Annotated in this window: 47 protein-coding genes, 2 pseudogenes and 1 riboswitch (2 of these 50 running past the window's edge); of the genes and pseudogenes, 15 read left to right on the top strand and 34 right to left on the bottom strand. The window is 43.3% G+C overall.

Annotated elements, in window-relative coordinates; genetic code table 11:
- Nucleotides 1-190 carry the final stretch of an A24 family peptidase gene (locus ATB74_RS03890; RefSeq protein WP_060980421.1) on the top strand. Its footprint begins 269 nt before the window's first position, so only the last 190 of its 459 coding nucleotides appear in the window; the start codon falls outside the window, past its left edge; it ends in the stop codon at nucleotides 188-190.
- Here ATB74_RS03890 and ATB74_RS03885 read toward each other — a convergent pair whose 3' ends face one another.
- The 3 genes from ATB74_RS03885 to ATB74_RS03875 all read right to left on the bottom strand — a co-directional run bounded on the left by ATB74_RS03885 (nucleotide 191) and on the right by ATB74_RS03875 (nucleotide 5,906).
- A complete protein-coding gene (locus ATB74_RS03885; protein ID WP_060980422.1) occupies nucleotides 191-1,075 on the bottom strand; it encodes a LysR family transcriptional regulator in 885 nt (294 codons plus the stop codon).
- Between the two features lie 567 nt (nucleotides 1,076-1,642).
- Nucleotides 1,643-4,660 (bottom strand): M6 family metalloprotease domain-containing protein, encoded by a 3,018-nt coding sequence (locus ATB74_RS03880; protein WP_061016687.1) that lies wholly within the window; start codon nucleotides 4,658-4,660, stop codon nucleotides 1,643-1,645.
- Nucleotides 4,661-4,913: 253 nt separating this feature from the next.
- Complete coding sequence (locus ATB74_RS03875) at nucleotides 4,914-5,906, bottom strand: sugar-binding transcriptional regulator (RefSeq protein WP_061016685.1); 993 nt, start codon at nucleotides 5,904-5,906, stop codon at nucleotides 4,914-4,916.
- 459 nt (nucleotides 5,907-6,365) lie between these two features.
- Between ATB74_RS03875 and tal the strand changes: the two genes are divergently transcribed.
- Nucleotides 6,366-7,316 carry a transaldolase gene (tal, locus tag ATB74_RS03870; RefSeq protein WP_046209277.1) on the top strand — a complete coding sequence of 317 codons (951 nt, stop codon included), beginning with the start codon at nucleotides 6,366-6,368 and terminating at the stop codon, nucleotides 7,314-7,316.
- Between the two features lie 87 nt (nucleotides 7,317-7,403).
- A complete protein-coding gene (gene tkt, locus ATB74_RS03865) occupies nucleotides 7,404-9,395 on the top strand; it encodes a transketolase (protein WP_061016683.1) in 1,992 nt (663 codons plus the stop codon).
- A gap of 106 nt (nucleotides 9,396-9,501) precedes the next feature.
- On the opposite strand, the gene ATB74_RS03860 is transcribed toward tkt, so the two are convergent.
- The 3 genes and pseudogenes from ATB74_RS03860 to ATB74_RS03850 all read right to left on the bottom strand — a co-directional run.
- The gene (locus ATB74_RS03860) at nucleotides 9,502-10,050 is read right to left on the bottom strand and encodes an outer membrane protein (RefSeq protein WP_244270900.1); all 549 of its coding nucleotides are present in this window, start codon (nucleotides 10,048-10,050) and stop codon (nucleotides 9,502-9,504) included.
- Nucleotides 10,051-10,324: 274 nt separating this feature from the next.
- Nucleotides 10,325-11,887: a methyl-accepting chemotaxis protein gene (locus ATB74_RS03855; protein ID WP_061016681.1), complete on the bottom strand. Its 1,563-nt coding sequence runs from the start codon at nucleotides 11,885-11,887 to the stop codon at nucleotides 10,325-10,327.
- 166 nt (nucleotides 11,888-12,053) lie between these two features.
- A pseudogene (locus ATB74_RS03850) lies at nucleotides 12,054-12,458 on the bottom strand (Lrp/AsnC family transcriptional regulator); the annotation flags it as partial.
- A 408-nt stretch (nucleotides 12,459-12,866) separates the two neighbouring features.
- Between ATB74_RS03850 and ATB74_RS03845 the strand changes: the two are divergent.
- Together ATB74_RS03845 and ATB74_RS03840 are read left to right on the top strand one after the other, a co-directional pair.
- Nucleotides 12,867-13,238 carry a hypothetical protein gene (locus ATB74_RS03845; RefSeq protein WP_060981119.1) on the top strand — a complete coding sequence of 124 codons (372 nt, stop codon included), beginning with the start codon at nucleotides 12,867-12,869 and terminating at the stop codon, nucleotides 13,236-13,238.
- Between the two features lie 47 nt (nucleotides 13,239-13,285).
- Nucleotides 13,286-16,042 (top strand): immune inhibitor A domain-containing protein, encoded by a 2,757-nt coding sequence (locus ATB74_RS03840; protein ID WP_061016679.1) that lies wholly within the window; start codon nucleotides 13,286-13,288, stop codon nucleotides 16,040-16,042.
- 226 nt (nucleotides 16,043-16,268) lie between these two features.
- On the opposite strand, the gene ATB74_RS03835 is transcribed toward ATB74_RS03840, so the two are convergent.
- Nucleotides 16,269-17,444, bottom strand: a complete 1,176-nt coding sequence (locus tag ATB74_RS03835; RefSeq protein ID WP_061016677.1) for an MFS transporter — start codon at nucleotides 17,442-17,444, stop codon at nucleotides 16,269-16,271.
- A 275-nt stretch (nucleotides 17,445-17,719) separates the two neighbouring features.
- Here ATB74_RS03835 and ATB74_RS03830 point away from each other — a divergent pair, with 275 nt between their 5' ends.
- Nucleotides 17,720-18,610, top strand: a complete 891-nt coding sequence (locus ATB74_RS03830) for a LysR family transcriptional regulator (RefSeq protein WP_060980427.1) — start codon at nucleotides 17,720-17,722, stop codon at nucleotides 18,608-18,610.
- Nucleotides 18,611-18,703: 93 nt separating this feature from the next.
- Here ATB74_RS03830 and ATB74_RS03825 read toward each other — a convergent pair whose 3' ends face one another.
- Nucleotides 18,704-23,626: an ATP-binding protein gene (locus ATB74_RS03825; RefSeq protein WP_432215314.1), complete on the bottom strand. Its 4,923-nt coding sequence runs from the start codon at nucleotides 23,624-23,626 to the stop codon at nucleotides 18,704-18,706.
- Between the two features lie 40 nt (nucleotides 23,627-23,666).
- Nucleotides 23,667-24,692 carry an HD-GYP domain-containing protein gene (locus ATB74_RS03820; protein ID WP_061016673.1) on the bottom strand — a complete coding sequence of 342 codons (1,026 nt, stop codon included), beginning with the start codon at nucleotides 24,690-24,692 and terminating at the stop codon, nucleotides 23,667-23,669.
- A gap of 910 nt (nucleotides 24,693-25,602) precedes the next feature.
- Between ATB74_RS03820 and ATB74_RS03815 the strand changes: the two genes are divergently transcribed.
- Nucleotides 25,603-25,812 (top strand): hypothetical protein, encoded by a 210-nt coding sequence (locus tag ATB74_RS03815; RefSeq protein ID WP_061016672.1) that lies wholly within the window; start codon nucleotides 25,603-25,605, stop codon nucleotides 25,810-25,812.
- A 230-nt stretch (nucleotides 25,813-26,042) separates the two neighbouring features.
- Here the strand turns inward: ATB74_RS03815 and ATB74_RS03810 are convergent, their stop codons facing one another.
- Complete coding sequence (locus ATB74_RS03810; RefSeq protein WP_061016669.1) at nucleotides 26,043-26,636, bottom strand: hypothetical protein; 594 nt, start codon at nucleotides 26,634-26,636, stop codon at nucleotides 26,043-26,045.
- Nucleotides 26,637-26,902: 266 nt separating this feature from the next.
- Between ATB74_RS03810 and ATB74_RS24225 the strand changes: the two genes are divergently transcribed.
- A complete protein-coding gene (locus tag ATB74_RS24225; protein WP_179946888.1) occupies nucleotides 26,903-27,064 on the top strand; it encodes a hypothetical protein in 162 nt (53 codons plus the stop codon).
- Nucleotides 27,065-27,278: 214 nt separating this feature from the next.
- Entirely contained in the window at nucleotides 27,279-27,818 is a 540-nt protein-coding gene (locus ATB74_RS03805) for a DUF3332 domain-containing protein (RefSeq protein ID WP_061016667.1), read from the top strand.
- 78 nt (nucleotides 27,819-27,896) lie between these two features.
- Here ATB74_RS03805 and ATB74_RS03800 read toward each other — a convergent pair whose 3' ends face one another.
- From ATB74_RS03800 to ATB74_RS03785, 4 genes are read right to left on the bottom strand one after another with little or no spacing between them, the layout of a single operon-like run.
- Nucleotides 27,897-28,556: a potassium channel family protein gene (locus ATB74_RS03800; protein WP_061016665.1), complete on the bottom strand. Its 660-nt coding sequence runs from the start codon at nucleotides 28,554-28,556 to the stop codon at nucleotides 27,897-27,899.
- Nucleotides 28,557-29,636 (bottom strand): AI-2E family transporter, encoded by a 1,080-nt coding sequence (locus tag ATB74_RS03795; protein WP_061016663.1) that lies wholly within the window; start codon nucleotides 29,634-29,636, stop codon nucleotides 28,557-28,559. It lies immediately after the preceding gene.
- 22 nt (nucleotides 29,637-29,658) lie between these two features.
- A complete protein-coding gene (locus ATB74_RS03790) occupies nucleotides 29,659-30,678 on the bottom strand; it encodes a DUF2955 domain-containing protein (protein WP_061016661.1) in 1,020 nt (339 codons plus the stop codon).
- Entirely contained in the window at nucleotides 30,668-31,789 is a 1,122-nt protein-coding gene (locus tag ATB74_RS03785; protein ID WP_061016658.1) for an HlyD family secretion protein, read from the bottom strand. Before ATB74_RS03785 ends, ATB74_RS03790 begins: the two co-directional genes overlap by 11 nt.
- 159 nt (nucleotides 31,790-31,948) lie before the next feature.
- Here ATB74_RS03785 and ATB74_RS03780 point away from each other — a divergent pair, with 159 nt between their 5' ends.
- Nucleotides 31,949-32,944 (top strand): helix-turn-helix domain-containing protein, encoded by a 996-nt coding sequence (locus ATB74_RS03780; RefSeq protein ID WP_061016656.1) that lies wholly within the window; start codon nucleotides 31,949-31,951, stop codon nucleotides 32,942-32,944.
- Nucleotides 32,945-32,989: 45 nt separating this feature from the next.
- On the opposite strand, the gene ATB74_RS03775 is transcribed toward ATB74_RS03780, so the two are convergent.
- On the bottom strand, nucleotides 32,990-34,021 hold the full coding sequence (locus ATB74_RS03775; RefSeq protein WP_061016654.1) for a sensor domain-containing diguanylate cyclase: 1,032 nt from the start codon (nucleotides 34,019-34,021) through the stop codon (nucleotides 32,990-32,992).
- Nucleotides 34,022-34,139: 118 nt separating this feature from the next.
- A complete protein-coding gene (locus ATB74_RS03770) occupies nucleotides 34,140-35,144 on the bottom strand; it encodes a Solitary outer membrane autotransporter beta-barrel domain (RefSeq protein WP_061016652.1) in 1,005 nt (334 codons plus the stop codon).
- Nucleotides 35,145-35,401: 257 nt separating this feature from the next.
- Here ATB74_RS03770 and ATB74_RS03765 point away from each other — a divergent pair.
- Nucleotides 35,402-35,608: pseudogene (locus ATB74_RS03765) on the top strand (hypothetical protein); the annotation flags it as partial.
- A gap of 86 nt (nucleotides 35,609-35,694) precedes the next feature.
- Here the strand turns inward: ATB74_RS03765 and ATB74_RS03760 are convergent.
- The 5 genes from ATB74_RS03760 to ATB74_RS03740 form a co-directional block, all read right to left on the bottom strand.
- On the bottom strand, nucleotides 35,695-36,984 hold the full coding sequence (locus ATB74_RS03760; protein WP_244270899.1) for a carbohydrate porin: 1,290 nt from the start codon (nucleotides 36,982-36,984) through the stop codon (nucleotides 35,695-35,697).
- Between the two features lie 123 nt (nucleotides 36,985-37,107).
- Nucleotides 37,108-37,656, bottom strand: coding sequence for a DUF3299 domain-containing protein (locus ATB74_RS03755; protein WP_408743893.1), 549 nt, complete (start codon nucleotides 37,654-37,656; stop codon nucleotides 37,108-37,110).
- 203 nt (nucleotides 37,657-37,859) lie between these two features.
- Nucleotides 37,860-39,236, bottom strand: coding sequence for a metal-dependent hydrolase family protein (locus ATB74_RS03750; RefSeq protein ID WP_061016647.1), 1,377 nt, complete (start codon nucleotides 39,234-39,236; stop codon nucleotides 37,860-37,862).
- A gap of 283 nt (nucleotides 39,237-39,519) precedes the next feature.
- Entirely contained in the window at nucleotides 39,520-40,500 is a 981-nt protein-coding gene (locus ATB74_RS03745) for a helix-turn-helix domain-containing protein (protein WP_060981120.1), read from the bottom strand.
- Between the two features lie 179 nt (nucleotides 40,501-40,679).
- Nucleotides 40,680-41,108, bottom strand: coding sequence for a PACE efflux transporter (locus ATB74_RS03740; protein ID WP_060980437.1), 429 nt, complete (start codon nucleotides 41,106-41,108; stop codon nucleotides 40,680-40,682).
- Between the two features lie 137 nt (nucleotides 41,109-41,245).
- Here ATB74_RS03740 and ATB74_RS03735 point away from each other — a divergent pair, with 137 nt between their 5' ends.
- Both ATB74_RS03735 and ATB74_RS03730 read left to right on the top strand, forming a co-directional pair.
- Nucleotides 41,246-42,148, top strand: a complete 903-nt coding sequence (locus ATB74_RS03735; RefSeq protein ID WP_061016645.1) for a LysR family transcriptional regulator — start codon at nucleotides 41,246-41,248, stop codon at nucleotides 42,146-42,148.
- Nucleotides 42,149-42,590: 442 nt separating this feature from the next.
- The gene (locus ATB74_RS03730; protein WP_048659932.1) at nucleotides 42,591-42,935 is read left to right on the top strand and encodes a hypothetical protein; all 345 of its coding nucleotides are present in this window, start codon (nucleotides 42,591-42,593) and stop codon (nucleotides 42,933-42,935) included.
- A 122-nt stretch (nucleotides 42,936-43,057) separates the two neighbouring features.
- Here ATB74_RS03730 and thiE read toward each other — a convergent pair whose 3' ends face one another.
- Complete coding sequence (gene thiE / locus ATB74_RS03725; protein ID WP_061016644.1) at nucleotides 43,058-43,675, bottom strand: thiamine phosphate synthase; 618 nt, start codon at nucleotides 43,673-43,675, stop codon at nucleotides 43,058-43,060.
- 262 nt (nucleotides 43,676-43,937) lie between these two features.
- Here thiE and ATB74_RS03720 point away from each other — a divergent pair, with 262 nt between their 5' ends.
- Nucleotides 43,938-45,881, top strand: coding sequence for a methyl-accepting chemotaxis protein (locus ATB74_RS03720; protein WP_061016642.1), 1,944 nt, complete (start codon nucleotides 43,938-43,940; stop codon nucleotides 45,879-45,881).
- 137 nt (nucleotides 45,882-46,018) lie between these two features.
- Here ATB74_RS03720 and thiM read toward each other — a convergent pair whose 3' ends face one another.
- The 11 genes from thiM to ATB74_RS03665 form a co-directional block, all read right to left on the bottom strand.
- Nucleotides 46,019-46,804: a hydroxyethylthiazole kinase gene (gene thiM / locus ATB74_RS03715; protein ID WP_061016640.1), complete on the bottom strand. Its 786-nt coding sequence runs from the start codon at nucleotides 46,802-46,804 to the stop codon at nucleotides 46,019-46,021.
- 29 nt (nucleotides 46,805-46,833) lie between these two features.
- A complete protein-coding gene (tenA, locus tag ATB74_RS03710) occupies nucleotides 46,834-47,514 on the bottom strand; it encodes a thiaminase II (RefSeq protein ID WP_061016639.1) in 681 nt (226 codons plus the stop codon).
- Nucleotides 47,515-47,522: 8 nt separating this feature from the next.
- The gene (locus ATB74_RS03705; protein WP_061016635.1) at nucleotides 47,523-48,479 is read right to left on the bottom strand and encodes an ABC transporter substrate-binding protein; all 957 of its coding nucleotides are present in this window, start codon (nucleotides 48,477-48,479) and stop codon (nucleotides 47,523-47,525) included.
- Between the two features lie 120 nt (nucleotides 48,480-48,599).
- Nucleotides 48,600-49,415, bottom strand: coding sequence for an ABC transporter permease (locus ATB74_RS03700; RefSeq protein WP_061016633.1), 816 nt, complete (start codon nucleotides 49,413-49,415; stop codon nucleotides 48,600-48,602).
- On the bottom strand, nucleotides 49,408-50,172 hold the full coding sequence (locus ATB74_RS03695) for an ABC transporter ATP-binding protein (RefSeq protein ID WP_061016631.1): 765 nt from the start codon (nucleotides 50,170-50,172) through the stop codon (nucleotides 49,408-49,410). The genes ATB74_RS03700 and ATB74_RS03695 overlap by 8 nt, the downstream gene beginning before the upstream one ends.
- A complete protein-coding gene (gene thiD / locus ATB74_RS03690; protein ID WP_061016629.1) occupies nucleotides 50,162-51,055 on the bottom strand; it encodes a bifunctional hydroxymethylpyrimidine kinase/phosphomethylpyrimidine kinase in 894 nt (297 codons plus the stop codon). Before thiD ends, ATB74_RS03695 begins: the two co-directional genes overlap by 11 nt.
- 97 nt (nucleotides 51,056-51,152) lie before the next feature.
- Nucleotides 51,153-51,264: riboswitch (TPP riboswitch) on the bottom strand.
- 98 nt (nucleotides 51,265-51,362) lie between these two features.
- A complete protein-coding gene (locus ATB74_RS03685; protein WP_061016627.1) occupies nucleotides 51,363-52,280 on the bottom strand; it encodes a DMT family transporter in 918 nt (305 codons plus the stop codon).
- A gap of 85 nt (nucleotides 52,281-52,365) precedes the next feature.
- Nucleotides 52,366-53,094, bottom strand: a complete 729-nt coding sequence (locus tag ATB74_RS03680) for a helix-turn-helix domain-containing protein (protein WP_061016625.1) — start codon at nucleotides 53,092-53,094, stop codon at nucleotides 52,366-52,368.
- A 172-nt stretch (nucleotides 53,095-53,266) separates the two neighbouring features.
- A complete protein-coding gene (locus ATB74_RS03675) occupies nucleotides 53,267-54,295 on the bottom strand; it encodes a DUF4382 domain-containing protein (protein WP_061016624.1) in 1,029 nt (342 codons plus the stop codon).
- Nucleotides 54,296-54,717: 422 nt separating this feature from the next.
- Nucleotides 54,718-54,969, bottom strand: coding sequence for a DUF2999 family protein (locus tag ATB74_RS03670; protein ID WP_004731647.1), 252 nt, complete (start codon nucleotides 54,967-54,969; stop codon nucleotides 54,718-54,720).
- 85 nt (nucleotides 54,970-55,054) lie between these two features.
- Nucleotides 55,055-56,152 (bottom strand): YdcF family protein, encoded by a 1,098-nt coding sequence (locus ATB74_RS03665; RefSeq protein ID WP_061016623.1) that lies wholly within the window; start codon nucleotides 56,150-56,152, stop codon nucleotides 55,055-55,057.
- A 496-nt stretch (nucleotides 56,153-56,648) separates the two neighbouring features.
- Here ATB74_RS03665 and ATB74_RS03660 point away from each other — a divergent pair, with 496 nt between their 5' ends.
- The gene (locus ATB74_RS03660; protein WP_061016621.1) at nucleotides 56,649-57,329 is read left to right on the top strand and encodes a glutathione S-transferase family protein; all 681 of its coding nucleotides are present in this window, start codon (nucleotides 56,649-56,651) and stop codon (nucleotides 57,327-57,329) included.
- 232 nt (nucleotides 57,330-57,561) lie between these two features.
- On the opposite strand, the gene ATB74_RS03655 is transcribed toward ATB74_RS03660, so the two are convergent.
- Nucleotides 57,562-57,671, bottom strand: partial view of a trypsin-like peptidase domain-containing protein gene (locus ATB74_RS03655; protein ID WP_061016618.1) — the final stretch only. The gene runs 625 nt beyond the window's last position; 110 of the gene's 735 nt are visible here — the last part of the coding sequence; the start codon falls outside the window, past its right edge; the stop codon is at nucleotides 57,562-57,564.

Below are 57,671 nucleotides of genomic sequence, written 5' to 3'. Positions count from 1 at the left end.
TGGGATTCAACCTGATCTAGTTATTGCAACCTTGATTTCTATAGGTTTTATGGGAGGGGGGTTAGTTTTAATAATGTATATAATCGGTAAGATAAAGCGTTTCAATAGCTACAAAAAAGGTATCCCTTATGGGATACCCATTGCTTTAAGTTGTTTCATTTTCAGCACAATTTCAACACTATCAAATTAGTCACATAATATTATGCTTTATTCCTGATTCGGAAATATCACTAATCTGAAAGATTTGCTGTATTTTATCTTTTATCCCTAAAGTTTCTAGTTCTTGTGAAATTTCATCACTGCACCAGACATACATATTAACTTTCTGACGTAACGGGATTGTCTTACACTTTTCATCACATACCGACCACTCAGGAAAGATTAAAACCGTCCCATTGGTCTCGAGTTCATTTTTAAGTAACTGGCATGAACTTGTTTTAACCCAACTCGTTACGTGAGACGAATCAATATTATAATTGTTTAGTAATTCTTGAACATATGACTTAGACAAAGAGCTACAGAAAACAACTCTCTGTGGATAGCACTCATAAGGGTCAAGTGAATTTGAATGTGCGATCACATAGTTTACCGTTTTTAATTGATAAGATTTTCCGTTTCCTTGTGGAATTCTATCCATAGTAAATATTAAGTCATAACGCGACTGGTCCAACGAAGAAGACTTAGTAAAACTGTTTATGGACAAGTCGATGTTGTTCAGCATCCGAAATTCATTAATGACTCGATTGACCATATCGAAACAAAACGACTCAGCGATCGCTATGTTAAATTGATCTCGTAGTTCAACTTTTTCTAGGTCTTCAAATAACCTTTCATACATGGACATGGTTTGGTCAGCATAATCCAGTAATACTTTTCCATGTTTAGTCAGTAAAAATCCTTCTTTTCGGTCAAAAATACTTGCCCCTATTGTACTCTCGATCTTTTTAATGTGCTGGGATACAGCAGGCTGTGTCATAAATAAAGACTCAGCAGCCGCTGTAAAACTTTTGTGCTTAGCAACGTGTGAAAATGTTCTTAAATATTTTACGTCGATAGACCTGTTGACGTTTTTCATGGTGCAAACTACCCCGATGTTGCGTTCTTTTATTAATTATTCTTATTAAAAATCAGCGTAAAAGTAACAATAGTGCCATTGAGATACAAAAAAACATTATTTATAAAGTCATAAATAATGTTTATATGCATCTCAATAAATACAGATATCTTTTTGCAACAACAACTGATTCACAAGTCCTGATGTGCTTTTACAAACAACATATTTTATTTGTCATTTGTCCACCTGGCCCCTTACAGAACACCTCCTCCAGACAAATGACAGTCAACACAATTATAACCAAAACGTATGCAGCCACCACCTTAAAGCGCTACAAAAGCTTTGAAATTTATGCAAAAAGTCGACATTTATAAGACTTCAGGTCAAAAGTCACTCAAGAGAATGATTGTTAAAATTTGTGATCTAGATTGCCATCAAATGAAACTAAACACCTATTAATATTACTTGATTCCAAAAAATGCGACAAAATATGCTGTTTTTACTCTGAAGTGAGGTTAAGTCAGGTGTAAAAAAAGGGCTGATAACTATAGCCCTTTCGTATATGCATAATTATTTTATGGTTTTATTTCAACGTTTCGTTCGTAATCTAGAGAGTAAACAAAGTATAAAAAGAATAGACAATGATGAGCTGCCTCCTGACGATTCTCCTTGATTCAATGTCACCTCTGATTCATTGGAAACATTAGGCAAAACTTCTATATCAAAAGAACCAACCCACTCATCACCATCGGACAATAAAACCTTATATTTAATATTGTCATATAAAGCCAGCCTGCGCTCTGCAGGCGCATTATAAACAATCTGAGCATCGATTATATTAGCTACCCCATTACGCGGGGCTTCAAGAATATTTAACGCTTTCACCTCACCATTAATATTTGGAAACAATTGGACTTCATCACCATATTTGACTTGTAGAGATTTCGTTTGCAACAACAATGCCTTCTTTCTTCGAACATCAATAGTGACCGACTGTTCGGCATATCCACCTACGGGGTCCGCCACCTTAACACTCAATCGATACTTTTCACCTTCCAACGCTCCGTTTGGTACATGTATAGTCAATGTTTTCGATTGTGTACCACTCAATGCTAATCTAGCGCCTTCTGTCTGAGTCCAAGTGACCTGATGTTCAGCTGAATCAACATCCGTAATCGTCGTTACTTCGAATACCACTTTCTCACCAGCTACAGCACCAACCTGAATCTTATTGAGCTTAAATTGGGGAACATCATTAACCGGCCTAATTTCAACGTCAACAGTCGCGTAATCACTTTGGTATCCACTACCATCAACAAGACGATAAGTAAAACTATCTCGTCCAAACTGGTTGTTCGAGGGGAAATATGTACTACCTCTGATAACACCTTTAGCTGGCTTACGACCTATCTCAATTGAATACGGGTGAGATCTAGGCAAATTGAGGTCATTGGCCAATAAGTTGAGCATAAACGGACTGTCTTCTTCCGTAACGACAGAGTCATCTACCACAATAGGCTTGGATTGGCTTGGTTGTTCAAAAAGTACCGCAAAAGGGAAGTTTTGGCCGAAGCCACGGCTCAAACCTCGAGTTTTATACTCAGATATTGCGCCTAAGAATTGCGTTTTCCTCTGTCCGTCACCCAAGTAAGCGTCTAAAAACTGTGTTGAATATTCAGGTGTCCCGTTTTCAATTTCTAACACCAGTAACTTGGATCCAAGTCCAAGCTTTACAGGCTCATCAAAAATAATCTGCCCACCACCTTGCTGCGCAACACCTCGATGCAATAGACGGCCAGCAGCTTCATTAATCACTGCATTACCAAACCTTGATTGAAACGGGTATTCAACCAGGCGATAAAACATCGGCATAGCAACACTCGTCGCCTTAGCGTAGAAGTGCAGCCCTACGATATCCTCACGCCCCTCAACAACGTCAATGGCGAACCCAAGTACGTTTGTATTTGTACTATAACGTGGATAAGTTCGGCCAAATGACGTAACCCAAGACGACTTAGTGGTCGCATTGGGAATAGCTAACGAAAATGTTGCCTTATCAGCATCACTACTAATATTTGAGATGGTTACATCGGTACTTCTTCCTGCAGTAATGTGAGTCAAAGATGGTTCAGAGTCATCAGAGAGATTCGTCACTGTCTCTCTGCCGGGGAAAATATCGCCCGAGTCGCCGGATGAAAACCCACTATCGAGTTGCCCATCGCCATCAGCCTGAAATATCTGAACCTGCATCGGCCCATCACTATTGAACTGGTTATCTATATTTACCGCCGTAATGAGCAAGCCTTCGCCACGAAGTGCTTGGTCATAATCGATTTTACGTCGGTTCTCTATATAAGCTCGAGGCCCAAACTGCTTTAAGTATGGGTCAAGGTGAATCACACTTTCCCCCTTAATAGTGTCAATTTGGATCTGGCCATTCTCTGAAAGAACGGTTGGCTTAAAAAAACCTGACGCCTCTTTACTCCATGCCAGCATGTTTACTGGAGTCTGACCTGCGTACTCGTCGCTAGGCTTTCTTGCCCAGCTTCCGCCTCCCATCAACCCCCAATGTCCAATTGAGCCGTCATGTTTATAAGAGTAAAGATCCGGCAAACCCAACATTAAATGCCCAAGTTCGTGCGCAATTACTCCCATCGTTGACTGATGGTCGTCTTGATAATCAGCAAACAAGCAATAAGCGCTGATTCGCTTTCCATCAATCTCGACGGTACTGTGAGCGTACTTATGAGGCCAAATCGTTGGGGTCTTTCGTGTACCGCTAGATTTATCATTACCCGCAAAGACGAACATAACAGAGAGTTCTTGAGGCGAGATGCTGTCGTCATTGTTCGAGTCGTATTGAGCAAGATTGAAATCCACGTCTAAGGCTTCATACGCTTTTTCAAACACATTATTGAGTTTAGTTTGGCAATTACGCTCTGATTTGGAGTGGCAGTTTGGATGTTCAATATCTAGAGTGACATTAATGACACCGTCATTCTTTGTTCCTTCACTCTCTTTCGCTGGAACAACTTTATAGTTACCGTAGCTATTTTTTAGAAAGTAATCTTGGACGCTTTGTTGATTGGTTCCAAATATCGTCGACTGAAAGTCATGGTCCACTTTTTCGTTTGAAAAGCCAACCTGTACCACTAATAATGGCTGCTCTATAATTTTATTATTTAAAGCTCGGCTTTCATGCGAACTTTGGTTCCTTATATAATTAAACCTCTTGTTGTTAGCCGCGGGTGATTGGATTAGTTCATTGAAATATGTTGGCTCTATTTTTATATGCCTAACATTAGATTCAGAAGGTACATCTGTCTCACTCGAAGCTAGAACTCCGGTGGAAACTATTCTGCCTTGCTCTTCTTCATTCTTTTCATATCTAGCAAAATACCACTGACTGTCAGAGTCTTGGATATAGAGGCTACCTGCTTGGTCTTGATACCAAAACATATGCTGAGAGCCCATTAACCGCAGTTCTTTAGAACTGCCGTCAACAAAAGTTATTGTATGCCAAATTGGTGCAGGTAAAGTGCTTGCTTGTACTGTACTAACAGCTAATAACGCTGTTATGAAGGTACAAATTAGTTTTGTCCTCATTAGGATAATCCCATTAATAATTCTTTCTCAATAAGAGATAATTGATGCGTTAAATGCAACGCGACTTTATCAATGGGGATTTATGTAAACCAATTAAGTTTCTAACTAAACCTATAAATAATAATTATACCTAATCTGATATAAATTTAATTTATGACAGTATAAATAATATAATTAAATGGGAAGGCTGAATAACCCACCCATTTTTAATCAGAATAAAAGCGCATTAAAAAGGAAGAAAACCATAAATAGTTTATTTATCAATTAATGTCATCTGCTCATCTAAGTTTAAAACCGTCAAAGCATTGCTCACACTGGTTGCTATAACATCAACCACGCCGGTTCTTAGAGCTCCTAATAGAGCTAATGGCTTACTGTTCTCTGCTGCGATAGCAATAACTTCCGCTATTGGGCGAAACTCTTCCAAGCCTAATCCGATCACACGGTCACTCATTACCGTATTTGCCGCTTTACCGTGTACGTCGAAAAAGTCATAGCCAGCAAAGTCACCAACGACACCTTGTAGTAAGCGAGACTGTACGACCTCACCCGCGGTAAACCAACCTAAGTCGACCATATAGCTGTTCTCACTCATATCACCGATACCCACTAAGGCTACATCCGCTTTACGAGCTAGATCGAGTGTTTGCTTTACAGTACTGTTTTCCATGAACGCGGTTTTTTGTGCTTTGTTTTCAGCATAAGCAGGAGCATACAAAGTTTCAGAGGAGCCACCGTACTTTTTCGCTAGTTGTCTACATATATGGTCGGCGTTAAACATGCCGCCTCTTGGGTGTATGCCGCCGATACCGCATACGAATTTACAGTCACGCGGAGTAATTACGCCAGTGTGATGAGCAACAGACGATACGTTTCGACCTTGGCCAACCGTCACCACCATCCCGTTTTTCAGTGTACTGGTAAGATAATTAGACACTAAACCGGCTACTTGGAGTCTCTGCTTCTCTTCATTTGGTTGATCTAGTGCCACAAGTGCTCGCTTCACACCAAATCGTTCGATCAAACGTTGCTCGATCTTCGCGCTAAAGACGGGGTGGTATTTCACGGTGATCTCAACTATGCCCTCATCTCGGGCTTGCTTGAGCATTCGACCAACCTTTGCACGGGATATAGAGAACTTTTTGGAGATCTCTTCTTGTGTCGCGCCATCCTGATAATAAGCAACCGCCACTTCAGTGAGGAGATCAGTGTTTTCTTCGGAAACATCTTGGATATTCTTACTCATATACCACGCAACCTATATTTAACAATTAATTTACCTACTTTGAGATCAAATGTTCGACGCCTAAGCAAATGATGCACAAGTTTACACCCTGAACATATGTAACAGCAAGGTACATTTGTTCAGCATGGTAACCTTGATTTTATTGTTGATTAATTCGCCTTACTTTGTTCGTTAAACGTTTGCTTGCATAGCCCATGATTACTAGAGCGAAATATATTTGACTGAAGTCACCATACCGCACTATTTACCGTTGACTTTGATGCTAGATCGGATAAATATGGCTACATCATTTACTCATCGAGCGATCAAATGTTCTGTGCAAATGTTCGTTCGGAGAAAAATTTAAATTAATGTAAGTTTGGCTCACTGGTACAACCATTGAGAACTTCATTAGTTAGCTTGCAAATGCCCACACCTCTCCCATTAACGAGGTGTTATGCGATACATAGGATGATCAAAATGAGCAATAAATTAGAGCAACTTCGTAAACTAACAACTGTTGTAGCTGACACTGGCGATATCGAAGCTATCAGCAAGTACACGCCTGAAGATGCAACAACTAACCCATCTCTAATTCTTAAAGCTGCTCAAATTGCTGAGTACGCTCCTCTAATCGATGCTTCTATCGAATACGCAAAAGCGCAAAGCGATGACAAAGCACAGCAAGTTCAAGATACTTGCGACATGCTTAACGTGAACATCGGTAAAGAAATCCTGAAAGTTGTACCTGGCCGTATCTCTACTGAAGTAGATGCTCGTCTTTCTTACGACATGGAAGGCAGCGTTGCTAAAGCTCGTCAACTTATCAAAATGTACAACGACGCTGGCATCACTAACGACCGCATCCTTATCAAACTGGCTTCTACTTGGGAAGGCATTCGTGCTGCTGAAATCCTAGAGAAAGAAGGCATCAACTGTAACCTAACGCTTCTATTCTCTTTCGCTCAAGCTCGTGCTTGTGCTGAAGCTGGTGTATTCCTAATCTCTCCTTTCGTAGGTCGCATCATGGACTGGTACAAAGCGAAAGAAGGTCGTGATTTCGAAGCTTCAGAAGATCCAGGCGTAATCTCAGTTTCTGATATCTACAACTACTACAAAGACCACGGCTACAAAACTGTTGTTATGGGTGCGAGCTTCCGTAACATCGGCGAGATCCTTGAACTTGCTGGTTGTGACCGTCTAACTATCGCTCCTCAACTTCTAGCAGACCTAGAAGCAGCAGAAGGCGAAGTAGTAGAGAAGCTTATCGACTCTAACGGTACTAAAGAGCGTCCAGCAGCGATGACTCACGCTGAGTTCCTATGGGACCACAACCAAGATGCAATGGCTGTTGAGAAACTGGCTGAAGGCATCCGCAACTTCGCCGTTGACCAAGGCAAACTAGAAGACATGATCGCAGCTAAGCTGTAATCACTCTTACCAAATTCAAATAGGGGAACGTTCAGTTCCCCTACTTTTATCAATTTTGTTTTTCTTAATTTTTATTCGGAAGTTCTTATGAATCGCAAACATCTAGCTAACGCTATTCGTGCTCTAAGCATGGACGGCGTACAACAAGCAAACTCTGGTCACCCAGGCGCACCTATGGGTATGGCAGACATCGCTGAAGTACTTTGGCGCTCTCACCTAAACCATAACCCAGCAAACCCAGAGTGGGCCGACCGCGACCGTTTTATCCTGTCTAACGGCCACGGCTCAATGCTGATTTACTCTCTGCTTCACCTAGCAGGTTACGAGCTTTCAATTGAAGATCTTAAAAACTTCCGTCAACTGCACTCTAAGACTCCAGGTCACCCAGAGTACGGTTACGCACCAGGCATCGAAACAACGACTGGTCCTCTAGGTCAAGGCATCACTAACGCTGTTGGTATGGCTATGGCAGAGAAAGCGCTAGCTGCACAGTTCAACAAAGAAGGCCACGACATCGTAGACCACTACACTTATGCATTCATGGGTGATGGCTGTCTGATGGAAGGTATTTCTCACGAAGCATGTTCTCTAGCAGGTACGCTAGGTCTTGGTAAGCTGGTTGCTTTCTGGGATGACAACGGTATCTCTATCGATGGTGAAGTTGAAGGTTGGTTCTCTGACGATACACCTAAGCGTTTTGAAGCTTACGGCTGGCACGTAATTCCCGCAGTAGATGGTCACGACTCTGACGCTATCAACGCAGCAATTGAAGCGGCTAAAGCAGATCCTCGCCCTACTCTAATCTGTACTAAAACAGTAATTGGCTTTGGTTCTCCAAACAAAGCAGGTACGCACGACTGTCACGGTGCACCACTAGGCGCTGAAGAAATTGCAGCAACACGTAAAGAATTAGGTTGGGAGCACGGTCCTTTTGAAATTCCGTCGGAAGTTTACTCAGAGTGGGATGCGAAAGAAACAGGCGCAGCTAAGGAAGCAGCGTGGAACGAGAAACTTGCAGCTTATGAAGCAGCATACCCTGAGCTGGCAGCTGAATTCAAACGCCGCGTAAACGGTGATCTTCCTGCAGAATGGGAAGAGAAAGCATCGGCAATCATCGCTGATCTTCAAGCTAACCCAGCAAACATCGCATCACGTAAAGCATCTCAAAATGCACTAGAAGCGTTCGGTGCTATGCTACCTGAATTCATGGGCGGCTCTGCTGACCTTGCGCCTTCTAACCTAACTATGTGGTCTGGTTCTAAGTCTCTTGAAGCAAACGACTTCTCAGGTAACTACATCCACTACGGTGTACGTGAATTCGGTATGACAGCTATCATGAACGGTATCGCCCTGCACGGTGGTTTCGTACCATACGGCGCAACGTTCCTAATGTTCATGGAATACGCTCGTAACGCTATGCGTATGGCTGCTCTGATGAAAACTCAGAACATCCAAGTTTACACGCATGACTCTATCGGTCTTGGCGAAGATGGTCCTACCCACCAACCAGTTGAACAGATCGCTTCTCTACGTCTAACTCCAAACATGAGCACATGGCGCCCATGTGACCAAGTTGAATCTGCAGTGGCTTGGAAACTGGCAATCGAGCGTAAAGATGGTCCTTCTGCACTTATCTTCTCTCGTCAAAACCTTGCACAACAAGATCGTGACGCTGAGCAAGTTGCTAACATCGCTAAGGGTGGTTACATCCTGAAAGATTGTGAAGGCAAGCCAGAGCTTATCCTTATCGCAACAGGTTCTGAAGTTGAACTAGCGGTTAACGCTGCTGCTGAATTAACAGCTGAAGGTAAGAAAGTACGCGTAGTTTCTATGCCTGCAACTGACGCATTCGACAAGCAAGACGCTGAATACCGTGAGTCTGTACTTCCATCTGACGTAACTGCACGTATCGCTGTAGAAGCTGGTATTGCTGACTTCTGGTACAAATACGTTGGCTTCGGCGGCAAGATCATCGGTATGACAACGTTTGGTGAATCTGCACCAGCAGGTGAACTATTCAAGATGTTTGGTTTCACTACTGAAAACGTAGTAAACACAGCGAAAGAGCTTCTAGCTTAATCTTGAATACAATGTCTCGCCCTTAAATGGGTTGATACATACAGAAAGCCCCGCATGAAAATGCGGGGCTTTTTCTTTTGTCTGTTGAAGACTAAAGCCTAAAAAACTAGAAGCTAAATCGCGCACCCACTCGAATCGTATTCTGCTTTAGGTTTTTGCTATAAGTATGGTCATATCCAGCATCGACAGCGAGCCAAGAAAGAATATCAACCGAACTCACAATCCCGAAGTTATTTAGACCATGTTGATGGGTATCTGAATAGCGATAAAAAGGTTGCAGTGACCAACGATCATTGAGTGAAACGACCGCCCCCGCCTCACCAATAAAACCCTCATCGTAATTTTTAATGGTCTCTCGATCACACGGATCCCAAATGGTGTCATTACGACACGAAGAGCGTCTCTCCGGTCTGACCCAATTCACACCACCAGAGACATACAATTCAACTTGTTGGCTGACAGAGTGGTACAGACCCAAGTGAATAGATAGGTCAGACAATGTCGTTGAGGAGCGTGTCGTCGCGGACGAATCAAAACCTAAGAAGAACGCATCGTTTAATGCATAGTTTCCACCGAAATAGCCACCGTAAAGTTGCTTACTTCCTGAGTTATTATAGGCACCATCAAAGTAATCTTGAAAGCCATCGTCACTCACCCTCGTATTCTGATACCCCGTATAAAGGTAATTCGATCCTTTTGAGGCTATACAAGGAGCACTAATAAAACTTAAGCAAATGGTGGTAACAATAAGGGGGCGCATGCTGATGCTCTGCCTTTTAATTGGAATATGGGAAGTGTAACTTAATCACAATTGAACAATGTTTTATTTTTGTTTCAAAGCTTTTCTAACCGCCACTTTTCACCTATGAAAAAGCCCTGCATATTATACAAGGCTTTCTGCTAAGTCTGATTCAGATTATCTGCGGCATCTATTTTTCTTCAAAACGTTTAGCCAACTGATAGAACTCATTGACTTGCTCTTTTAGCTCTGTTGAATGATCTTTAACAGAATGTGTGGCAACCAAGTTTTGTTCTGCGGTCGATGCGATAGATTGCATGTGAAGGTTAACTTCACTCGAAAGAGTACGTTGCTTGTGAGCTGAGTTTTCAACAGACTGCATCAATTCGTTCATGGATTGCATTAGGTTTTCGACTTCAGACAAGCGCTCTGCACTCACCTTCGCAACATCACCACACGCATCTGTTTGCTCTCTGTTTGCAAGGATATCTTTTTGCCAGCCTTCAATCGTTGCCAGCATGGTATCAATACTCTCTTTGATCTGAACCGTAGCCTTTGACGTTCGACCGGATAGCGCGCGTACTTCGTCGGCAACGACGGCAAAACCTCGTCCTTGTTCACCCGCTCTAGCCGCTTCAATTGCAGCGTTCAAGGCCAACAAGTTGGTTTGCTCAGCAATTCCACCAATCTCTTCCATTACCTTGCTGACGCTTTGTGCTTGGTCGCTCAGTTGGTAAGTCGTTTGCGTCGCCTTTTCAGCCTGAGAAGCTAGGCTCTCTAAGTTTTGATGAGTTTGATTAATGCTTTCTTTAGCGCCAGCACAGGTTTGCAAAGTCACATCAACAATCTGGTGCGCTTCTTCTGCGCGAGAAGAGACCTCATTGGCGGTGACTTCAACCTCTTCAGTCGCCTCTCGCACTTGAAGAATGTCTTTTGTTTGTTGATCTAAGGCTTCAGATACTTCATATGACGTGGCATTCAGATTATCAGCTAAGTCTTGCAGTGGTTTCGCAGAATCGATCATACGGCCTAGTACCGTGCGAATTCGAGCAGACAATAGCTTTAAGTGAAAATCGGCAACAGAGAACTGACTATTACCCGAATAGACAAGGCGACTGACACTGTCGAATTTCGATTGCAGCTTTTTCAACTGTAGAGGCGTGTCAATCAACTCTTGGCGGAACAATAGCGCCAGAGCAGAAACAGGTAATAAGCTCAGAAGCCATTGAGACACTTGCCCTACTTCAACGAGGTTTGAAATCAGAGGCGCAGCCAAAGAGCCTAGCAACACGGCGCAACGAACACTGTCACTGATCTTTAAGGACCATTGGCGACCCGACTTCTCTGCCTTCAATAGGCCTTGGTAAGCCTTGTCTGCAACTTGTATCCATTCATTCTTTGGCTTAACACGAACAGATTGGTAGCCACTCACCTTACCATTGTCGTAAATTGGAGTTACGTAAGCATCGACCCAATAAAACCCACCGGATTTGGTTTTGTTTTTTACGATGCCACGCCACGCTTTACCTTGCTTTAGGTTAACCCACATATCAGCAAAAGCGGCTTTTGGCATATCGTTATGCCTTACGATATTGTGGTGTTGCCCTAGCAATTCTTGTTGGCTGTATTCCGCTATGCGACAAAAAGCATCATTACTGTACGTAATCACGCCTTTTAAGTCAGTGGTAGAGACAAGTTGTTCGTTTTCGCTGAGAAGCGTTTCACGAGATTGAGTAGATGAGCTGACAGTCATTATATTAACTTAGGTTAATTATTATTTTAGGCGAGGAATATATACAATTATTAAAGTTATGACAAAATGTGAACGTCACATTTTGTGTAAATGCCTGCTATTTATACAAATATTAGCTAAGTACCTCACAAAGCTAATAACTTCACATATCTTCTCAAGCTAACAGTCATGACTCATCTAAGTTTACTGCAGTGGTAAATTTCACGGTTCTCATTGAGACAGAGGTATGGAATTTACGAATATTCAGATCTTTACGCAGTACTCGCTCCACAAAGTCTTCGTAGGCTTGAAGGTCTTTGACCGTCACAATCAACATGAAGTCAAAGCTGCCTGATATCTGATAGCACTGAGTGACCTCTTCTGCCTTTGAAATAGAATGGCGAAAGATTTGGTAAATATCCCCTCGGTCACGCTCCATTTCCACGGATACAACCAAAGTCATCTTACTGCCAGTCAGTTCTGGGTTGATGATAGATACATCACCAACTATCACGCCCTCTTCTCTCAGCCGTTTCACTCGCTTTAAGCAAGCAGGCGGTGATAACCCGACCAACTCTGCTAATGTTAAATTTCACGCCATTGAAGCACTGAAAGTTACTCTCAACACCCTAATTATTGACATTTCGAGTAAAAATAATTTGATCATGGGTATTTACTAATAAGTCAGTTATTACATGCGTATGTTTAAACGCCGATAATAAAAATTCATCTTATTATTTAGAACCCCACACCTTGTATAAAGTGCTCTCCAGAATAATAACCACCTCCCAATCAATGTTATTAAGTATCCAAACTATCAACTATTCATTCAACAAAACTCATTAAATAACTAACAATAGAATAAATAACACTCCTTATTTTATATTAACTCTAAATGTTGAAATCGGAACGAATAATTAATTGTAATAATTATCCATTTGATTGGTTAATTTTATAAATATATTTTGTTACATAATCAAAACTGATGACTCTTATGACTATGCTCCTTATAACAACGCCTCTTACAACCGAGATTCTTACAAAAACACTCGGAAAAACAACGATTTTAATGGTTCTAATGTTTTCCTCACTGTCACAGGCTTCCACTATTGAGAACGACGAACTATTGCTTAAGTCATTGATTAAACAAGGTGTTATTTGTTCAGGCTTAACCTATGAGGAAAATCAAGAAGCTTTGCGTATCTATCTCAACGCTAAAAAAGTGAAGAGCACTCCGTTTGATTCAAAAAATAGAAAAGAGACAACCAATACAAAAGAGATAGAAGGTAAAAAACATACAACAAACACACGTCAGTTAAATAAGACACCACAAGAGTGTATTAGGCCAAACTCGGACAACAGATCCGAATAAGGCAAGTTGATACTGATATCGACATGGAAATATAAAAAGGAAATATAATGAAAATGATGAAAAAAACATTGTTGGCTTCAGCAATGCTTACTCTATTTAGCGTTAGTGGTTATGCAAAAACACCTATTGATTTAGGCGTAGTTAATGAAGACAAACTCATTGAAATGCTAGTTAGACAAGGCTTAATTGACCAAGATGCAACCGATGTGGCAAAGCATGATGCGCTTGACCGTTACTTGAAAAATAAAATCAATTCCGGTTTTAAAGGCGATGCTCAATTCGGTAAAAAAGCACTTGAGCAACGCGCAAAAATACTCAAAGCCATAGAAAAAGGGGCTGGTGTTAAAAAAGCGAGTGTCTTTGCTTTAGAAGTCGGCACCAAGCGTACAGACAAAGTGCTTGCTCTATTGGTCGATTTCCCTGATTTGAACTGGGATGACAACAAGTTGACCGAAGAGCACACACAAATGCTCTACGAGAGCTACAACCCAGAGCATTATCAAGAGCTGTTGTTCTCTAATTCTGGCTACACAGGGCCCAACGGCGAGAACCTAATCTCGATGCGCCAATATTACCAAAGCGAATCAGGTGACAGTTACAGCGTTGCAGGTCAAGCGGCAGGTTGGTATCGAGCTTCTAAGCCAGCAGCTTTCTACGGTGGTAACTCCTTGACTACGGATAACGACCTAAATGCTCAAGAGCTCGTTCGTGAAGCCCTCAATCAGTTAGCTCAAGATCCTAATATCAACCTCGCTGATTACGATATTGAAGATCGTTACGATTACGACGGTGACGGAAACTTCCGTGAACCCGATGGTGTGATTGATCACTTGATGGTATTTCATGCATCGGTAGGCGAAGAAGCCGGTGGTGGCGTATTAGGTCCTGATGCGATTTGGTCTCACCGATTCAACCTTGGTCGCACTCATGTACTTGAAGGCACCTCTAGCTCGCTTCCAGATCGATTTGGTGGCCAATACGCGGCGTTCGATTACACCATTCAACCAATTGATGCGGCTGCCGGTGTTTGTGCCCACGAGTATGGACATGATTTAGGCTTACCAGACGAGTACGACACGCAATACACAGGCAAGGGTGAGCCTGTCTCTTACTGGTCAATCATGTCTTCGGGTAGTTGGGCTGGTCAAATTGGTGGCACACAACCAACGGCATTCAGCTCTTGGGCAAAACTCTTCCTACAGAAATCGATTGGCGGCCGTTGGGTTAACGATGATCAGATCTCGATTGATGACCTAGAAGATAACCCACAAATTTACACCTTGTTCCAAACAACGGATAACAGCCGTCCGAACATGATTAAGGTCGATCTTCCTGAAAAGCAGATTGAAAGCCTGAAGCCCTTTGAGGGCGAGTATTCATTCCACTCTCAAAAAGGCGATGATCTGAAAAACAGTATGACTCGTAAGTTGGTGATCCCTGCGGGTGATTCTGCTCTGCTTTCCTTCAAAGCTTGGTATGAGATTGAAAAAGACTACGACTTTGCTCGAGTGCTAATCAACGGACAATCCATTGTAGGCAACATTACCTCAATGGACGACCCATACAACACTGGCCTAGTACCTGCTATTGGCGGCGAATCTGGCGGATGGGTTGACGCTGAGTTTGACGTTTCTCAGTGGGCAGGCCAAGAAGTTGAACTGTCGTTTGAATACATCACTGATGGCGGCTTGGCGATGGAAGGCTTCTACTTGGATAACCTTGCTGTGGTTGTCGATGGTGAAGTGACTCCCATAGACGATGCTGAAAGTCACTCTACGTTTGCCTTAAATGGATACAAGCTAAGTAATGGATTCCATCAAGCGCAGCACTACTATCTACTGCAATGGCGCAGCCACATGGATGTTGATGAAGGCTTAGCGAACATTAAGCGCATGGGTCAACTCATCTCATTCGATCCGGGGTTGATCATTTGGTACGTAGACGAGTCGCTGACGGATAACTGGGTAGGCAAACACCCAGGTGAAGGTTGGCTGGGTGTGGTCGACGCAGACCAAAATGCCATGGTTTGGCAAAACTCAGGAAAAGTAGCTCAGACACGTTACCAAGTTCGTGATGCCGCGTTCTCATTGAAAGACCATACTCCGATGCGTCTTGTAAACAGCGATAATGATGTGCTCGAAGATACCAGCTTGGTTGGCAATGCTAGCTTCTCAGATGACCAAGATTACACATCACCTCAAGCACCAGATTCAGGACGCATCCTGACGGAGTTTGGTTTAGCGGTCGATATTGTGAATCAGAGTGACAACAACGAATACGGTGTGGTTCGCTTATCTAAAGTAAGCCAACACAACGTCGCTCCTACTGCGAACTTCGAGCTTAATGTTACTGACCTGAATGTTTCTGCACGTAACTTCAGCTCAGACCAAGACGGTGAGATCATCAGTTACCTATGGGACTTCGATAACGGCACAACAAGTAACGAAGTGGCACCAACTTGGTCTTATGAGCAGGCTGGTGAATACACGGTGAACTTGACTGTTGTCGACGACAAAGGCGCTACCGATTCATTTAGCTCCGTAGTGAGTGTTGAATCTCCAAACGCCCTTCCAGAAGCGAGCGCGAAGTACATTCACTTGGGGCGCTGGGTAACCATGTGGTCTACAAGTTCAGACAGTGACGGTCGTATTGTTGATACTGAGTGGACGCTTCCAAATGGAAAAGTAAAACGAGGTCGCACATTCACTTCTATCTTCCCTTCATATGGGAAACACGAGGTGACCTTGAAGATAATCGATGACCAAGGCGGGATTACGACTAAAACGGTTATGGTCGACCTGTAAATCATCGCAGGCTCTGTCATGCGTATTTACAACACAAGCTTAAGTACTGTTGTCACAGGATATAAGCCACGACAGCAGTTTTAAGAAAACGTTATTATTTAAGCCGTAAGCAAAAGCCCTACCTTATTGGTAGGGCTCTTTATTGGTCAGTGCTTAGATAGCATCATTAGCACTGTAAAGAGATTACCGTAGCATTACGTTCAATTTTCAGCGATTCAATTGGTCCTTAAACCGGTTGTTTTTGAATACGCGATTTACGAGCACTGAATGCAAACAGCAAGATAACTGCTAATACGAATGGTAATACATAGAGATTGAGGTTCTGCCACCCTGCGGTCGATTCTAACCAGCCAGAGAGCATCGCGGTAATCGTCACACACCCAAAGACAACAAACTCATTAAACGCTTGTGCCTTGGCTTTGTTCTGCGATTGATAAGACTGACTAAACAAGCCCGTTGCCGCGATAAACATGAAGTTCCAACCGACACCGAGCACGACCAAGGCCGCTCTGAAGTGCCAAATAGATTCGCCATGAATGTTAATCACGATACAGACAACGAACAGCACACCACCCGCCAAAATCATCATTCGTGAGCCAAACTTCTCGATAAGTGAGCCAGTAAAGAATGCAGGAACAAACATCCCCAATACGTGCCACTCAATCACGCCCGCCGCTTTGGTAAAGTCAAAGCCACAACCAATCATTGCCAATGGCGTTGCTGTCATCAGGATATTCATCACCGCATAAGCGACCATGGCAGCAAACACGGCACCAATAAAGTTAGGCGCTTTCACTATCACACTGAGAGGATCGGATTTAGGCGCCTGACTATTAAAGGAGACTTTTGGGAATTGAATGGTTTGTAAGATGAGTAACGCAAGAATGTTCAATCCAATCAATGAAGCAAAAGCACCAATGTACAAGCCATCTTGCGACCATTGTTGCGACATGATCGCTAAGTTAGGCCCGAGAACTGCGGCTAAAACGCCACCAGCCATAGAGATAGATATCGCTCGATGACGGGCATTTTCATCACACACCTCGATTGCAGCAAAACGATAAAGCGTGCCAAAACCTATGCCTATCCCAAGAAGGAAAGTGGCGAAACAAAACAGATAGAAATTTTGCTGAGACAGTGCGTAGGTGGCAAGACTAGCTCCTGTAATGCCAACCACATTACCAATGCTAAATCCTCGCTTTCTCCCTAACTTGCCTGAAATTAAAGACGCAGGAATAGTGGCTGCCATTAAACCCAAAAACTGCAGTGCAACCGGCAAGGTAATCATGCTGACACTGGGCGCAATCTGCTTACCGATCAAACCAATCACAGAGATCAGTAATATGTTACCCGTCATCAACAAGGCCTGACACAGTGAAAGCAGCCAAACATTTCTATTCATCTTCGTTCCTAAATATGAGCACAGTTGGTCAATAGACCAAAAATTCAACAAAGTCGCAACACTTTGTTACTCATAGGAACTCTACAAAGCGGCCAATAGACCAATATAAATAGTTACCAACATATGACTTTGATTAGCGTTACTTGAGACGCTAGAGTTGAAATTATCATTACTTAAGATAATAATAATTTTCTGTTATTTATAAGCTTTGTTACTTAGAGACTTTATTACTTATAAGTCTTGTTATTTATAGGCTTTAGCATTTGAAGGTGAGTATGATTAATCCACTTTGGCTCAATACGTTTAAGACTCTGGTTGAAGTTGGACATTTCACCCAAACGGCTGAAAAGTTGTACATGACACAACCTGGAGTCAGCCAACACATCAAGAAACTTGAACAAGCTTGTAATTGTGACCTGCTCTCTCGAGAAAATAAGAGCTTCGAGCTGACCGAGCAGGGTCGGATTATGTATCGCTATGCGCTCAAGCTAGAGAAAGACCAAGAAGATCTTTTTGAATCTCTGAGTTTTGATAATCCTTATGCTGGGCAATGTCACCTGTCTTGCTCTGGTTCACTCTCTTTGCGTCTGTATCCCAAGCTTCTTGAACTTCAACAGCAACACCAAGAGCTCTGCATTAACTTAGAAGCGGCGCCAAACAAAAAGATATTGAATGACCTAATCGAAGGCACTACCGATATCGGCATTGTTAGGCATTCCCCGAACGACAGCTACTACCAAAGCCAAGTCATCGGCAAAGAAGCACTGTGTCTAATTGTTCACCACAGCCTTGCTGATTTAGAGATAACGCCGCAAGTACTTCATGACATTGGCCTGATTGCGCACCCAGATTCTGCACACTATCTGTCTTTGTATTTCGACCTTTGCGGAGATAAAGACTTAGCGAACATCAACGTTAATGAGATACCAAGATCTGGCTACATCAATCAGCTTCACCAGATCTTGCTACCCGTATCAAAAGGGTTAGGTTTTACCGTGTTACCGGCTGGCGCGGTTGAACACTTCCCAGATAGAGACAAACTACATGTTGTGCCGCCAAAGGTAGAAGTTGAGGAAACGCTGTATTTGGTTCAAAAACGAAACCGAAAACTGCCGCACCGATACGATACGGTTGTTGAGCTAATCAAACAGAACGTGAGTGGTTAGTTCGATATAGATAGATTTAAAGCCTTTAGCTCGTTCGTTATTTCGCAGTAGGAGCTAAAGGCTTTAATATTGAAGTGATATTTATAAAAACAGCTACTCAGAAGCGCCTAGCCCCTCTTTGGCTTGTTCAAAGTCATAATTATCTAACGCACTTCGAACATCTTTGAGAACAGCAGAATGTGGATACTGTGCCAGTAACTCAGTCACATACTGACTTGCATCGTTATCATAAGCATCCAGCAGTGATAGCAACTGAGCATGCTGTTCTGACGTGATGCTCGGTGAGTCAGAGGTATCACAAATACTCGCATCGGCTTCATCAGTACTTGTCGTATTGGCTCCTTTGGCACCAGACTCATCAAAGCTGCTCTCGACCTCTTTAATAAGCTCAATTAGACCAAGTTCACCTTGTTTAAGATCCTCTTCATCACACGCCTTGTTATGAGCCTTGTGTTCTAAATCGCTGAGTAACTCTGCCAATCGCAATCCACCAATCGAAGCTGCCATGCTTTTTAAGGTATGTAGATTACGCTCTAACGTCTCCCATTCGCCTTGTACTAAGTTATCAAAAGCATCCGACATCATGTCTAGCGATCCTTGGCAGAACCTATCAAGCATTTTGGCTTGCAGTTTCACATCATGATAAGTCAGTTGCTCAAACCTTGGCTGCGAGAAAACGGGCAGAACCGTTGGAACATCCGATATCAGTTTTGAGCGATTAGGGTCATTGGTCTGTATCGAGTTCGAAGATGGCTCCGGTGACATTTGGCCTTCAATCAACACCTCTGGCACTATGTATTGGCAGATCAACGAAGTTGCTTTATCAATAATAATCGGCTTATCTAAAAAGTCCGTTACACCTGCTTCCCTTGCTTTTTGTTTCGCATCAGCAAACACATTGGCCGACATTGCAATAATCGGTACATCTGTATCGAATTCACGAATCAAACGGGTAGCTTCAAAGCCGTCCATAATTGGCATTTGAAGATCCATGAAGATTATTTCGTAATCGTTGTTTTTAGCTAACTCTAGCGCTTCCTTTCCGTTTTCAGCAAGATCGGCATTTAATTTAGAACGACTGAAAAATGCTAAGGCTAGATCTTGGTTCAACTCATTGTCTTCAACCAATAGCACTCTTTGGCCTTTGAACTCTATCTGATAATCCGGTTGCAGCTCTTGGGCTTTGAAGTCGGCTAACGCACCCGAGCTTGAGCGTGGCAATGTCAGCACAAAGGAGAACTCACTGCCTTGCCCGTAAACACTCTCCACCGTAATTTGACTGCCCATCGCATGCACTAATTTCTGGCTAATGTTGAGTCCTAATCCTGTGCCGCCGAACCGACGCGTAGTTGTGCTATCCGCTTGGCTAAATGCTTCAAACAGCTTGTGACGGTTCTCATCCGAGATGCCTATCCCGGTATCCATCACACTCACCTTCATGGTTAGGCTGTTATCGTTCGAGTCAACATGCTCCACAGTTAACGCTACGTTGCCTTTTTCCGTAAACTTAATCGCGTTGCCCACAAGGTTGAGTATGACTTGAAACAACCTTAATGGATCGCCTTGTAATGGTGTGTCTAACTCTGGGTCTATGACCATCGACAAATTGAGTTGCTTCTCAGCCGCTTTCGACTCCATCAACTCAATCACATCTTTAAAGGTCGTCACGGGATCAAACGGGACGTTATCAATAACAAGTTGCCCAGCTTCTATCTTTGAAAAATCAAGGATGTCATTGATGATACCGAGCAACGAATGGCCAGAACGGTGCACTTTCTCAATATAATTTCGAGCGACAGGATTAGATATTTCGCCAATCGCCAGATAAGACAAACCAATAATGGCGTTCATTGGGGTTCTTATCTCATGGCTCATATTAGCTAAGAATTCAGACTTCGCTTGACTAGCCAAGTCGGCTCTTTGTTTCTCTTCTTCCAATTGCTCGTTTAGGCGCTTCATTTCAGAGATATCAAAAGCCCAAAATAGTGTAGCGACTTCACCATCAATCTCAAAAAGATAGTAACTGACCAAAGCAACAAATCGGGTTCCATCAGACTTCCTAAGTACCAACTCTCTATTTTCAACCTTGCCATTGAGGCTAAGCTCATTATGGATTTTGTCACGAACATCTAAAGAGTCGTGAATAGAAGCCACATCGATAGAAGTCAGTTCTCGGTCTTCAACTCCAAATAAGCGCTTCGCGGTGTCGTTCGCATAACGAGCCTTCTCCTCAAGTACAACAGCAGCGGCAATTGGAGAGCTGTTCAACATATTGTAAAGCTGCTCCTGAGCTTTCTTAAGCGCCTCTGTTGCATCATTGGCGATGCTGATCTGCTTAGCGAGCTTTCGATTCCAGAAAACAATAAGCAATACAATGACAAAAGAAAAGGCGGAGATGGTGTAAACCAATTCGTAATCAACTCTTTCTATTGCCTTTGGTGCCGCCCACTTTGCGGAGATTTTCTGATGGTCTTCAGCAGAAATACCCTCAATCGCTTTATTTACAATAGTAAAAAGCAAAGGTTGAGACTTGGTGACATGTAAAGTTGGTGAGAGGAAAAAATCAAGTCGTCCGATAATTCCAATCTCTCGGTGACCAAATGAGTCAATGAGATAGTTGAGGACGTCGACAGTATCGATCATGCCATCTAAGGTTTTATCATCCAATCTGTTGAGCCCATCTGCCGTGGATTCTACCTCCACCCAGTCAACGTTCGGGTACTTATCTAAAATCGCGTTAGTATTTGCCGCATTCTTCAATATACCGATTTTCCAACCATCAGCTTCTTCAAGTACCAAGCTACTAACGTCTCTTCTCGATGCAATGGCCAAACGACTTGAAAACAAGCTTTTAGCTGCTTTGACGTTATCTCCTAACGAACGATTCTCTTGAGCTGCAGAGACCAGTTCCACTTCATGATGATCAACCAAGCTCCGGGTCTCAGACCAATTCGCCACGTCGACATGATGAATACTTAGCCCTGTTTTTTGTTCAATCAGCGTTAGGTAATCATCTATCATCCCGATGTATTCACCTGTATTGGATACCGCCTCATAAGGTAACGAATTCGGATCGATACCTATACGCACATCCGGATTATCTTTAATCCACGCCCTCTCTTTTTGGCTAAGGTTTAAGATCTCTCCAGTCAGATTATTGGTTTGGTAGACATCGGCAATGTAGCGTTTCGCAGCATCACCGAATGAACTGAATTGCTCGACGGCTGGAAAATATACATGGTTCCGCTCTAACGAATTAACATCAAAGTAAAAAGTCATCGAACCAGAGTTGGTACTCCCTCCCTTGGTTCTATAATTCGCCACCTTGGTGACTGATGAAAAGTGAGAGGTATTTTTCTTCTCTCCATATTCATCAACTAGGTTGCCTATGTACCAAGATTTGATCGGACGACTATTGTTATCCGCTTGTGCGGTGATCACCTGAAAAGAACTGTCCGTGTCGAAAATTTCAAACACTTCTGTCAACTCTTCAAAGCGGTCATTGACGATAAAATACGCAGATATTTGCGCGATAATATTGGCTTTTTTAAGGACTTGGCTTAAATTACTCTGAACCTGTATCTCGATAATTTGGTTTAAGCCGTCATCCGCCTGCTTAAGCCTTTTAATCGCGGCATTGAAACTATCTCTGATTTCTTCACTCTTAAAGTCAACATAGATCGGATACTCAATCTTATAATCGTCATGTAACGTTAGCTCTGCCATTTCGATAAAACGAGTATTGGTGATAAACCATTCCAGTACTCTGCGTTCAACCATTAACAGGTCAACATTTTGAGCCCTAAGCTGTGAGAATGCCGATTCAAGACCTTCGTAGTCTTCGACACGATCGATGTCTAACTTGCCCTTCAATACTTCAACAGAGTTTTTAATTGGGGAGGTCTCGTCAAACAGTAGCGCCCCCAATGACAACTCTTTTTGGGATTGGAGGTTAAGTTTGCGGCGAGTCAATGAAACCGGAACAAACTCAACATTAAGAACGTTATCACTTAAAAAGTGCGCATTAGGATCATCAAACTGAACACCAGAAACAAAGGCTATAGAATTATTGTTATCGATGGCCTTTCTAGCGGCGCTAGGAGGAAGGGTGACAACGTCACCTAACTTGTATCCCATATCATTAAGTGCACGCTGAAGAATGTCGTGTTCTAGCCCGACTGCGGTGCTGTCTGGGTACATATACGGAGGGTTACCAAAGCCAAACACGCCTTTTAGCGGCACTCGATAGGGCGAACTGTCTAGCCACTTTGATAAAATCTGGTTCTTGCTATCAACGTCGAAGGTTTCAATCTGTTTGTTGATTAGCGTCAGCAGTTCTGGTTCATCGGTTCGAATCACCATTGATGCTTCTACCCTTTTCCAATGGTCCAGAACATAATTGACCGCTAAATCATGAACACCAATTTTTTTTGCAAGATCCATGATGGTGATAGGCTCACCGACAATACCTTCGACCTCACCTTCCCCTAAGGCTCGTACCGCATCGATAACATTCTCAAAATCGACTCTTTCGATAGAGCTCAACCTCACTCCTGCACGCTCCAAATCAATGTTTTGATTAACCATGGCAATACGGCGTTTATGATTTTGATCCAAGTTAGTATCAATCTTGTTGTCGATAGGGACAATCACGGCTACCTGATAAGGAATATACGGCTCACTCGCAAGAAACCGCCCCCCCTCACTGGGATCAAACTGTTGAAATGGGAAGATATCGCCGCGCCCATCTAACAAGGCTTCTTTCGCCTCAACACGCGAGCCCACACTGATAAAACGAGCATGAACACCAAATCTGTTTTCAAGATCTAATGCCCAATCTTTAATGATCCCAGACACCTTTCCATCATCATCAATAAAGGAATATGGGTAATGGTCGGTAAGGCCAATAAAGGTTACGGTTGGCTTGTTGTCTAACCACTGATTTAACTGCTCTTCAGTAACTTCAGCGGCCAACGTAGTGCGAAGACTTAGTGGCCACGCCAAAAACACAATCATAAAAGGAAGGACAAAACGATTAAGTACCGATGTTAAGCGATCACTCATCTTTAAATTGCTCTTTGATGCTTAATATTTGAGGTAGGTTTTCAAATAGTAAATCGACAATTCTAGGGTCAAAGTGTTTGCCTTTTTGCTCTTCAAACAAGGCGAGCGCTTCATCGACACTCCACGCTTTTTTATAAGGACGCTCTGCCGTCAGTGCATCAAATACATCAGCCACCGCAGCGATTCTTCCTACTAAAGGAATTTCTTCACCCGCGATCTGTTTTGGATAACCACTGCCATCCCATTTTTCATGATGATATTGCGCGACTTGAATCGCCATGCGCATCAGCTTGGAATCACTCTGTCTTCCTAGAATTTCAACACCATACTCGACATGCTTCTGCATGATGGTCCACTCATTGGCGTCCAATTTACCTGGCTTCAGTAACACGCTATCTGGAATACCAATCTTACCAATATCATGCATTGGAGCCGCGTCACGCAGGGTTTCAGCGTCTTCGTCTGTCATGCCTAACGCCTTAGCTAATATTTCGCAATAATGGCTCATACGCATTACATGCATGCCGGTTTCATTATCTTTAAATTCAGCCGCCCTACCCAATATGTTAAGAGTCTCTAGCTTACCCAAATTAATCTCTTGAGTTTTCTCTTTCACCTGACTGAACAACGCGCGTTGTTGGTCATAAAGAGTAATGTGAGTCTTAACGCGTTGCAGGGCAATTTCCGGAGTGATCGGCTTGGTCAGGTAATCAACAGCACCTAACGATAGCCCTTTCACTTCGGCTTCAGGATCTATTTTGGCGGTCACAAATATAATGGGAATATGCGCAGTATTCGGTTGTGCTTTTAGCTGACGACACACTTCATAGCCATCAATGTCAGGCATCATGATATCGAGGAGAATAAGGTCTGGCTGCGGCACCATCTTCGCAATCTTGATACCAATTGTGCCGTTAATCGCTACTTTCACTTGATAGGTATCTTTGAGTATTGTCGTTAATACATCCAAGTTACTTGGGGTGTCATCCACGACTAACACTATAGGCTTCCGACTCATTGATACCTCTTATACAAATCAAACAGTTATAACCCTAGTGTAGATGGGTTTTCGTACCTCTCAACATGAAAAAGACAAATGATTGTTAAAAATGAAGGATAGATCTTCGAGTGACATCAAATTAACACCTTAAATGAGTAAGATGTCAAAAACTCGACGGAAATTAGCTTATAAAACAACGAACTACATACGCATCTATTATCACATCGTCTAAACCGTCCCCGAGAAATTGATTATTGCGGCCTGCTGTTAGTCGCTTTTTCACTAGCAAAAGAACCAATAGCCAAAAACAAAAAGAGCTCCTCATATGGGAGCTCTTTCTACAACCACAACACTTACCTCAACAATTAGTATGTGAATTTACAATGTAAAGGCACGTAAAAACAGAGAGTTAAAAAAGAAGACCTATAATGATAACAAGCAAACATTCTGAGCTAAGTCATCAGAGCAACCATCACCTATCGGCTAGCCAGAAAGCAACTAACTATTACTGCGCGACTCTCATTTTCACCTCAACCAGCGATGGCAGATCACTCAAAAATATTTTTGAATTTATTTTAAAATAGGGTTGTAATTTTAAAAACTAGGCGTATAGTTCGCCACCTGGCTCTAATCTATAGAGCTGTTAATGCTAAAGTAAGTCCAAGTTCCACATAGACAGTTCTCGATTCCCTCGTTACACCATCTCTGCGTCAGCTTTCACCTAGATAGTCATTCAATAGCTTTTAAATTCGATCCTACTACCGTTCTATTCGTCATTTGCTTTGTTTTAGCGAATTCAAAATAGATCTACAACTTAAATATAAATGTAATAAACACAAGGCACAGTTATGTCACGCAGAACAACACGACAAACCCATTGGTACCAACTATCACGCGAAAAAACAGTCAATAAACTAAAAGGTAATAAATGCTCAAGATTAAAATAGACTTACACAAAGAAGAAATTTCATGGATCACCGAGATTCGACAGCTCAATAGCGATATACTCCACCGCCACATATTGCCCAAGCTACAACATCACAGTTATCTCATCGACTTTGAATTTAATGAACGAGAAAGCATCGGAACTATCGTTTCAGGCAACGGAAACACCCTAGGACATTTCACACTCCTATAGCATTTCCCATAGGCTACAGAAAGAAACACCGTCTAGTCCCAAAGATGTAAAAGATGTCACCCTCAATTCGCTCTAGCAGAACAAAATAGAGCAGAAGTAAAACAGATCAGAAACCTAGCCTTTTTGCATTTCACACGCGGCTAACGCTAGCTAGGTTATCGTGCTTCTATTAAAACCAACTTATATCGAACTCTGAATCACCAATGAATCATTATCAGTGCATTCATGGACTAATAAGTTAACGGCATCGACCTTAACTTCTGATCAAGAATATATAAGTGTTCTGCAGCTTGCATGTATTGAGGGTAATCACTGAACTTCTCACGATTCTCCTCATTCATCTTACATGTCTCATCAACCAGCATTAATTTCCAATACAGCTTTGTTGTATGTAACATCGCCAATAAAGGCTTGAACACCTCTTTCTCATAAGCTTGAATCAACTCTTCGATCAACTCGTCACGTTCATCTTCACTTGCAATTGAACCCTCGGTTGCCGACAACACTTTTTGATACTTTAGATTTTGTTGCAGCTTAGCCATCACCGTTTGGTTATCTTCCGCCAATTCGACAAGCTTTGACTTAATGATATTCAACCAATTAGCTTGGCTCAGAACCATATCATCGACACTGGTAAAATCTTCACGTATCTGTCGCTCCACATCTTTTTGAGCTTTCTTTAAAACGGCACGCACCTTTTGGAAAGGCAGCTGATATTCCTTACTTAGCTCGATAATCAGTTTATGAAAACCACCATTTGGAAGGTGTAAGTTTTCCTTAAACGTCGCCATTGCAGCTTCTTGCTGTTCGGTAAGGTGAGTCATTCTGTTTCCTATTCTTTTATCACTTATGGTGCTGAACCCACGATCATACCATTATTAGCCACGGTTTTTAGGTAACTTGATGAGTTACACCTAGGTACTTACTTAATTTCTCTCAACCCTTTATCTTTTGGCTGGTTTCTACACTATTTGGCATTAAATGGTAAGTTTCTATCGATGAATATTCGTACATTACTTGCACAGGGTACATCGCCAGACAGGAGTCATTACTTACATATGAAAGACAACAGCGAGAAATGAGAAAACACATGACCTATTCAGAATATAAAGAATCCGATTTGCATAAGTGCGTGACCATTGGTGCAGATGCAATGCTATCAATTACCAAATTTACCTTTAAAGCCACTACCCTTTTATTTCGATTTTTCCGCTGGCTTATCGTATCGGCTTATACCTATGTGATGAAGTGATTCTTTATTGGAGTCGTTGTTTTCATTACAACTTATCTAAACACCAAAAAGCGCACCCTATTAGGGTGCGCTTTTTTTATGTCTATTTCTTTACCTAAAATTTGAGACCAACTTTCTATCATCCGTGGCGTTAAATGGTAAAACTCATAATCGAATAAAAACCATACTACACCTGTTCCAACGAAACAGACTTCTAACTTATACAGGTACTAAAATGAAAAAGATTGCACTTAAAATTGTAGGACTAACGGTTTTGGCTTCTGCGCTAACTGGTTGTATCGGCAGTAACGCCGTAACAGGGAAAGTAATGAAATTTAACGTTGAAGTTGTCGATAACCGCTATGCTCGTGCAGGTGTAAACTTCTTATTAGCGCCTGTGTACGGTATTACAACTGCAGCAGACTACGTAGTATTCAACTCCCTCGAATTCTGGACAGGTAAAAACCCAATCAGCGGTGCACCACACGTATTCGATACAAAAACAGACACTCACTTCAAAGTGAACGATGACCTTGATCCAAGCTTTAAAGAAGCGCCTGTAGGGCCAATTTCAAACAATCGTACAATTGAAACAGGTGAGATGATTAAGATCGACGAGAACACAGTTCAAATGGACATCGTATATACCTCTGGTGAAACGGCAACTCTGACTGGCATCAAAGATGGTCAAAACGTTAGCTATTACATGGATGGTCAGCTTGTATCGCAAACGACTATCGCTGAATTAGAAAAGATTCAAGGCTCTGAAGCTTAAGATTCATAGCCCATATAGATTTTTAAGATCGTAAAAATATAACAAGCCCGGCAATTGCCGGGCTTGTTTGTATGTGACCTATTGGGATTGAGACTGTGCAAGTCGAACACTCACCAAACTCGCCACCATGATAGCCAAGTAAAAGCTGCCGATAATAGATTCCATAAATACAAAGAACTGAGCAATAGGCAAAGCCGGTGAGATATCTCCATAGCCAACGGTGGTCAGAGTGATAAAACTAAAGTACATCGCATTGAACAAATTCGTTAACCAGACTTGCTCTTCCAAACCGTAAAATGCACTAGGAAAGATTTCCAAAATCAACAAATAGATAATCGACCACGCAAACCCCAACAACAAGTAAATACAGATCGATCCGATAATGTGATTGGGTGTTACCGTTTTTGCTTTCATCACCTGTTTTAACGCCGAGTAAATGTGTGAGAACATGAACACAGCTAACGCCGATAACGTCACTATCGAAAGGTTATAACCCTCTAAGAATGAGAACACGCCAGACACCGATGCCGTAATCAGTAACATTCCATACCAGGAGCGATACAAAGCTCGCTCTTTATGAATACCAACGATTGAACTCGCCAGAGTAATGATGATGAGAAATAGTATTGTTTTCTGACCTTGCGGATAAAACTGCTGCATCACCGCACAACCAAAAAACAACACTAACAGTGCATAAAACAAGAAGTAGAAGTTGTCGTCTTTAGAGACTGGCTTCATTTATTTCTCCTCATGCTCTTCTTGCTTTGTCTCTTCAAGGCCAAGCCACGCCATCATCAATTCGTAAGTCAAACTCAGTATCACAGCACCAACAAACAGGCCGACGATTCCTGACATCGCCATTCCACCCAACGCGCCAAGCAAAATAACCAACATTGGAATATGAGAGCCACGGCTCAACAGTACTGGCTTCAAGATAGCATCACTACCACTGACTAAAATACACCACACTAAGAACAAGCTCGCCGCCAGTGTCGATTCAACGCTGAACATGTAGATAATCGCAGGTAATAGAGCAAGAATCGGTGGCAGTTGGATTATTGCAATGAGCAGCACAGCTAACGCCCAAAACGCAGCAGCAGGAACGCCTGCAATCACCAACCCTATTGCCGACATCATGGATTGAATCACAGCAACACCAATGACACCTTGCACAACACTTCGTACAGTAGATTTAGATAGCTGAACCAATTCTTCACCTTTGCTATCCGTTAAACGCGCCACTAAGTGAGTCACACCCGTTTGACATTTATCGGCATTGCTCATGAATGCACCAGCAATGATGGTAGAGATAATGAACTGAATAAAGCCACCACCTAGTGAGCCAAGAACTGAAGCCGCTTTCGTCGCAAACTGTTTAAGTTCGTCCGCATACTTTATGAAAGTGCCTTCAATATTGTTGGAGGCGGCAACCAAGGTTGAATAAACCTTCTCACCTATGAATGGAATATCTTGTAAGGACTCTTTCGGTTTAGGCAATGACAATGTGCCATCTTGAAGGCCTGTCATCAGGTCAGTCGCGCTAGTGTAGATACCAGAAGAAAGCGCAGCCAAAGGAATAAATAGAAGAATCACACCAATAAAGCTCAGCAATGCACTGGCTTTACCTTTCGACATCCCAGTTTTATTTGAAATCGCCACAGCAACTGGGTACAGCGCAGTCGCAATGATCGCCCCCCACACCACCAAAAGAATGAATGGGCGCAAAATCGAAAAACACCAATACACGAGCATGGCAATCGCTGCGATTTTGATGGCAGCGTCTATCGCCTGTTTTGAAAAATCATCGGTTAACTTCATGAGACGTCCTTGTTAGACAGAATTAAGGCTGATTTTGTAGGAACTTCCAATTCCGAGTTTCTAGGAATAGAGAAGCTAAAATCATATATATGCCAATTAATACTAATTGGAATATGCGTATAAGAGTGTTGCTATCGATGTCGCCTGAGCTCATCAATGTGCTACCGACCAGTACTAGCAACGTACTAAATGCAGTAGCGAAAATCGGCGCTTTTTCGGGAACCGTGTAGATCTTTTTGGCAATCACAATAGCAACCAAGCCTATGAATAAAGAGTAGAAGATAATATTAGGAACAATCGAAAGGATTGAAAAAGCCGCTATCGCGAGTAACCCCCCAATACCATTACTGATCACCAGAAATGCACTCAACTTGACCGATTTTTCCGAAGTAATCATTAGTGACAATAATGCAATAAACATCATGGTTAGCAATGCTTCAGATATCTGAAATATAAAGAAAAAACACACAACAGGATAAGAGATAATCATGGCGCGGAAAGCTGCATACCAGCGCTCTCTTCTGTTGAATGGCGCCGACGCAAAGCCGGAGAATTCAGTTTTCGGTTCAGGGAAAAAGATATGAACCAGCGCAAAAATAGTCACCGAAACCACACCAGAGGTGGCCAAGCCAGATGCTAATAATACCGAAACTCCAGGGTTATCAATCGCCATAAATGGCAACATCAGTACAGCAATTAATAATATGGTTGCGAACAGATTCCACTTAGGATCAACAAATAAGTAGTAACCCCAAAGCATCACTAGCCCCACCAAAATCAATAATGGAACTGGATAATGGGTAATTCCTCGCGACAACAACAACCCCAACCCCATGGTCACTACTACCGCCAAAAGCAGTTCATAGACCGTCTCCTTATGAAGGCTTGGTTTATCAATTAGAAACTTAGCGGTGAACACTGGCGCTACAAATGCGAGCGGCCAGTTAATCCACGCAGCCAAAAACACAGCTAACGTAACCCCAACGGTATACCGCAGAATCCGTCGTTGTGTTTGTTGGTCAGGGATCGATTTATCGGACATAAGACAACACGCTAATCAAACGAATCCACACTTTGCCTATTGCGTTGAATACAAAGTTATCACCACTATAAACAATCACATCCGCCTGCCCACCAACTCGGAGCATACCTTGCATCTCATCTCGTTCAAATTCTATGGTGATAGGAAGCATCTGTGTTTGACGTAACCACCCCGTTTGTTGGCTAGCTTGAGCAAGCTTACCTGCTTGATCATTTTGCCCCCAATCAACCCCCCAATCGATGCTGCTCACTCGACCTTTCACAATTTGTCCTGGAGCAAAATCCAATGCCACTTCGACTTCATCACCGACCGTTACGTTGCCAAGGCTATTTTCACGATAATAAGCTTCAATCCAAATATCTTCCGTTGAGACAAAAGTCATGATCGGTTGACCTGCTGAAGCGTAAAAACCTTCAGACAAGCTAAAGTTAGAAACTCCACCTTGTGTCGGTGCGGTAATTACGGTGCGCTCTAGGTTCAATTGAGCTTGTTCAAGAGCAAGCAACGCCGCTTTCACTTGGCTATTTTCTTCACCTTCTTTACCCATTTGTTTCTTTGCACGATCAAGGTCAGCTTCCGCATTCACAACTGCTGCTCGAGACGTCGCTAATGCAGCTCGCGCTTTATCTGCGTCTGATTTAGAAACGACACCTTTGTCGGCCATCTCTAAAACTCGCTTTGCTTGTAGTTTAGTATTTTGTCTTTCAACGATCGCTGAAGTAAGTTTCGCTTGAGCTGAAGCAATGCTAGCGGTTTGAGCTCCCACATTTTGGCCTGCAATTTCTAGATTTTGCTCTGCTTGTTGTACGGCAATTCGGTAATCAGACTCATCCAAAATGGCTAACTTATCGCCTTGATTAACCAGTTGGTTCGGCTGAACTAAGATATCTAGCACTTTACCCGACACCTCAGGCTTTATAGGAACGATATAACCCTTTACACGAGCATTGTCAGTAATAGGGATGATGCGATCTGAGATAACACTGAAGATCAACATAAACGCCACAAATAACAGTAGGTAATTTGTTATCTTTCTTACTTTGTCTTTTCCATTTGTTTGTTCGACAACTTCTTCATTGGCTTCTTGCTTGTTCCCTTCAACTTCTGACATGGGACTCCCTTCTAGATAACTAACATCAATAAAATTAATACTTTAAAAATAAACCTAGCAATGGAAAACTCAAGTAAATAAGGTTAGATTTAGTAAATAAAACGTTGCAAATGATATGCTCGTCTAATAATGCGACAATATATACAGGATTGTATTCTCATGACCTCTAGTCACTACCAAGTACCGGTAATACAAACAAGTTATGCTAAGATCTTAGTCCAAATCTTCACTGACTATGGATTAGACCTACACAAGCTACTTGAAGACTCGGGCTTACCACCCGATCTGATTCAATCAGAAAGTGACTTTGTACCCTCAGAATCAATCAAGCGACTGATTTATTTGACCTCATCACAACTAGGCGTATCTCGATTTACGGACATACTTGGCCTTGCCTTTAAGCGAAGAATCATCCCATACGTCTTGCATCAATTTACCGAATTTGAAACCATTGGAGATTCGCTAAAGCATATCAGCACGATTTTCTCTTATGATTCTCCCGGCAGTAGAGTCGACTTCATTCAAGAACACGGACAGAGTTGGTTTTGTCGAACTGCCCCCGCAGATAATTCACCCATGTCCCAATGGGGAGAGGTATTTGCCATCACCTACATTATTGAACTAATAACGATTCTCTCTCAGTCACCTTGGCAGCCAAGCAAAGTACGTTTACAAGGACATGACACTGATATCGTCAAAACACTGCTTCCAAGTCGCTGTCAGCTTTTTGTTGACCATAATTCAACGGCGGTCATGATTCCTGATGATATCTTAAAGCTCCCAATTCGCCTTACTGCCAAAGACTTAAGTAACAAACCCGCTATCGTTGAGTGGCATACAAGCTTTACCGACAGCGTTTACGAATTACTCAAGCCCTATATGAAAGAGCAGGACCTCTCGCTTGAAGAAGCTGCAGAGCTTCTTAATTTTTCCGTGAGAACGTTTCAACGAAAACTCAAAAATGAAAACACCACCTATCGAAAAATCAAAGAGAACCTGATGTTTTCTGTTGCGTGTGAATTGATGGAAGAAGGCCATACTCTGACTTATATTTCGAGCCAATTGGGTTACACCAATATCTCTCACTTTTCTAGAGCATTTAAGCGAGTTTCCGGTCTTACGCCTAAGATTTATCAACGCTCAATTTCCGCGTAAAACAGTTCTAACCGATTAACCAAGTGCAATAGGCGTCGGATAACCCTAACTGGAACTACACACTCTATTTCGGCCGTTACCTTTTGCACGGTAAAGTGCCCTATCCGCGCTGCGATACGTCGCTTCGGCATACGCTTGTATTTCAGACACACCACTACTTACCGTTAGGTTTAGTGTTGTGCCTTTAGCAATCACTTCTTTTAACCGATACATAGCTTCAATCGCTTCTGACAGGTTGGTTTCTGGCATCAAAATAGCAAATTCTTCACCCCCAACTCGTGCCACGATATCGGTATCTCTGATATTCTTCTTCAACAGTTCGGCCACCTCTTTAAGAGCTGCATCACCTTGATCATGACCATGGTTATCATTAATTGCTTTAAAGTGATCCAAATCGATCAGTGCTAAACAGGAGTGTGTATGACCGTAGCGATCCGCTAGGTTTGAGTAGTGACTTAACTCTTTATCAAAGCGGCGGCGATTCCAGCAACCTGTGAGTGAGTCCGTTTCAACCAGTATTCTTAATCGGCGTTCGAGCACCTTACGTCGACTAATATCGGTAAAAGTTACAACGTATTTTTCGTTGTTCGGCAATATTTCGGTTAGCTTTTCGACAACTGCATTGACCGTAAAGTGCTCACCAAGTCTGCTAACTCCACTAAGCTCACCTTTCCATCTCTGGTTTTCCTTAAGTGAGCGAGTAATGGTCGCGATTAGGCTGTTGTTATTCATAAAGCAGAGGTCAGAAATCGGGCGAGATTCCACTTGGTCAAAGGCATAACCCGATACCCGAGAGAACTGTTGATTAACTTGTATGACCCTCAATTGACTATCGAGAACAATAAAGCCTGCGACACCATCAATGATCGCTTCCGACAAGTTACTCTTGCTTTGAGCCATTTCATGTCGATAAAGGCGTGCGGTAATAAGAGCGCTAAGTAAAAACAACGCGCACACCGAAAAAACCATGGCCGTCGTAGATGCATTACTCAGCAACCACAAGCTAAATGCCATATTGAGGACAAGTGCAGACATCACGTATAACGGCATTTTTCGGTCATAACTTAACTTGTTCATAGTTTGCTCTGGTGATGGGCGAATGACTATGATGGCTAAATTTTGATTAAGATATTTACCATTTTACGACACATATGAATTCAAATTAAATGCCAACCAGTAGGCTCACTGACTTATGCTAATTATTGAGTAAGAAGAGCAAACTGCCACCACTGAGCGAACTGCCGTAGTTGAAGTTAATCCCAACACCGAAGTTATCAAAGAAGTAGGAATCGTAAGGGACATCGAACACCAATCCTGCGCCAAATTCATAGTAATAGTGCGTATCAAGCGGATCAGTGAGATCCCCTGCTACGTCTATTCTTCGAAAATTGTAGTGAATTTGAGGGTTCTTTAACGACCAAGCATCCAATGCCACATTCTGTCTGAATTCAATCTCATTGATAAACCTCAAACCTTCTGGGTTGCCGATATCGCCATCATTGGCTTCACCCCAGCCAGTGCCATAGAAATAACGTGCTCTTGATGAAACATTCCAACTTCCCCAGTCTTGTTTCTGTAGGTATTTGAGTTTGACCGACGGCTCGCCAATCAATGCCCATGCAGAAGTATTCAACGCGTATCCATCGAACTGAGATTGAAAGGCTTGAGAGTAGCTGTTTTTATATTCGTATTTATTGCGGTAGTAGAGTAAATGAGTGCCCAAACCATACGCGATAGACCAATGTTGATTTAAATGGCTTTGAGCGCCGAAAAAGCCATACAGGCCCAATACTGAGTCTTCATTGGGGTTAATTCGGCGGTCTGATGTGACGTCTGACGAAATCTCAATATCTTGCTCAGAGAGCGCATAAGACCCTCGCACCGACCAAATCAAATCTAGGTCAGGATCATCGGTTTTAATCACGGAAGAATAAGGGATAGAGCCGACACTGACTTGGCTTCGAGTGTCGATAGTTTTATCGGAGCCAAAACCACTGTCGTTCAAGTTAATAAACGAGTTGGGGTCGAAATCCACAAAACCAATTGAGACTGCATCACTATCAGTAAGCGCTATAGAAACAGCGAATATCTTTTCTAACCGATGTTGAATCGCTTCATTCGACGCATGGGCCGAGGATGAAAAAAAACCAGTTAAGATCAGAGCAATGGAAGAGGAATACGGCGATTGGGGTGAAAGCATTAAGTTGACTCCATTCAAACTTATGCTTCAAGTGTAATTGGTAACTTAACTATTTCAATCAGAGAGTTAACGGTGTGGTTGATACTGATCTCAGTTCCAACTGTAAGAGCGTTGCCAAATCTATGGCTCCCCAAAGTTCTTCTACATCTTGGATTCTAAAATGAATAATCATATGCGCCTCTGTCTAAATTGGAGTCTTATCTTGAGTCATTCTAAAAAAGCTTACTTACCATAATACGCCAAGCCGACTTTAAGACCTGTCGAGTTACGTGGTTCTCGTCGGGTCAAGATTTGTGATGTTAGAAGCCATAAATATCTTGTTCGGTGACAAAGTCGATTTTACAGATCCATGGAATAGTACCGTGGCGTTCTTCACCGTGGTATTCACTATTTTGGTCGCAGAGATTGTTGTTTCAAAGATCTACTTCGCACTCGATGACACCCCGAAAACCGGGAAAGCATAGCCTTTATGTCTAAACACCAAAGACAAAAAAGTGAGCCTTATTAGGCTCACTTTTTTATATCCAAATCTGATTATAAACAAGGAGAATTAGATAAAGATTCTCGCACGAACACCAAACACCCAAGCGCTGCTTTCATTGGAGAACGCTGGATCTTTAATGTATTGAATATCAGGTGTCACTTGGATGAAATCGTTAAGTTGCATGTTGTAGTAGAGTTCTGCGGTAAACTGTTCACCGTCATTACCATACACACCAGTCGAAATGCCTTTTAGAGCGTACTCATTTATTTCCGACCAGTTAACCGCAAAACCAAGGTTGTTCTTTTCGCTTCCTAGGCCAAAATACCCAACACCGACACTCAATGAGCGTTCATACAGAGCAACATCTCCATCAGAAAAACCACCTCTCACAAACGGCATTACTTGAGGTGTGACAAACTGACTCCACGAGAAGTTAATACCTTTACCAGATTCACCTCCGCCTGTCGCATCCGACAAGCTATGACGAGTACCACCATCAAAGTGCCACGCTGTAATGTGGAAATTATCAGTGAATATTTGATCTTGCGATGCTGTCCAACCGAGCTCAAGCGTGGTGAAAAAGTCACTCTCGTCAAATAATGTATTGAAGCCATCAAAGATATCGTCTGATTTTCCGTTGGCGTCGGCGATACCCGCAATCACATAGTAATTGTCAGTCAGCATATGCCCTGCAGAAAGGGCTAATACACCATCATCAGGTAACCCCATAGCTCCAGCTCCAGTTGAAAATGCAAGGTTGCTAAAGCCCGACCATGGGCTCGCTAGTGCGTATGTGTCCACATAGTCGGTGACATCCTGCCACCCAGCGATAACTGAGGTTTTACCTCCATTAAACTTTTGTTTCCAATGCAAATTGGTGACGCGGAAGCCTTGGTCGCTAAAGGCAGAGCCAATCATACCTACATAACCTAACCCTTCTTTAGTACCGTTATTAAATAATCGGTCGGTATCATCAATGAAGGCTAGATTTTTGGGTGCTGAATCAGAATAGGCATGGCGATGTTCGACTTTCCATACTATTCCGCCTGTATTACCCGTCTCTTTGCCGACCAAATTCCAAGAGCCATAAAACCTCGCAACCCCGGAAGAGGCATCAACATCGTTCCCCATAGACCCGTTGTTAGAGGTTAAACCCAAAGCGTTATAATCTGCTCCAAATGTAATGCCATCATCGGCCAACGACTCCCTCCAAGATTTCTTTTGTGCTTTCTGCTCTGCAATTGTATTTTCAACAGAGTCAGGGCCCTCAAAGTTGGCGCCATAAACAACGCCGCTCATTGGGCTAGCCGCCATCACAATTGCCATACTTACTTTAGATAATCTTGAATTCATCATGTCACCAGTGCTTTTTAAGTTAGTTTTATTTTAGTTATTACTCACATTGAAAATTGTCATTTGATGACACTGAGTGATTTAAATACTTCCAACATGAAATTGGAGCGCACTAGGTGCGCTAGCTTAAGGTTGATACTGCTCTATACCGTCCGCTTTCATCGCATATACCGACTGCACGTTGGCAGCGCCGTCAGAGTAATTCACATTTTCTTTCGATTGATGCCCAGTTAACTCGCCTTCAACCCAAACCGGCGTCATTAAGCTCACTAATTCAATGCCTTGAGGGTAATCTATCAGCACCAATTGATTCGCTGGAGGTGGTGGTGTGTGGATACAAGCTCCTGCAGAAGGCACTAAGAAGAACTTAGTAACTTTAGTTCCGTCCATTTCAATCGGAGTGATATAGCCAGGGATTCGATGCTTACTGCCTACAACCTCATTATTTGGTTTAGAACCTAACGCTTCTCGTTGCTTCATAATCTGCTCACGAGCAACAAACAGCGCTTCAACATCCACGTCCTGCTTTTTGAGCCTTTCTGTTACTTCCACTATTTCCTGTTTTGCTTCGTCACTTGCGACAAAACCGTCTTCAGTTTGCGCGTCTTTAAAGCGAGCAATGGTCGCCATATCAAACATCTGATTCCGATCAAGCTTTTGAAATGGGTCTTCTATCAACTCCATGCTTGGAACTAGCTCGTCCCAGTATGTAACCTTCACTTCGTTAGCTAGTGATGGAAACGACAAACAACACAATACAAACAGCGAAAAAATTGGCTTCAAAATAACCATGAAACTTTACCTCACAAAAACATCGTTAAGCTAAGTTAGGTAGAGGAGGCACTCCCCTACCTAACTATTAAACATCAAGCCAAAGATTACATTTCGTTGCGGTATACAACGCCATCTTTCATTACCAATTTAATCGTATCGATAGTTTTGTATTCAGGATCAGCGTCAAACCACTCGGTGGTCGCACCTAATACCTTCATGTCTTCCAATGGGTTACCATCTACTAATAAAATATCTGCAACGGCACCTTTTTCGATAACACCTAACTTGCCTTGGGTTGTGCCTCTAGGGCCTGACATTGCTAACATTTCACCAGCTGTAGAAGTCATTTGTTTCAACACTTCGAAGTTGCTACCAAACGCTTGCGTTCTCCAGTAGATTTCGTAACGACGAGCTCGCTCGGCATCTGAGTCTGCACCTACATAGTCTGATGCAAAAACAACCTTCACGTTATTTTCAAGTAGGCGTTTACCGTAGTCACCGTACTGCTCTTGAAGCTGAGCAACCATAGGAAGTTTTTCTGCAGGCATAAGCGGGTTCTTTGCTAGATCTGGCGATAGCCCCCACATCTGTGGAACAACATATCCGCCCTCTTTTGCAATTCTCTTCATCGTGTCGTCATTAATAAAGAATCCGTGCTCAAAGGTTTTTACACCACAATCAAGAAGACGGTTTACCGAGCGATCATTGAATGTATGCGCAGCAACATAAGTGTTCCAATCTTTTGCTGCTTCAACGATGGCACAGGTTTCGTCTACCGAGTATTGAGTTGTATCAATCGGGTCAAATCGAGATGAACCACCACCACCGGCCATGATCTTTATCTGAGTCGCACCATTGCGTAAGTTCAGTCTTGTCGCTTTGAGAACTTCAGGCACGCCATCGGCTACAGCGCCAATGCCCATTCTTTCAAAGTTAGAAATATCCCCTACCGAATTAGGCGTGAAACCGGGATCACTTCTATCTCGGAAATCACCATGACCTGATGTTTGAGAGATAAATGCACCAGACGGATAAATTCGAGGACCAACAACATTGCCACTCTCAATTTCGCGAGCCAAACCGAAGGCAGGTCCGCCCATATCACGAACGGTTGTAAAACCATCATCTAAGTAGCGCTTAGCCACTTGCGTTGCATGAATAGAGATGTCAGTGAGATCTTTATTGGTTTCGATGTCACCAAAATTATAGTTAATCATAACGTGGGCATGGCCATCGATTAAGCCAGGCATTAACGTTTTACCTTCACCTTCAATGACGGTAGCTTCACTGGCTTCGATTGGGTTTGCCGAGATTTGTTTGATTAGATTGTCTTCGACTAATACGTGATGATCTTCGTAGAGTTTGTTTTCTGTACCATTGAAAATATCAACATTGGTAAATAACGTTGATGCTGCATTTGCAGAAAGAGCAAATGAACACGAAAGAGCAATAACAGAGAATTTTAAGCCTGCATTTTTCATTTATACACCTTGATTCCGTTTATGAGTGGAGTCCACTTCCCATAACGATTCCGTAACTACTAATGAGTGTCATGAGGTTTCAAAGGTGTTTTTATTAGCCGCGATAATCACAAAAATCTAATCAAAATTCCGGGAGAAAATCGAGGTAAAAACAACTCATCCACATTCAATAACTTAGTAGTGATACTGCCAGTGTTCAAGGTTCACAAATGGCCATTTGGTGACAACAAATAAATCTTCGCCTGCGCTCTATCGTTAGGTACCTGTAGTCTGTGTAAATACTTTAGCTATTCGCCTTTCGATACTGTCTTGGCGTCATGTTCATTTGTCTTTTAAAGGCTCGGGTAAAGTGGGAAGAGTCGGAATAGCCCATCTTCGCGCCTACTTGAGTGATCGATAGATCGGGCTGCTTGAGCAATTCTAAAACCTGAACTAGAACCATCTCTTCAATCAAGGTTTTGTAGACCACCCCTTCACTTTCCAACCGACGCTGAATCGTTCTGACATGAATATTTAGAATCTCAGAAGCTAAGCTAATTGGGAGTTTCCCCATCGTGAGATAAGGTTTAATAACAAGCTTAAAAGCGCTCAGGAATGAGCTAGGTAAAGGCGCAGTGATTTCTGATTCTTGAGCTACCTTTGGTAACACAATAGGTGCAAGCATGATGTCTTCAGGGATCTCAAAGGCAGTGACCGGTCTATGCGTATAAAACTGAGCACTGCCCATTTGTGGAAGAGATTGAAAACATTCGAGATCGCCACTTTGAATGCCAACCTCAGACGGCTTCCAACGACCTTGCGTTAATACTGAAAGCAGCTCGTTGATGAAAATAACAGAGAACAGTTCAGCGAACTTAAACCAAGGTGCGTTAGTAAACGGCTTCTCGCGAACCAGCCACCACTTGCCTCCGGATTGCTTGGTATAGACATTCGCACCGTTGGATATGAGCTTCAACTGCTCGCCAAACTGGTCTAGCGCACTTTTCAGCGAGTCTTGCTGACTCAGTTTAGCGACGAACCTTGGCACATAGGTTTGCTTGCAAAAACTCCACATAAACAGCGAGAATTCTTCTCTCGACGCCGACTCCCCCATAATCTTGACCACATTTTTAACGGTTGTCTCAGGGAGATAATCGTAATGCTCATTGTTGATAAGAATATCATTAGGAATTTTAGCGCAGCGTAGCAAAGTGTAGATTTCACCGTCGATATGTTTGAACAGTTCTGCAAACAGCTCAACTTCTTTCTTATCTACAACCGTCATTTGAAGGGTATTGGACATCCTTTCCTCTTAATCTGTTCTTTCACGAACTCAAACTATCACCTTATTTAAGATAGCAGAATAAATGACGAGTGACCTAGGTTTACTAACCGACCATCTCCGTCAAAATAACGAATAAACAATCGGTTAGTAGCTAAACTAGCGTTTACTAACTTGGCAGATTACTGAACTGCTAGATCCGAACTGCGTACCCAGAATGCACGCACATGATCGTAAATCAGATTAAAAACAAACGCGTAAATGGTAATAAAAATGGTCACGCCGATGTCCATTAAAAATGCCTGCCAAATCCCCACATCAAGTAAGTAAGCCATCACTGGGATCGTCGCCACCAGCAAGCCTGCCTCAAATAACACCACGTGAAAAACACGTAACTTGAGCGAACGCTTGGATTTATCACCCGTGAAATACCGATCAAAAACACGGTTAAAACAGTAGTTCCAGATCATCGCGATAGTCGCAACAACTATCATGGTTCCTGATAAGGCATTCATATCGTGATCGGTAAATATCGCTAAGCCGATTATTGAAAGCGTTACGGCTAAAACTTCGAATAACACTGAGTGAAACACTCTTTCTAACGTACTCATACATTCCTCTAAATAATCTAGTATGTGTTGGATTAGCTAGGATTATGTCATCGGAAATAATAAGAGAAAGTTAACAGCCATCACGATTAGTGATAGCCTGAGTGGAATATCCAATTTTGTATTGAGCGGGAGATAACATGTATAGTTTTGAACAATTAAAAGTATTCGTCACTGTATGTGAAAGTGGCTCTTTCTCTGCCGCGGCACGCAAGCTGAAACGTGCTCAGTCTGGAGTCAGCCAGTCGATCGCCAACCTAGAAATCGCCATCGATCAAGAGCTGTTTAATCGAGAGAAAAACATCCCCGTTTTAACCAACACAGGCAAAGCATTATTGCCTGTGGCTAAGTCGATTCTTGACCAGCAAAAGTATTTCGATCAAAAAGTAGAGTCGCTAACACAAGAAGATGAGCATGAACTGATCATTGCGGTTGATGAGAGCATCATTGATAAGAACTTCATAAAGATAATCAGCTCACTAACTGATCAATTTCCAATTACTCACTTCGATATCATTACCGCTTCTACCTTCGATGTTGAGGACATGGTGAGGCGTGGAAAAGCGCAGATTGGCATCATCTATGCGGATGGTGAACTTAAGGTAGATATGGACTTTTTCTTACTTGGCCAAGCACGCTTTCTCACTGTCAGTTCTGCCACGCACGAACTAAGCCAAATGCCCGTTGTGCAAGATTCCGATTTAAAACGTTACCGCCAATGCGTGCATCGCAGTTCAAAGCAACGCGAACTGTGGTTCACCTACGGAATTAGCTCCATGCTTTGGTATGCCAACAATCACAAAACCATTATTGATCTCGTTGAACAAAATATTGGGTGGGCAAATGTACCTGAAATGATGGTGATGGAAAGCATTCAAAAAGGTGATCTTGTGGCGTTACCTGTCTCGCACGAGCATGGTGGTTGGATTACTCCTGTGGGTTGTTTGGTGTCTCGTAGCCACATCAATGGCCCAGTTCTCACTAGCCTTATTGAAAAGCTTAAGGGACACTCACTGCAATACAATCAATGGCAAGCCAACTAGCCTCCTGTATTTTTGAAAGCACCTCTGTTTTTGAAAACATCTCTATTTTCAAAACATCGTCAATTCAGAGATTCAATATCGGCGTGCAACTCACCAGCGCTACCTCATTTCTACTTATCTTGCCGATAAATATCTTTGTCGTGTGGATAAAACACCCTAGTTGATGTCCCAAAGTGACCTAACTACACTGCGATCCCAACGGGTTTGTCTTTTAAAACGAATTTAGACAGACCCAAATCGCTCTTTAACACCACTGACCCAACTTCAAATCCCCCAGATAAACGTTCTGCCTTGCAGTCGCTTATGCCGGTTTCAAATAGATCACTTTTTGAATATTAATTCGCACCCAGTTTATGAGCGCTCTTCGAGTGCTTTTCTATATCTAAATGAACCTTTTGGAAAATTTGTCGTGAACGTTTTAAGAAATATTTGCCCTGAGAAAATGGGTAAAGAGCGTAACAAACGAGAGTATGATTTACGCGTACTTAATTGTGTCAGTGAAAGTGAATATGAATCGCGTATGGCGGTTTGGAATAGCCTAGCGTTAACTGCTACTCCGTCTGCTTCGGAAACAAAGGGCTTCATCGATGAGTCTTTCAACAAGCTTCAGCAAGACCTGAAAGAAGCTAGCCGTGAGTTGTCGATTAACTACACGGACTTCATCGCAATGGCGCATGAAGAGATCAACTACATTAAGGTGTTTGTTGCTGATAAAACCGCTCAATACGGTTGGTACGCTGCGATCGTTCTTATGATCATCGGCACCGTTGCTCTGTGCATTCAGTAAACCAAACCCTATGTTAGATAGAGCATCTTAAATGCTCAATCGATAAGCACATATAGCACAGCTCTGTGTTTTCACTAGAAAACAGATGACTAACCTCATTTGTTTTCTAGTCTATAACCCCTTCACTCTTCCATTAGAAATAGCAAATCCTGTGTCGCTTGTTTTGGGCTTTCAGCGTGACATATCGCTGATACCAAGGCCAATCCATGAATGCCTGTCTTAACTAACTGCGGAATGTTCGACTCGTTAATTCCACCAATACCCACAATCGGCAACTTCGTTGTTTCCAAAGCCATTTGAATGCCTTCATAACCCCAATGTTTCTTTAGATTCGTCTTGGTCGGCGTAGCAAAAAGCGCACTGAGTCCAATATAATCGATCGGCAAACTATTGGCTTGTTGTAGCTGCTGTTCAGTTTCAATTGATAACCCAAGAATCTTATCCGGGCCAATCAACTGACGTGCTAACTCTGCAGGCATATCCGATTGCCCCAGATGCAAACCATCGGCGTCGACAGCCAATGCAACTTCCACTCGGTCATTGATGATCAACGGTACACCTGAACCAGCCAAAATGGACTTAACAGCTTGTGCTCGTTCAATGAAGGCTCTTACATCCCCATGTTTCTCTCTCACTTGGACCATAGTGACGCCACCCACAACCGCTTGTTCAACCACGAACTTAAGCGTTTCTAAATCTTGTTGGTCGTCCGTTACTAAGTAGAGCTTATAAGGGTTCATATCGTACCTTTGGAGTCGATGTCTAAAATTGGCGTTGCACCATTTTACCGACAAATCGCATCATGTGCATGGAAGTTAATACTAAATTAGCTCAATTACGCAAACACCATCAAATACGCAACTCGTTGAAAGCATGCCGAAAAACCTGAACTTTTTAACTAAAGCGTTACTTATTACACAAAGTATTCACTTCAAGCATGCCCAGAACGCTGTTTTATGAAATACTCCGCTGTGAAGGAATCAGGTAAATATAGGGATAGTTATGCGCCACCTTTCTATAGCGCTCAAGATCAAGCTGGGTTATGCCATCTGCTTGCTCTTTTTCGTCATTTCAGGCTTTGTGAGTTACAAAGGTATCCAAACCTTGTCGAACGGCTTCAGCCAATACAGTGAACTCAGCCATAAAGCGACACTCTCAGGCAACATTCAAGTGCACTTTCTTCAGATGCGTTTAGCCTCTGAACGTTACTTAGAGTCATTGGATGAGCAGTACGAAACGAATTATCAAGCAAGCAAACTCGCGATCGATAGTCTGCTCAATAACTTAATCCAATCCACCACCAAAACCGATAGCCTAGCTAGCCTGCAACTCGTGCAAGACAGCGTTGCGGCGTTTGATGTGGCTTATGGGTCAATGAAGCAGAGCCAGCTAATGATCGACCAGCTCGTAAATGTTGAGATGGTCAAAAGAGAGACTAACGCGCTAAAAGCCGCGCAGAGCTTGTTGTATGAGTCTTACAATAACAACGATCCAAACGCGAGCTTATACGCGGGCATGTTGATGGAGAATTTCCTCGCAGCCAAGATCACCGTGCTCAGTTACTCAAACAACAACGATCTTAAAACCTATGAAGCGGGTAAAGACATCTTTGAATACGCGCTACCAGGTATTGAAGGCGATATTGAATCTCTCAAATCATCACCTTATCAAAGTGAGCTGATTGAAGACTTCTCGAACCAACGTGAAGCGTATGCAAAAGGCTTTGAGCAAGTTCATCAACAGATGATTGAGAACACGCAAAGAACCGCTACCCTCGCCTCTATTGGTGACAGCTTAGCGATTGCGGTCGCTGATGCTCAAAGTATTCTCGAGCGGCAGAAGCAAGCGCTCACGCCAGTGCTACAAGCCAGTGAGAAACGATCAATTCAAATCATCATATTGTTGACGGGGGTTGCCTTAGTTATTGGTATGACGAGCGCCGTGCTGGTGACTCGCTCTATTACCAAAGGCATCGAGCAGGTTAAACAGATCACCAACGAACTTTCTCAGGGCAACTTAAATGTTGAAGTGAACATTGAGAGCAAGAACGAGATTGGCGAACTGCTGACCAACATGGAGATCACCATTGAATCTCTACGCGATATTGTTGGTCAAGTGAACCGCTCTAGTGTGCGCATTGGTGAGATGTCGGAGTCGCTGAATCAAGTGACCAATAACAGCTCGACCAACGCAACACAACTAAACAGTGAAATGATCAATATCTCATCCGCGGTTGACCAACTAGCTTCAAGCACATCAGAAATTGCTTCAAGTGCTAACCACGCGTCTCAAGTGGCGAACCAAGCAACCGAGAATGTGGCAATGGGACTGAAAGAAGTAGACAAAACTCTGCATGAGATTGGCAGCGCCGATGAAAGCATGCAGGTCAGCAGCCAAAAAGTGACTGACCTACACAAAGAGTCGATGAACATCGGTGCCATTCTTGAAGTAATCAAGGGCGTTTCGGAACAAACCAACCTACTGGCATTGAATGCGGCTATTGAAGCTGCGCGCGCAGGTGAACAAGGTCGTGGATTTGCAGTCGTAGCCGATGAAGTGAGAACGCTCGCTAAGCGTACTCAAGACTCTGCAAGCCAGATTGATGAACTCATCACATCGCTACAACGTGGCGCTAAAGATGCGTTAGAGTCGATTAAAGAGAGCCACAGCACGGTTTCAGATGCTTCAACTCAGGCACAACAAGCTTCTCAGAACTTGCATGTGATTAACCAACACATCCAAGATTTAAATCAGGCCAACAGCCAAATCGCGATATCCGTCGATGAGCAGGATTGCTTGACCAAATCACTGGGTGAAAACGCGCAAGGTGCCAATACCATCGCGCAAAGCAACCAAGAATCGGTCAGCAGCATTTCAGGTGCAGCGAGCGACTTAACCGAGGTTGCTCATCACTTAGAGAGCCAAGTGAATCGATTTAGAACCTAACGAAACCAATTGCTCACATAACGAGATAGCTAACACAACGACGAGTTAATACGGTTTTGAAGCAATAATAGAAAAGCCCTCAACACATATGTATTGAGGGCTTTTTAATAAGCTACGAATGCTAATCTAGATTGAATCTACTGAACCTTCAAACGTTGGATCAACGTCTCTTCATCCAATTGATACAGCTCATCAAGCAAGTTCATCTGTAAGCTACCTGGGCCGCGTGAGTTCTCAGCAGCAATTTCACCAACCACACCCAATACCGCCGCTGCCGCCAAACCACTGTCATCTCCAACAGCAGCGAAAGCGCCCGTTAATGCAGTAAGAGTACAACCCATGCCCGTCACATACGGCATCATTGGATGTCCGTTGTTTAACGTAACAACGCTGTCTTTAGTGACAACGTAATCTGTCTCACCAGAAATCACCACATTCGCACCGTATTCAGCGACTAAGCATTGCGCTGCGCCTAATGCAGCATCACTGCTATCCAGCGCATCAACACCTTTACTCTGTGCTTGCTCACCCGCTAACGCGATAATCTCAGACGCGTTACCACGAATGATCAACTTGTCGGCTAAGCGTGCAATTTCACGAGAAGTCTCGGTACGCAACGTACTTGCCCCACAACCCACCGGGTCAAGAACCACTACCTTGTTGTTCGCATTCGCTTGTTCTACAGCAAAACACATTCTTGGCGCCCAAAGACTATCAAGCGTGCCAATGTTGATCACAAGCGCGCCAGAGAAAGACATCATCTCTGCCAGCTCTTGCTGTGAATGCGCCATAATAGGCGAAGCGCCAAGCGCCAATAACGCATTGGCCGTGTTGTTCATCACTACATAGTTGGTGATGTTCACAACCAGTGGTTTTTGCTCTCGTACTGCGCGCAACGATTGGATGATTTGTTCAGTTAGCATGGATTAATCCTTATTCGTGAAAGTCGCTTTTAAGCCGCGGTTGAGTCATTAAGTGCATTCAGACCTTGCTGCCAAAAAGCCACTTCCATACGCGTTGCCGTTTTGAAGATATGAACGATGTTCTGACCGCGCTCGCTGTTGATATCAATTTCAGCCAGTAGCTGATTGAAATACTCAGCGCCCGTTGCCACGCCCGACTGGAACTCTTCACCGCCGTAAAGCTGTAGCCAGCTTGCATATGGGTTGCCTTCTAAAACGGTATCGCTACTTTCTAGAAGTGCTTTACCAATCACGGCATAACCAATTGAACACGGAGCCAGTGCCGCATATAAGTCGACAAGATCACCCGTCATACCCGCATCTAGAACGTAGCGCGTGTAGGCAACAGTGCCGAAATCTTCAGGTTCGTTTTCTAAATCCGATTCGGTTAAACCCCACTGACCACAGTAAGTCACGTGGTGTGAAATTTCACAATCTAACAGAGCATGAACACTAGGCAGTGCACGACGCATATCAGCCAGTGTCTTTGCCTTGTAAATTGCCAATGCATAAGCGCGAGCATATTGCTTCAAAAACAGAAAATCTTGCTTTAGGTAATGCAGAAAACACGGCTGAGCAAGAGTGCCATTTGCCAACGTTTTAACAAAATCATGCTCAGTGTAGTCTTGCCAATCTTGCTGACAGGCTTGGATTAAGTCTTGGTATTTCATGAGATTCCTTAGTCAAAAGTCGGTACGTAATCAGCGGCTTTTGGTAATGATTTGATGATGCCTTTGTCAAACATGAACTTCGCGTAATCGTCGTAACGCTTCATATCTACAGCTGAAGGGCGAAGTGCAAAACGAGTCAGTGTATCGTTCCATGCGCGTTGGTTAAGCTCGTTGTTCAACGTATCTGGTGAATACGCGACAAACTCGCTCCATGACTCTTTTGGATGATTCACGATGTAAGTCGTTGCTTGCTCAAGAGCTTTGTTGAACGCTTTGATTGCTTCGTCGTCGTGTATTTTTGCGTTCGCCACAAAGATCAGCTCATCGTAAGCTGGCACACCGTGCTCTTCTGGGAAAAACGCTTTGGCTTTAAAGCCTTCAAGGGCTAGCTGGTTAGTTTCGAAGTTACGTAAGCCACCCCAGATCGCGTCTACCTTGCCTGATGCCAATGAAGATGAAAGTGCCCAACCGACATTGATGGTTTGCACGTCGGTAAACGCAACATTTTCTTGAGCCAGCATAGTGCCGATAGTCGCTTCTTCATTTCCTGCGATCGCAATACCGATCTTCTTGCCTTTCAGATCCGCTAGTGAATCGTTCTTGCCGTTATCCAGTACCATTAGTGTGTTCAGTGGCGTCGCGATAAGGGTTGATGCACGAACTAAAGGAAGACCCGCTGCCACATCCATGGTTAAACTTGGTTGGTAAGTGACCGCTAAATCGACCTTACCTGCCGCAACCAATTTTGCTGGCGTGCTTGGGTCAGCTGGCTCTTGAATTTCTATGTCTAAGCCTTGGTCAGCAAAGTAACCACGCTCTTGAGCAATCACAATCGGGCCATGGTTCGGGTTTACAAACCAATCCAACATCAGTGTCAGTTTTTTCTGTTCCGAATCCGCTAATGCATGACCGGAAACTAGAGCAGCAAGCAGTGCCACTGCACCGACCAATTTGGTATTTTTCATAGTTAACCTTTCCTTTTGAATATTATTATTGTGTTTATCGAGCTAATTTTTAACGAGTTATTGTTGAGATAAATAGCCTTGGGCGAAGCTTTATTAAACAAAGAGTTATTGAGTGAACCATTACTGGTTCTCCCAAGGGATAGCTTTTTTGAGTAATTTGTCTGTGATGAAGTAGAGCGAGATAGACAGCACCGCCAAGATGAACAAGGCTGCAAACATCTCATCGATGATCATGCGCGCGTTGGCCTGTAGCATTAGATAACCCAGCCCTTCGCTCGAACCAACCCACTCCCCGACGACCGCGCCAATTGGGGCAATAACCACCGCCACACGAATGCCAGACGCTAAGGTTGGCAGCGCAGCAGGCAGTTGGATATAACGCAGTAATTGCCATTTCGATGCGCCCATCGTTTTGGCAAGATCGAGATAGCCTGTCGGTGTATTACGTAAGCCGTCGTAGCAACATGTGGTCACAGGGAAGAAGATAATGATTGCCGCCATCACCACTTTTGACGCGATACCATAGCCAAGCCACAGCATCAGTACTGGCGCGATAGCAAACACGGGGATCGCTTGGCTGGCAATTAAGATAGGCAATAGCCAACGCTTTAGCGGATCAAACATCAGCATCTGCAGGGCGAAAAACAGCCCCATCGACAAACCGAGTAACAAGCCAAGTAGGATCTCTTGCGCTGTCACCCAAGTATGTTTGAGTAACACATCGTAACGTTCAATTAGCTTGATGAAGACTTCTGCAGGTGCTGGCAGAATGAAGCTAGGCATTTCGAAGATAACCACCACCAGTTGCCATAAACCGAGAATCACGGCGCTGCTGATAAGCAAACGCATAACGGGATTCATCTGACGAGGACGTGTAGTGGCAGTCTGTACGTTAGCTGAACGAGCCACAGCTTCGCTTCGCGTTAAATCATTCATAATCAAGTTCCAACTGATCTAAGATCGCTTGTTGCAGCTCAGCACATTCCCCATCTAACACGCGTGGCGTTGACGTGTGAGGCACAGATAAAGAGTGAGCACTCGCAGGCGTGCCTTGCAGTACATACAAGTTATCCGCTAAACGCACCGCTTCTTGTGGATCATGGGTGATCAACACAACGGTTTTATCTCTTAACAGTTCATACGCTAAGCTCTGTAACTTGTGTCTTGTTACCGCATCCAGCGCTGAGAAAGGTTCATCCATCAACACGACTGGCTTGTCTTGCATTAAGGTTCGAGCCAAAGCAACACGCTGACGCATACCACCAGACAATTGATCCGGCATGGTATCTGCGTAATCAGCCAAACCAACCGATGCTAGTAACTCCAATGCTTGGTTAGCTTGAGCTTGGCTTTGATGCTTATCTGCGGAATCTTGAAAGCGATGACTCAGGCATACATTGTCGATAACCGACAACCACGGCAGTAACAAGTCCTGCTGCGCCATGTAAGCGATGCGATCCGTTAAAGGCAATTCATCGGACGTTACCAATGTGCCCTGCCACTCCACTTTGTCGTCCAGCAAGCCTGCCAGATAACGCAATACCGTGGTTTTTCCGCAGCCACTTCGACCCAGCAATACCGTCCACTTACCTGCGTTTAAGCTAAGCGACAACCCAGACAAGGTCGCGTGCTCACTGTCGTTATAACGTAAGGAGGCATTGCTGAGCTGAACACCAACCGTATTAACGGACATTACCGTGTCCAGCGAAGAAGTGATTTACCGGGCCATGACCTTGGCCGACTTGCAACTCATCAGCGTGAGCAATTGCGCGAGAAATGTATTGTTTGCCTAGGTCAACAGCCTCTGACAGCGTGTTGCCTTGCGCTAAGAAAGAAGCAATAGCAGATGAAAGCGTACAACCCGTACCGTGCGTGTTTTTAGTCGGGAAACGCTTAGCGCTAATCAATGCAGACGTAGTTGGCAGAATCAGTAGGTCATTACTGTTTTCATCTTTCTCTAAATGGCCGCCTTTTAGGAGTACCGCTTTCGCGCCCAAAGCACGCAGGTCTTCAATCATGCCCTGCATTTCAGCTTCGCTTTCAGGTACTGGCTTGCCTGTTAATGCTGCGCCTTCAGGCAAATTAGGCGTAATGATGTCTGCCAGCGGAATCAACTCTTGTTTCAGCGTCGTGATGGCTGAGTTTTCTAAAAGCAGGTCACCACTTGTCGCGACCATTACAGGGTCAATCACTAAGTGTTTAGGTTGATACTGCTTAATTTTGTCTGCAACGACTTTAATGATTTGCGAATCGGCCAACATGCCGACCTTCACGGCCACGATATTTAGGTCAGTGAAAACCGCGTCTAACTGACTCGCGACATGGTCGAGTGGAATAGGAAAAATGGCAGAAACGCCTTGAGTGTTCTGGGAAGTGATAGCGGTAATTACCGAACAAGCGAAGCTACCTGTAGCAGACATGGCTTTAATATCAGCTTGGATACCTGCACCGCCACCGCTGTCTGAGCCAGCGATCGTCAATACAATCGGAGTGTTCGTTGAAATCGAACCACCAGCAGAGTGCTGTGAAACTGAGGCTTTTGGCGCTAAATCTTTTGAAATAGAACTGTGTGTCATTGTCGCTCCTACTATCTTACAAGACGTAGGAGAACGAACACCGATCGAAGGAGAAGTCGCAATAGATTCATGAACAGTCTTCATGAATGCAGACGTAGATCGAGTGCTTATAGTTCCCTACGCCAGTGTTAACTGAATCAGGTTCAACGGGTCTCGATTAACGATCTCAGCAAACACCAAATAAGGTATATGCCCCCCGACTATTGATAGCGATAGTAACAGCACTCTCACAACTGAGATACTGATTTTATTCAATTATAAGAATTACGCATGAATAAATTTCAATTAGATGCTACAAAACAAATACTTATAACGTTCCTTTAGCTGACTTCGACTGTATAAACAAGCACAGCACAATCAGAGACATACCTAGCCAGCCTATAAAAGGAATCAGCTCACCGACAACGCAGACGGCAAGCACCGCTGCAACTACTGGTTCAAACAGAGTCAGCAGATTGGCGCTACTCGCGGTCACGTGGCGTAAACCAAAACTGAAGGCGACATAGCCCAAGCATTGTGGGATTAACGTCAGATAACTGATGACTAATACGTTAGTGTGCGAGGAGAACAGGTTATCACCAGTAAACCAGAGCGTTGGCAGCAACAGCATCGCGCCGAGGCCAAAAATACTGCCCATCGCCGCTTGCGACTTAATCCCTTTATCGATCAGTGCCTTTGTCGCCCAAGAATAAATGGCGTAACACAAGCCTGCGAGCAGACCTAAAGCAATACCCAATAGCTTGAGATCATCACTGGATTCATTCGTCGATGAAGATTCTGAAAACACCAACAGCCCAATACCCACCACACCAATCGCAAAGCTAGTGAGCCAACGTTTGTTGATATTATTCTTTTTGCTAATCAGACACTCTAACAGTGCCGAAAAGAAAGGTGCGGTTGCAATCGAAACCACTGTACCAACCGCTACGCCTGATAATTTCATTGAAGAATAGAAAGCTAAAGGATAGACCGCCAAAGCCAAAGCGCTCACTGTCAGCAGCTTCTTGTTCTGCAAAAGTTTGTCGAAAGCGAATAGGATTTTTCGATACGCCAAGCCCGCTTGCATTAGGCCGCCGACGCCCATAGAGAATGCACCAATCGCTAAGGGGCTTAGATCAGGCACAAAACTTGCAGCGGTGCCTGTCGTGCCCCATAAAATAGAAGCAAACAAGATGGCTAAAGTGCCCGTTTGGAATTCGTTAACACGATTGATGGCAAGATTCATTTCTATTACCCAATTTTCAGTTCTGAAATAGATAATAGTGAAGATTAATAAAGTTTAGTTTGCCGAAAGGACGCTATTGTTGTTTCTAAAGACTGTCTTTCATTGAGCCTAGAAACGCCCTCGGAGACATTCCAAAGTGCTGAGAGAAACGGCGACTGAAAGCAGAAACATCATTATATCCCACATTTTCAGCAATCAACTGAACCGGTAAATCGGTGTGGGTTAACAAGGCTTGGGCTTTCTCCATGCGATATCGAGTGATGTATTTAAGCGCACTGATACCCAGACACTCTTTGAAGCGTTTTTTGAATTGAGTAGGACTCAAACAGGCCGTTTCAGCAAGCTGTGAAATGGATAACGGCTGGGTGTAATTATCCGCGATCAGCCTTTGTACCGCGCGGATTCTTGGGTCGATGCTCTTGCTCACTTGTTGTTGCTCTAACAGCAATGAAAACACATCCAAGATTGATGACTCAATGCCACTATCGACCTGATATTCCAACTGCTTCTCTACAAACAACAGGAAGCTCATTAAAGGTGGTGTTATCGTGAAAACCGAGAGCTCATGCTCCAACAAGTGCTGCGGCAACTCTGCCATATCTGCGACAATAAACCGCGCTGCTTCATCCGCCTTAAACGCATGCGCTGTGGTTACCGGAATCACCACACATTCGCCCACGGCCACTTTGCCGATATACCCCTCCATCTCGATATTGATACTGCCTTGGATCGGCAATACCAGTTGATGATGGTCATCATGAGCATGGGTATTAAATTGCTTAGTGTAAGATCGAATGCTTAAGCTAGATTTCATGAGCAACGCCGGAGTACATTTCGCTAGGTTAAAGTAAGAGATACAAAGTACATTATCACTTCCCTAGAGTCACACTTAATGCGCATCAAATTCATGCTAGCTAGGTGACATGATCAAAAGCGGCCTCTAAATAAGAGACCGTTTTGATTAAAAATCGTCATTCACATCAAGGTTAGAATGACACTTGGCTATCTTGACCAACCGTTACTTGCACGCCGTTTTGAACATCATAGATTTCAAAACCATCAGCAACCGGATCAGCATTATCTTCACCACTGTCATGTTGCGCAGTACAGGTATAACCTAATGAGTAAGTACCTGGATCAATGAAGCCCAGAGAGAACTCATAGTTAGTCTGTGCTTCATTCATTGCCACTGATGCTGAAGTGATCGGTTTCACTTCATCACTGCCGCCAATCGGAGCCATGTCAGCTTTAGCGATGTCACCTTCATACAAGTAGACCGCCTGAGCAAAGGTATTATCATTTGTAGGGTTACAAGCTCCAAAAGTTGTTGTCGCTACAGTACCTTCAATGTTTCCTGTCTCAACCGTATTGATAAGGCTTACAGACGTTCTTTGAATAGTGTAATCAGGGAAAGTCGAACTGTTCTTTAGCCCACGTCGAAGATCGAACTCGACAACAAAATCGTTACTTTGTTGGTTCACATTAAATGAGTTATTAAAGTAAAGTACGCCAGCGTTATCTTCTTTACCCACACCTTGCGGACACGCACCTTCACCTTTCACCGTTAGCTCATGGGTCGTATCATCGTTTTCTATCACGTAAGATGGATCTGTTGGATGATCGCCGTCATTTGCGAACACACACAACTTATAACTGCCTACCGGAATGACCTCATTTTCAATCAAAGGAAGCGCATCGCTGCCTTGGTAATCCAACAAATTCACACTTAATGGAATCGGATCCTCACCATCTGGCAAAGGATCGCCATTTTCATCAACGTAATCGCCGTTTTCGTCCGTTTTATACACATCATAAATCAGTGGCGAACCTCCCCCTTGAGGAAGTAAAGCGACCTTACTGAATGTCACGGTGACGTCTTTAACATCATCAATGGGCGCATCACTCACGCTCAAGGTAATGGGAGTCGTGCTGCTTGATGAACCTGAATCACCGCCACAACCAACAAGCCCAGCCAGCACAAGGCTCGCTAAAGCTGTTTCCTTAAAATACTTCATAACTCATTTCCTATAAATCACTGCTCAATAAAGGGCTTAGTTTCTTGCCTTCTTATTCTTTTCCTTAATGTGACTCATAGATAAACCGCGCTCATGGCCCAAATCGGTTAGCCCTATTATTTAGGGCTTTCTTCATCCAAAAACTCTGTTCATCAAGGTGCACATATCAGGTCGCACATAGGTTAGTTAAGTCTAGTAAGTAAATTGTCAGTAGTCACACAAATTTGGCAAGGTTGCTGTCAATTGTGTTGAAATGGTCGGTATGTATAGGATCGGAGAAGATGATTGAAAGTACTCAAATCAAAGTCAAAAATCGCCACCAAGATCAAAAAAGGCCGTTAAGACAGCCTGTTGCTGAACTTAAACGACCTTTTTATTGAATGTGGATTAAGCTAAATCGATATTAGCTCATTCAAATTCACTTATTTTTGAAGTTGCTCTTTAGCCGCTTCAACCTTAGAAAAATCTAGGCCAAGCTCTTCAACTGCTTCTTTGATTAGTGCAGGGTTTTGCATTACCTGACCCATCAGCATTTGAAGTTTGTCTTGAGGTAAACCAAGTTGGCTGATCGTCGCCATTGCTGCAAGAGGGTTCTCGGTCAGCGTTTTGAATAGCTCACTGATCTGCTCGTCGCTAATATTGTTCTCTTTCAACATTGCTAAAATCGGGTTCATTTTTTTGCCTTTGAAACACTAAATTAAATAGGAGTACAGCATATCATCTAGCTGTGCTCGATTGTACTAGCAACTTATACTTTGCCTAGCGAGACTCTAATGGATAAGAGCGGTAGCTCCACATCCCATACGTTCTAAGAGCGTCACGATAGATACCTAGGAGCTCACCACTGCTTGCTTTCTTAAGATCTTCTAGCGGCTTGTCTGGGTAAGAAACCGTATCAAATGTGATGCCCTGAGGGCCCGTTTGCCAGCTCGCAATTTCAAACAGAGTTTGACCACGACGCACGTGGCTCGCCGAACTAATAATGGTCGCGTGTTTAATATCATGACGAGCAAGCGCGTAGCTACTGAACAAGGCATTACCTACCGTACTGGTCGCGTAGTTCTCTTCAATGATGCGATCTTTGCTTACCCCTTTTTCGATAAGCCAATCTGCCATCAACTTACCTTCTGTCTTATGGTTTTTCGGCACACCACCCGTTAACACGATCATCGCATCTGGGTTCGCTTTCGACATTGCTAATGTAGTTTCAAGGCGTTCAATCAAGATTTGATGCATAGAACCATCAGGGTTAAGCGCGTAACCCAAAGTAACAATCGCACCGTGTTCATCCAATAGACCTTTGTCCGCCGACTCTTTCAACGGTGTTTCTAACACACGGTCAACCGTAGCAATAATACGTTTGATGTCTTCTGCTTTGCCCTTGTTCAGGCTTTCCAGTTTCTCCATATGCTTGTTGGATTCACTGTCATTACCTTCAAATCTCTGCCAAACCGCAAGGTAAGCGTGCAAGTCGACATCGTCTGGCGCAACCGTCAGCGCTTGCTCAAACAGCTCGATAGCGCGCTCTGCATTTTTGTTGTAGATTTGAGCGTTCGCTGCCGAGATAAGCAAATCAGTACGGTAAGGTTCTAGCTGGTAAGCTTCTAACAATCGGTTAGTCACAATTTCCATGTTGCTTGGCATTTTAGCCGTGAAGCCCGCGTGAGAAATTCTTGCCGGAGACTTAAACGCCTGCAACGCATCAAGAAGTAATTGGTCGACAACTTGTCGCTTAGTCACCAACTGCGCGTAGTCCGCAGAAGCCTGTACTGCGCCATCGTTAGCAGCAAAAGAATAAGGTGTTGCGCCAAAAGCGAGCATGCCACCAAGAGCGAGGGCGATAATGTTCTTTTTCATGGAAAGATCCTGTGTCGTTAAGTGTTCACATCAGATTTGCTCACCAATGTAAGTCCCTAAGATTAAAAAACCGTGAACCACACCAGAATCTCCGAGTTAATATTCATTTGTTGCATAAGGTGTGGCAACAGATCACGATTTTGAACTTATCAATAAGCCTGTGCATCGAGATAATTTTGGTTTAAAGGAGAACTCACCGAGCATTTTGGAACATCTAACTGCGGATTCCATACGCCCTATTCCACCAAAAACCACCCATCACAAATCCAAACTCCGCAGAAGACAACACGTCCAAACAACAAATTTAAGCTTATCTTTTCAACAACTTAAAATCCGGCACACTGAATTGTTCGATGTTAATCCTCCCCCAGATAACAAAGTTCTAAACGTATGGCCGCTAAATACGAATCGACATATTTTTAAATGATTCAAAACCAATCATTGAACGATCGTTCAAGTGGTGCTTTAATGAATCACCAATACAAGGAGTTACCCCATGCTTAAGTTCTATTTTCACCAAACACCCAACCCAATGAAGATCGCTCTGTTTCTAGAAGAGACAGGCCTAGATTTTGAACTCGTTCCCGTTGATACCTTAAAAGGCGAACAACACACGCCGGAATATCGCTTAATAAACCCGAACGGTAAAACACCAGCCATTGAAGACGAGGGACAACGCGTGTTCGATTCAAACGCTATCCTTCTGTACCTATCAGAGAAGACAGGCAAGCTAGGTGGACAGCCAGAAGACAGAGCCGAACTACTCTCTTGGATGATGTTTATTGCCAGTGGTCTTGGTCCTTATTCAGGCCAATCGGTACACTTCCGTCATGCAGCACCAGCAGGCCTAGACTACGCAGTGAATCGTTACCTACGTGAAGCGCAACGTCACTACGAAGTGTTAGAAAAGCATATGGAAGGTCGTGAGTTTATCGTCGGTAATGAGTACACCATTGTCGATGTTGCTGCATGGGGTTGGATTGATAAAGCACCTTTCGTTCTTGGTGAAGAAGGCCTAGAACCTTACCCGAACTTGAAGCGCTGGTTTAACGCCATCAACACTCGCCCTGCCGCACTTCGCGCCCGTGAAACAGGCAAAGACATCGAGTTTAAAACCGAACGTGATGAAGAAGCGAAACGAGCACTGTTTCCTTCGAATTATGTGCAAGAGAAATAGTCGACTAAATAATAAGAACATGCTCACCAGGTCTAGTTTCTGGTGAGTCTACGCAACCTGCATCGTGACCCTAGTATTTTCCCATCCTAATCAATAATAAGTCTATACCAAACAATTCGAAATCATCACTGTACAACTTGAATATCTGAATCTAACACTCACCTCACCACATAAAAGTGATAAATTAAGTGAGTATTCACATAGTAAAACAAGATTTTATAATTTTTACAATTCACTTACTTACGATATGAATGTCCAACCAATCTCTTATGAAATTAATTGACACAAAATAAGAATACCGTTCCAAATTAACTTGCTCATGAGTTCCTAGAAGTATAGGAG

The organism is Vibrio splendidus (assembly GCF_001557875.1).
GTDB classification, from domain to species: Bacteria; Pseudomonadota; Gammaproteobacteria; order Enterobacterales; family Vibrionaceae; genus Vibrio; species Vibrio splendidus_F.
Note: the sequence above shows the minus strand (reverse complement) of the source record. Positions and strands in the feature narration are given on the sequence as shown.

Coding starts and splice junctions, on each gene's coding strand:
- ATB74_RS03875 (WP_061016685.1), bottom strand. CDS start 5,906: ATGAGTAAGAATATCCAAGATGTTTCCGAAGAAAACACTGATCTCCTC.
- ATB74_RS03885 (WP_060980422.1), bottom strand. CDS start 1,075: ATGAAAAACGTCAACAGGTCTATCGACGTAAAATATTTAAGAACATTT.
- ATB74_RS03685 (WP_061016627.1), bottom strand. CDS start 52,280: ATGAATCTTGCCATCAATCGTGTTAACGAATTCCAAACGGGCACTTTA.
- ATB74_RS03680 (WP_061016625.1), bottom strand. CDS start 53,094: ATGAAATCTAGCTTAAGCATTCGATCTTACACTAAGCAATTTAATACC.
- tkt (WP_061016683.1), top strand. CDS start 7,404: ATGAATCGCAAACATCTAGCTAACGCTATTCGTGCTCTAAGCATGGAC.
- ATB74_RS03855 (WP_061016681.1), bottom strand. CDS start 11,887: ATGACTGTCAGCTCATCTACTCAATCTCGTGAAACGCTTCTCAGCGAA.
- ATB74_RS03705 (WP_061016635.1), bottom strand. CDS start 48,479: ATGAAAAATACCAAATTGGTCGGTGCAGTGGCACTGCTTGCTGCTCTA.
- ATB74_RS03880 (WP_061016687.1), bottom strand. CDS start 4,660: ATGAGGACAAAACTAATTTGTACCTTCATAACAGCGTTATTAGCTGTT.
- ATB74_RS03720 (WP_061016642.1), top strand. CDS start 43,938: ATGCGCCACCTTTCTATAGCGCTCAAGATCAAGCTGGGTTATGCCATC.
- ATB74_RS03745 (WP_060981120.1), bottom strand. CDS start 40,500: ATGACGGTTGTAGATAAGAAAGAAGTTGAGCTGTTTGCAGAACTGTTC.
- ATB74_RS03740 (WP_060980437.1), bottom strand. CDS start 41,108: ATGAGTACGTTAGAAAGAGTGTTTCACTCAGTGTTATTCGAAGTTTTA.
- ATB74_RS03840 (WP_061016679.1), top strand. CDS start 13,286: ATGAAAATGATGAAAAAAACATTGTTGGCTTCAGCAATGCTTACTCTA.
- ATB74_RS03795 (WP_061016663.1), bottom strand. CDS start 29,636: ATGAAGTTAACCGATGATTTTTCAAAACAGGCGATAGACGCTGCCATC.
- ATB74_RS03730 (WP_048659932.1), top strand. CDS start 42,591: ATGGGTAAAGAGCGTAACAAACGAGAGTATGATTTACGCGTACTTAAT.
- ATB74_RS03780 (WP_061016656.1), top strand. CDS start 31,949: ATGACCTCTAGTCACTACCAAGTACCGGTAATACAAACAAGTTATGCT.
- ATB74_RS03800 (WP_061016665.1), bottom strand. CDS start 28,556: ATGAAGCCAGTCTCTAAAGACGACAACTTCTACTTCTTGTTTTATGCA.
- ATB74_RS24225 (WP_179946888.1), top strand. CDS start 26,903: ATGACCTATTCAGAATATAAAGAATCCGATTTGCATAAGTGCGTGACC.
- ATB74_RS03750 (WP_061016647.1), bottom strand. CDS start 39,236: ATGAAAAATGCAGGCTTAAAATTCTCTGTTATTGCTCTTTCGTGTTCA.
- tal (WP_046209277.1), top strand. CDS start 6,366: ATGAGCAATAAATTAGAGCAACTTCGTAAACTAACAACTGTTGTAGCT.
- tenA (WP_061016639.1), bottom strand. CDS start 47,514: ATGAAATACCAAGACTTAATCCAAGCCTGTCAGCAAGATTGGCAAGAC.
- ATB74_RS03830 (WP_060980427.1), top strand. CDS start 17,720: ATGATTAATCCACTTTGGCTCAATACGTTTAAGACTCTGGTTGAAGTT.
- ATB74_RS03810 (WP_061016669.1), bottom strand. CDS start 26,636: ATGACTCACCTTACCGAACAGCAAGAAGCTGCAATGGCGACGTTTAAG.
- thiE (WP_061016644.1), bottom strand. CDS start 43,675: ATGAACCCTTATAAGCTCTACTTAGTAACGGACGACCAACAAGATTTA.
- ATB74_RS03660 (WP_061016621.1), top strand. CDS start 56,649: ATGCTTAAGTTCTATTTTCACCAAACACCCAACCCAATGAAGATCGCT.
- ATB74_RS03805 (WP_061016667.1), top strand. CDS start 27,279: ATGAAAAAGATTGCACTTAAAATTGTAGGACTAACGGTTTTGGCTTCT.
- ATB74_RS03815 (WP_061016672.1), top strand. CDS start 25,603: ATGCTCAAGATTAAAATAGACTTACACAAAGAAGAAATTTCATGGATC.
- ATB74_RS03670 (WP_004731647.1), bottom strand. CDS start 54,969: ATGAACCCGATTTTAGCAATGTTGAAAGAGAACAATATTAGCGACGAG.
- ATB74_RS03820 (WP_061016673.1), bottom strand. CDS start 24,692: ATGAGTCGGAAGCCTATAGTGTTAGTCGTGGATGACACCCCAAGTAAC.
- ATB74_RS03825 (WP_432215314.1), bottom strand. CDS start 23,626: ATGATTGTGTTTTTGGCGTGGCCACTAAGTCTTCGCACTACGTTGGCC.
- ATB74_RS03790 (WP_061016661.1), bottom strand. CDS start 30,678: ATGTCCGATAAATCGATCCCTGACCAACAAACACAACGACGGATTCTG.
- ATB74_RS03665 (WP_061016623.1), bottom strand. CDS start 56,152: ATGAAAAAGAACATTATCGCCCTCGCTCTTGGTGGCATGCTCGCTTTT.
- ATB74_RS03835 (WP_061016677.1), bottom strand. CDS start 17,444: ATGAATAGAAATGTTTGGCTGCTTTCACTGTGTCAGGCCTTGTTGATG.
- ATB74_RS03770 (WP_061016652.1), bottom strand. CDS start 35,144: ATGCTTTCACCCCAATCGCCGTATTCCTCTTCCATTGCTCTGATCTTA.
- ATB74_RS03675 (WP_061016624.1), bottom strand. CDS start 54,295: ATGAAGTATTTTAAGGAAACAGCTTTAGCGAGCCTTGTGCTGGCTGGG.
- ATB74_RS03700 (WP_061016633.1), bottom strand. CDS start 49,415: ATGAATGATTTAACGCGAAGCGAAGCTGTGGCTCGTTCAGCTAACGTA.
- ATB74_RS03760 (WP_244270899.1), bottom strand. CDS start 36,984: ATGATGAATTCAAGATTATCTAAAGTAAGTATGGCAATTGTGATGGCG.
- ATB74_RS03785 (WP_061016658.1), bottom strand. CDS start 31,789: ATGTCAGAAGTTGAAGGGAACAAGCAAGAAGCCAATGAAGAAGTTGTC.
- ATB74_RS03695 (WP_061016631.1), bottom strand. CDS start 50,172: ATGTCCGTTAATACGGTTGGTGTTCAGCTCAGCAATGCCTCCTTACGT.
- ATB74_RS03845 (WP_060981119.1), top strand. CDS start 12,867: ATGCTCCTTATAACAACGCCTCTTACAACCGAGATTCTTACAAAAACA.
- ATB74_RS03775 (WP_061016654.1), bottom strand. CDS start 34,021: ATGAACAAGTTAAGTTATGACCGAAAAATGCCGTTATACGTGATGTCT.
- thiM (WP_061016640.1), bottom strand. CDS start 46,804: ATGCTAACTGAACAAATCATCCAATCGTTGCGCGCAGTACGAGAGCAA.
- ATB74_RS03735 (WP_061016645.1), top strand. CDS start 41,246: ATGTATAGTTTTGAACAATTAAAAGTATTCGTCACTGTATGTGAAAGT.
- thiD (WP_061016629.1), bottom strand. CDS start 51,055: ATGACACACAGTTCTATTTCAAAAGATTTAGCGCCAAAAGCCTCAGTT.